At 57.9% G+C, this 57,413-nt stretch carries 53 protein-coding genes and 1 tRNA gene (2 of these 54 only partly in view); 14 read left to right on the top strand and 40 right to left on the bottom strand.

Annotated elements, in window-relative coordinates:
* The 7 genes from B7E11_RS15465 to B7E11_RS15435 all read right to left on the bottom strand — a co-directional run.
* Positions 1-32 carry the 5' portion of a serine hydrolase domain-containing protein gene (locus B7E11_RS15465; RefSeq protein ID WP_080836218.1) on the bottom strand. Its footprint begins 1,435 nt before the window's first position, so 32 of the gene's 1,467 nt are visible here — the first part of the coding sequence; its start codon is at positions 30-32; its stop codon lies beyond the left edge, outside the window.
* Between the two features lie 29 nt (positions 33-61).
* Positions 62-898, bottom strand: a complete 837-nt coding sequence (locus B7E11_RS15460) for an ABC transporter permease (RefSeq protein WP_080836216.1) — start codon at positions 896-898, stop codon at positions 62-64.
* 17 nt (positions 899-915) lie between these two features.
* Positions 916-1,680 carry an ABC transporter ATP-binding protein gene (locus B7E11_RS15455; protein ID WP_080836214.1) on the bottom strand — a complete coding sequence of 255 codons (765 nt, stop codon included), beginning with the start codon at positions 1,678-1,680 and terminating at the stop codon, positions 916-918.
* Positions 1,681-1,710: 30 nt separating this feature from the next.
* Positions 1,711-2,691: a nucleoside hydrolase gene (locus tag B7E11_RS15450; RefSeq protein WP_080836213.1), complete on the bottom strand. Its 981-nt coding sequence runs from the start codon at positions 2,689-2,691 to the stop codon at positions 1,711-1,713.
* A gap of 18 nt (positions 2,692-2,709) precedes the next feature.
* Positions 2,710-3,447: a GntR family transcriptional regulator gene (locus B7E11_RS30675; RefSeq protein WP_176220780.1), complete on the bottom strand. Its 738-nt coding sequence runs from the start codon at positions 3,445-3,447 to the stop codon at positions 2,710-2,712.
* A gap of 67 nt (positions 3,448-3,514) precedes the next feature.
* Entirely contained in the window at positions 3,515-4,879 is a 1,365-nt protein-coding gene (locus B7E11_RS15440; RefSeq protein WP_080836208.1) for an amidohydrolase family protein, read from the bottom strand.
* 12 nt (positions 4,880-4,891) lie between these two features.
* Positions 4,892-5,938: an ABC transporter substrate-binding protein gene (locus B7E11_RS15435; protein WP_139787219.1), complete on the bottom strand. Its 1,047-nt coding sequence runs from the start codon at positions 5,936-5,938 to the stop codon at positions 4,892-4,894.
* Positions 5,939-6,435: 497 nt separating this feature from the next.
* Between B7E11_RS15435 and B7E11_RS15430 the strand changes: the two genes are divergently transcribed.
* The 3 genes from B7E11_RS15430 to B7E11_RS15425 all read left to right on the top strand — a co-directional run bounded on the left by B7E11_RS15430 (position 6,436) and on the right by B7E11_RS15425 (position 8,085).
* The gene (locus B7E11_RS15430) at positions 6,436-7,176 is read left to right on the top strand and encodes a transposase (RefSeq protein ID WP_245809741.1); all 741 of its coding nucleotides are present in this window, start codon (positions 6,436-6,438) and stop codon (positions 7,174-7,176) included.
* A 20-nt stretch (positions 7,177-7,196) separates the two neighbouring features.
* Positions 7,197-7,535, top strand: coding sequence for a hypothetical protein (locus tag B7E11_RS30305; RefSeq protein ID WP_245809740.1), 339 nt, complete (start codon positions 7,197-7,199; stop codon positions 7,533-7,535).
* A gap of 112 nt (positions 7,536-7,647) precedes the next feature.
* Positions 7,648-8,085 carry a hypothetical protein gene (locus B7E11_RS15425; protein ID WP_139787218.1) on the top strand — a complete coding sequence of 146 codons (438 nt, stop codon included), beginning with the start codon at positions 7,648-7,650 and terminating at the stop codon, positions 8,083-8,085.
* Positions 8,086-8,203: 118 nt separating this feature from the next.
* Here B7E11_RS15425 and B7E11_RS15420 read toward each other — a convergent pair whose 3' ends face one another.
* Positions 8,204-9,220, bottom strand: coding sequence for an AI-2E family transporter (locus B7E11_RS15420; RefSeq protein ID WP_080836200.1), 1,017 nt, complete (start codon positions 9,218-9,220; stop codon positions 8,204-8,206).
* A 360-nt stretch (positions 9,221-9,580) separates the two neighbouring features.
* Here B7E11_RS15420 and B7E11_RS15415 point away from each other — a divergent pair, with 360 nt between their 5' ends.
* The 3 genes from B7E11_RS15415 (at position 9,581) to B7E11_RS15405 (ending at position 12,904) form a co-directional block, all read left to right on the top strand.
* Positions 9,581-10,720, top strand: coding sequence for a Gfo/Idh/MocA family protein (locus B7E11_RS15415; RefSeq protein WP_080836198.1), 1,140 nt, complete (start codon positions 9,581-9,583; stop codon positions 10,718-10,720).
* 40 nt (positions 10,721-10,760) lie between these two features.
* A complete protein-coding gene (locus B7E11_RS15410; RefSeq protein ID WP_080836196.1) occupies positions 10,761-11,864 on the top strand; it encodes a Gfo/Idh/MocA family protein in 1,104 nt (367 codons plus the stop codon).
* 143 nt (positions 11,865-12,007) lie between these two features.
* A complete protein-coding gene (locus tag B7E11_RS15405) occupies positions 12,008-12,904 on the top strand; it encodes a helix-turn-helix transcriptional regulator (protein WP_080836194.1) in 897 nt (298 codons plus the stop codon).
* Between the two features lie 99 nt (positions 12,905-13,003).
* Here the strand turns inward: B7E11_RS15405 and ltrA are convergent, their stop codons facing one another.
* The 3 genes from ltrA to B7E11_RS15390 all read right to left on the bottom strand — a co-directional run bounded on the left by ltrA (position 13,004) and on the right by B7E11_RS15390 (position 16,432).
* Complete coding sequence (gene ltrA / locus B7E11_RS15400) at positions 13,004-14,395, bottom strand: group II intron reverse transcriptase/maturase (protein ID WP_080832919.1); 1,392 nt, start codon at positions 14,393-14,395, stop codon at positions 13,004-13,006.
* A 465-nt stretch (positions 14,396-14,860) separates the two neighbouring features.
* Entirely contained in the window at positions 14,861-16,264 is a 1,404-nt protein-coding gene (locus tag B7E11_RS15395; protein WP_080836192.1) for a SulP family inorganic anion transporter, read from the bottom strand.
* A gap of 92 nt (positions 16,265-16,356) precedes the next feature.
* A tRNA-Lys gene (locus B7E11_RS15390) sits at positions 16,357-16,432 on the bottom strand.
* A 172-nt stretch (positions 16,433-16,604) separates the two neighbouring features.
* Here B7E11_RS15390 and B7E11_RS15385 point away from each other — a divergent pair.
* Positions 16,605-16,841, top strand: coding sequence for a hypothetical protein (locus B7E11_RS15385; RefSeq protein WP_080836190.1), 237 nt, complete (start codon positions 16,605-16,607; stop codon positions 16,839-16,841).
* Between the two features lie 73 nt (positions 16,842-16,914).
* Positions 16,915-18,867: an ABC-F family ATP-binding cassette domain-containing protein gene (locus B7E11_RS15380; RefSeq protein ID WP_080836188.1), complete on the top strand. Its 1,953-nt coding sequence runs from the start codon at positions 16,915-16,917 to the stop codon at positions 18,865-18,867.
* Positions 18,868-18,942: 75 nt separating this feature from the next.
* Here B7E11_RS15380 and B7E11_RS15375 read toward each other — a convergent pair whose 3' ends face one another.
* The 4 genes from B7E11_RS15375 to B7E11_RS15360 are packed head-to-tail and all read right to left on the bottom strand — an operon-like array spanning position 18,943 to position 20,657.
* A complete protein-coding gene (locus B7E11_RS15375) occupies positions 18,943-19,329 on the bottom strand; it encodes a LytTR family transcriptional regulator DNA-binding domain-containing protein (RefSeq protein WP_080836186.1) in 387 nt (128 codons plus the stop codon).
* 21 nt (positions 19,330-19,350) lie between these two features.
* Positions 19,351-19,473, bottom strand: a complete 123-nt coding sequence (locus B7E11_RS15370; protein WP_080836184.1) for a cyclic lactone autoinducer peptide — start codon at positions 19,471-19,473, stop codon at positions 19,351-19,353.
* Positions 19,463-19,999: an accessory gene regulator ArgB-like protein gene (locus tag B7E11_RS15365; protein WP_080836182.1), complete on the bottom strand. Its 537-nt coding sequence runs from the start codon at positions 19,997-19,999 to the stop codon at positions 19,463-19,465. Before B7E11_RS15365 ends, B7E11_RS15370 begins: the two co-directional genes overlap by 11 nt.
* Positions 19,992-20,657, bottom strand: coding sequence for a hypothetical protein (locus B7E11_RS15360; RefSeq protein WP_080836179.1), 666 nt, complete (start codon positions 20,655-20,657; stop codon positions 19,992-19,994). Before B7E11_RS15360 ends, B7E11_RS15365 begins: the two co-directional genes overlap by 8 nt.
* A gap of 198 nt (positions 20,658-20,855) precedes the next feature.
* On the opposite strand from B7E11_RS15360, the gene def reads away from it, so the two are divergent.
* Together def and B7E11_RS15345 are read left to right on the top strand one after the other, a co-directional pair.
* Positions 20,856-21,377 carry a peptide deformylase gene (gene def, locus B7E11_RS15350; RefSeq protein ID WP_080836176.1) on the top strand — a complete coding sequence of 174 codons (522 nt, stop codon included), beginning with the start codon at positions 20,856-20,858 and terminating at the stop codon, positions 21,375-21,377.
* A gap of 25 nt (positions 21,378-21,402) precedes the next feature.
* Positions 21,403-22,071 carry an HAD family hydrolase gene (locus B7E11_RS15345; RefSeq protein WP_080836174.1) on the top strand — a complete coding sequence of 223 codons (669 nt, stop codon included), beginning with the start codon at positions 21,403-21,405 and terminating at the stop codon, positions 22,069-22,071.
* 55 nt (positions 22,072-22,126) lie between these two features.
* On the opposite strand, the gene B7E11_RS15340 is transcribed toward B7E11_RS15345, so the two are convergent.
* The 6 genes from B7E11_RS15340 to B7E11_RS15315 all read right to left on the bottom strand — a co-directional run bounded on the left by B7E11_RS15340 (position 22,127) and on the right by B7E11_RS15315 (position 33,439).
* Entirely contained in the window at positions 22,127-22,684 is a 558-nt protein-coding gene (locus B7E11_RS15340) for an NUDIX domain-containing protein (protein WP_080836171.1), read from the bottom strand.
* 283 nt (positions 22,685-22,967) lie between these two features.
* Positions 22,968-23,795 (bottom strand): YitT family protein, encoded by an 828-nt coding sequence (locus tag B7E11_RS15335; RefSeq protein WP_080836170.1) that lies wholly within the window; start codon positions 23,793-23,795, stop codon positions 22,968-22,970.
* Between the two features lie 174 nt (positions 23,796-23,969).
* Positions 23,970-24,635: a hypothetical protein gene (locus tag B7E11_RS15330; RefSeq protein ID WP_139787217.1), complete on the bottom strand. Its 666-nt coding sequence runs from the start codon at positions 24,633-24,635 to the stop codon at positions 23,970-23,972.
* Positions 24,636-24,675: 40 nt separating this feature from the next.
* Positions 24,676-27,315 carry an immunoglobulin-like domain-containing protein gene (locus B7E11_RS15325; protein ID WP_139787216.1) on the bottom strand — a complete coding sequence of 880 codons (2,640 nt, stop codon included), beginning with the start codon at positions 27,313-27,315 and terminating at the stop codon, positions 24,676-24,678.
* Positions 27,275-30,061 carry an RCC1 domain-containing protein gene (locus tag B7E11_RS15320; RefSeq protein ID WP_080836164.1) on the bottom strand — a complete coding sequence of 929 codons (2,787 nt, stop codon included), beginning with the start codon at positions 30,059-30,061 and terminating at the stop codon, positions 27,275-27,277. The genes B7E11_RS15325 and B7E11_RS15320 overlap by 41 nt, the downstream gene beginning before the upstream one ends.
* Positions 30,062-30,442: 381 nt before the next feature.
* The gene (locus B7E11_RS15315) at positions 30,443-33,439 is read right to left on the bottom strand and encodes an NHL domain-containing protein (RefSeq protein WP_213084142.1); all 2,997 of its coding nucleotides are present in this window, start codon (positions 33,437-33,439) and stop codon (positions 30,443-30,445) included.
* 557 nt (positions 33,440-33,996) lie between these two features.
* Here B7E11_RS15315 and B7E11_RS15310 point away from each other — a divergent pair.
* The gene (locus B7E11_RS15310; RefSeq protein WP_080836161.1) at positions 33,997-34,626 is read left to right on the top strand and encodes a TetR/AcrR family transcriptional regulator; all 630 of its coding nucleotides are present in this window, start codon (positions 33,997-33,999) and stop codon (positions 34,624-34,626) included.
* 233 nt (positions 34,627-34,859) lie between these two features.
* On the opposite strand, the gene B7E11_RS15305 is transcribed toward B7E11_RS15310, so the two are convergent.
* Genes B7E11_RS15305 through B7E11_RS15295 form a run of 3 tightly spaced genes read right to left on the bottom strand, consistent with a single transcriptional unit; the run spans position 34,860 to position 38,004 of the window.
* The gene (locus B7E11_RS15305; RefSeq protein ID WP_080836160.1) at positions 34,860-35,942 is read right to left on the bottom strand and encodes a Gfo/Idh/MocA family protein; all 1,083 of its coding nucleotides are present in this window, start codon (positions 35,940-35,942) and stop codon (positions 34,860-34,862) included.
* 44 nt (positions 35,943-35,986) lie between these two features.
* Positions 35,987-36,961 (bottom strand): AraC family transcriptional regulator, encoded by a 975-nt coding sequence (locus B7E11_RS15300; RefSeq protein WP_080836158.1) that lies wholly within the window; start codon positions 36,959-36,961, stop codon positions 35,987-35,989.
* A 53-nt stretch (positions 36,962-37,014) separates the two neighbouring features.
* Positions 37,015-38,004: a Gfo/Idh/MocA family protein gene (locus B7E11_RS15295; protein ID WP_080836156.1), complete on the bottom strand. Its 990-nt coding sequence runs from the start codon at positions 38,002-38,004 to the stop codon at positions 37,015-37,017.
* A 267-nt stretch (positions 38,005-38,271) separates the two neighbouring features.
* On the opposite strand from B7E11_RS15295, the gene B7E11_RS15290 reads away from it, so the two are divergent.
* Positions 38,272-40,002 (top strand): methyl-accepting chemotaxis protein, encoded by a 1,731-nt coding sequence (locus tag B7E11_RS15290; RefSeq protein ID WP_176220778.1) that lies wholly within the window; start codon positions 38,272-38,274, stop codon positions 40,000-40,002.
* A 55-nt stretch (positions 40,003-40,057) separates the two neighbouring features.
* On the opposite strand, the gene groL is transcribed toward B7E11_RS15290, so the two are convergent.
* The 10 genes from groL to B7E11_RS15240 form a co-directional block, all read right to left on the bottom strand.
* Positions 40,058-41,683, bottom strand: a complete 1,626-nt coding sequence (gene groL, locus B7E11_RS15285; RefSeq protein WP_080836153.1) for a chaperonin GroEL — start codon at positions 41,681-41,683, stop codon at positions 40,058-40,060.
* A 78-nt stretch (positions 41,684-41,761) separates the two neighbouring features.
* Positions 41,762-42,046 carry a co-chaperone GroES gene (gene groES / locus B7E11_RS15280; RefSeq protein ID WP_080836151.1) on the bottom strand — a complete coding sequence of 95 codons (285 nt, stop codon included), beginning with the start codon at positions 42,044-42,046 and terminating at the stop codon, positions 41,762-41,764.
* 283 nt (positions 42,047-42,329) lie between these two features.
* Positions 42,330-43,616 (bottom strand): methyl-accepting chemotaxis protein, encoded by a 1,287-nt coding sequence (locus B7E11_RS15275; protein ID WP_176220777.1) that lies wholly within the window; start codon positions 43,614-43,616, stop codon positions 42,330-42,332.
* A gap of 89 nt (positions 43,617-43,705) precedes the next feature.
* A complete protein-coding gene (locus tag B7E11_RS15270; RefSeq protein ID WP_080836147.1) occupies positions 43,706-43,918 on the bottom strand; it encodes a hypothetical protein in 213 nt (70 codons plus the stop codon).
* A 103-nt stretch (positions 43,919-44,021) separates the two neighbouring features.
* Positions 44,022-44,852 carry a twin-arginine translocase subunit TatC gene (gene tatC / locus B7E11_RS15265; RefSeq protein WP_080836145.1) on the bottom strand — a complete coding sequence of 277 codons (831 nt, stop codon included), beginning with the start codon at positions 44,850-44,852 and terminating at the stop codon, positions 44,022-44,024.
* Between the two features lies 1 nt (position 44,853).
* Positions 44,854-45,105 carry a twin-arginine translocase TatA/TatE family subunit gene (locus tag B7E11_RS15260; protein WP_080836143.1) on the bottom strand — a complete coding sequence of 84 codons (252 nt, stop codon included), beginning with the start codon at positions 45,103-45,105 and terminating at the stop codon, positions 44,854-44,856.
* A 77-nt stretch (positions 45,106-45,182) separates the two neighbouring features.
* Positions 45,183-46,241, bottom strand: a complete 1,059-nt coding sequence (locus B7E11_RS15255) for a molybdopterin-binding protein (RefSeq protein ID WP_080836141.1) — start codon at positions 46,239-46,241, stop codon at positions 45,183-45,185.
* The gene (locus tag B7E11_RS15250) at positions 46,238-46,732 is read right to left on the bottom strand and encodes a MogA/MoaB family molybdenum cofactor biosynthesis protein (RefSeq protein WP_080836139.1); all 495 of its coding nucleotides are present in this window, start codon (positions 46,730-46,732) and stop codon (positions 46,238-46,240) included. Before B7E11_RS15250 ends, B7E11_RS15255 begins: the two co-directional genes overlap by 4 nt.
* A 43-nt stretch (positions 46,733-46,775) precedes the next feature.
* The gene (gene moaC / locus B7E11_RS15245; RefSeq protein ID WP_080836137.1) at positions 46,776-47,282 is read right to left on the bottom strand and encodes a cyclic pyranopterin monophosphate synthase MoaC; all 507 of its coding nucleotides are present in this window, start codon (positions 47,280-47,282) and stop codon (positions 46,776-46,778) included.
* Positions 47,279-47,902, bottom strand: a complete 624-nt coding sequence (locus tag B7E11_RS15240) for a 5-formyltetrahydrofolate cyclo-ligase (protein ID WP_176220776.1) — start codon at positions 47,900-47,902, stop codon at positions 47,279-47,281. The genes moaC and B7E11_RS15240 overlap by 4 nt, the downstream gene beginning before the upstream one ends.
* A gap of 378 nt (positions 47,903-48,280) precedes the next feature.
* On the opposite strand from B7E11_RS15240, the gene B7E11_RS15235 reads away from it, so the two are divergent.
* Together B7E11_RS15235 and B7E11_RS15230 are read left to right on the top strand one after the other, a co-directional pair.
* Positions 48,281-50,197 carry an ABC-F family ATP-binding cassette domain-containing protein gene (locus B7E11_RS15235; RefSeq protein WP_080836133.1) on the top strand — a complete coding sequence of 639 codons (1,917 nt, stop codon included), beginning with the start codon at positions 48,281-48,283 and terminating at the stop codon, positions 50,195-50,197.
* Positions 50,198-50,315: 118 nt separating this feature from the next.
* Positions 50,316-50,675: a winged helix-turn-helix transcriptional regulator gene (locus tag B7E11_RS15230; protein WP_080836130.1), complete on the top strand. Its 360-nt coding sequence runs from the start codon at positions 50,316-50,318 to the stop codon at positions 50,673-50,675.
* 49 nt (positions 50,676-50,724) lie between these two features.
* Here B7E11_RS15230 and B7E11_RS15225 read toward each other — a convergent pair whose 3' ends face one another.
* From B7E11_RS15225 to tsaD, 6 genes are all read right to left on the bottom strand, one after another.
* Positions 50,725-51,849 carry an NADH-dependent flavin oxidoreductase gene (locus tag B7E11_RS15225; RefSeq protein ID WP_080836129.1) on the bottom strand — a complete coding sequence of 375 codons (1,125 nt, stop codon included), beginning with the start codon at positions 51,847-51,849 and terminating at the stop codon, positions 50,725-50,727.
* Positions 51,850-52,357: 508 nt separating this feature from the next.
* On the bottom strand, positions 52,358-53,914 hold the full coding sequence (locus B7E11_RS15220) for a 2-isopropylmalate synthase (protein ID WP_080836127.1): 1,557 nt from the start codon (positions 53,912-53,914) through the stop codon (positions 52,358-52,360).
* A gap of 917 nt (positions 53,915-54,831) precedes the next feature.
* Positions 54,832-55,287, bottom strand: coding sequence for a hypothetical protein (locus tag B7E11_RS15215; protein WP_080836126.1), 456 nt, complete (start codon positions 55,285-55,287; stop codon positions 54,832-54,834).
* 90 nt (positions 55,288-55,377) lie between these two features.
* Positions 55,378-56,220 carry an adenosylmethionine decarboxylase gene (speD, locus tag B7E11_RS15210; protein ID WP_080836125.1) on the bottom strand — a complete coding sequence of 281 codons (843 nt, stop codon included), beginning with the start codon at positions 56,218-56,220 and terminating at the stop codon, positions 55,378-55,380.
* Between the two features lie 20 nt (positions 56,221-56,240).
* The gene (locus B7E11_RS29035) at positions 56,241-56,636 is read right to left on the bottom strand and encodes a hypothetical protein (RefSeq protein ID WP_139787215.1); all 396 of its coding nucleotides are present in this window, start codon (positions 56,634-56,636) and stop codon (positions 56,241-56,243) included.
* 210 nt (positions 56,637-56,846) lie between these two features.
* Positions 56,847-57,413, bottom strand: the 3' portion of a protein-coding gene (tsaD, locus tag B7E11_RS15200) for a tRNA (adenosine(37)-N6)-threonylcarbamoyltransferase complex transferase subunit TsaD (RefSeq protein ID WP_080836118.1). Its footprint extends 477 nt past the window's final position; only the last 567 of its 1,044 coding nucleotides appear in the window; its start codon lies beyond the right edge, outside the window — the gene reads right to left on this strand; the stop codon is at positions 56,847-56,849.

Raw genomic sequence — 57,413 nt, 5'->3', positions numbered from 1 at the left:
GCCCGCGGCAGGGACGTATCATGATGCAGCATGTCTCGGTCGCCTCCTTTGCCTTTCCGGTTTACGATTTCATTTCCGACTCGTGCCACGATCGAAGCAAACGATTGCTCGCGGCGTTGATCGCGAGGAAAAATCCGATGCCGAGTAGCGAAGAAGACAAGCCGCACGCGAACAGATACGACGTCTCCAGACGCGAGGCCGCGACCGTAATCGAATAGCCAAGCCCGCCTTTGCCGCCGCCGATTCCCGCGATATACTCCCCGACGATCGCGCCCATGATCGACATCGAACAGGAGATTTTCAGTCCGCCCAAAATATACGGAAGCGCGGCCGGAAGCCTCAGCTGAAACAGTGTTTGAAGCTTCGAGGCATTGTAAAGGAAAAATAGATTTTTCAGGTTTTTGTCCGTCGAATTCAGCCCGATCAGCGTATTGGAGAATATCGGGAAAAAGCTAAGCAGGAACGAAATCGCAACGATCGCATTCATCCCCGCCCCGAACCAGATCACGATAATCGGCGCGACGGCCACGATTGGCACCGTCTGTAGCACGATCGCGTAGGGATAGACGCTGCGTTCTACCCACTTGGAGCAGGCGAGCAGCATTGCGAGGCTGATGCCGAGCGCGAGGCTGATCGCGAAGCCGAAAAGCGACTCGACAATCGTCGTGCCGACCGATTCCAGCAGCGCTCCCCGCTTCGCCAGAGCGGCCTGCCAAATATCCGACGGCCTGGGCAGCAAGTATTTGGGCGTTCCCGTCAAGGAAACGAGCAGTTCCCACAAGCCGACGACCGTTACCAGCACGAGGAGGGGCGGAACGATCTTTTCCAGTAAAGCTGCGCCCAATCCGCGCAAACGGCGGTTCTTTTCCCTTCGTACGGCGATTGCGGCATTTTCCATGAGTCAGCTCCTCCTTTTCAATGTTGCAGCGCTTCGGACACCCTGCGCACGTATTCGCCGAATTCAGGCGTCGTGCGAAACGCCTCTTCCCGCGGAAACGGCGCGTCGATGTCGATGACCTGCGAGATTTTGCCCGGACGGGGCGTCATGACGATTACCCTCGTCGAGAGGTAGACCGCCTCGAACACGTTATGCGTAATAAACAGCACCGACATGCGATCGCTCTGCCGCCAAATGCGGAGCAACTCGTTCTGGAGCGTCTGGCGTGTAATTTCGTCGAGCGCTCCGAACGGCTCGTCCATCAATAACAGGCGCGGCCGGGCGACGAGGGCTCTGGCAATGGAAACCCTCATCTTCATGCCGCCCGACAGGTGACCCGGGAGGGCTCTGACATAATCCTTCAACCCTACCAGCTCAAGCACACGCACGGAGTACTCCGTCCGCTCCCTGCGGGAGACGCCCCGAAGCTTGAGCGGCATCGCCACATTGTCGACCAGCGTCGCCCAAGGCAGCAGGGAATGCTCCTGGAACACAAAGGCCACCTCGTTTTTTTTCCGAGCTTCCCTCGGGTCCGTGCCCAGGACGGACAATTGTCCCGAAGTTTGGCCAGTCAAGCCTGCGATCATATTGAAAATCGTTGATTTGCCGCAGCCGGAAGGACCGACAAAGCTCAGGAATTCTCCCTCCTTGGCATGCAGGGATGCGTTCTGGATCGCGACGTTTCCGCCCGGATACACTTTTCCTACATCGTCAAGCTCTACCAGCAGACCGCTGTTTGTCATCTTAAGCTCCTCCTTGTCGGACGCGATCGGTTAAACGGCTTCAAACCCGCGGTAATCGCCGGACAGCATCGCTTTCAACATCCGGAAAAACAGGTCGAAATCCGCTTCGAGACACACCTCGACGTTCGGTTCCCCGCCCTTCCAGAACGGATTCGGCTCCGGATGGGGACGCGTGTCGATCGCATAGTAGCCGCGATTTTGTCCGCTCTGGCACTCCACCTCCGCGTAATAGCGAGCCGACTTCGTCATCACTTCGTTGACTAGGCAAATGGCGGTTGTGATCGAGTCCGGGTGGGTAATGCCGTCGATTCCGCCCAGTTCCCGGTTGAACCGGAGGGCGGAGCGGTTGATCTGCTGGTAAAAACGGGCGAGCGGCGTATCGATCGCTTGCAGCTCCCGCAGATGCTCTCCGCCGGCAACGCTGTGTATGCATGTGATGTCCCAGCCGACCGTCGTCGCCGCAAAGCCCGCCTGCAGAACCATTTGCGCAGCTTCGGGGTCGGCGTAAAAGTTAAACTCCGCGGAGGGCGTAATATTCCCCTGAAAATGCCGGGCGCCTCCCATAATCCACAAGTGCTTCACTTTGCCGGCGATCGAAGGGTCGAGCATATAGGCAACCGCAAGGTTGGTTAACGGCCCATGGGCGATGATTTCCAATTCCCCCGGATAGCGGTTGACTATTTCGACGATCGCTTGAGCCGCATGCCCGGACTGCGGCTTGATGCCCGGTGGGGGGAAATGGCTTTCGCCCATTCCATCCGACCCGTGGACGAACGATGCCGCAATACGGGGACGCAGCAAAGGACGGGCGCAGCCCTCATAAACGGGCACTTGCCGTTCTCCCGCCCACATTTCGACTGTCGTCAGAGCATTGCGAGTACACATGTCCACCGGTATGTTGCCGTGCACGGTAGTAATGCTTTCGAGCTTGGCGCCCGGCCAGCGCAAGGCGAACAACAAGGAAGTGACATCGTCTCCCGCCGTGTCCGTGTCGATCAGCAATCGTTTCATCTTGGAAGTCAGCTCCTGTCAATATAAATGGCGGCGCAAAATGCCGAAATCGATGAGGCCCGGGCAGTAAAGTTCGCTCGAAGCGAACAGGGGAACGTCGGATTGGGCATAGCCGATGTTCTCGAACGAAAGCAGGGGCGTGCCTTCCGGCAATCCGAGCAGACTGGACAGCTCGCCGTCCGCGCTCTTGGCGACAAGGCTGGCGACTCCGTAGGCAACCGGGCCGAGGCCGTACTCCGTCAAAAAGCGGAACGTATCGACTGATTTCAGCTTGGAAATGTCGCCTTCCCCCGGAAGGATGGACAGCGGCACAATGTCGCGGCATAAGATGGCCGGCTTGCCGTCCGCCGTAAACAGCTTGCGAACCGTTACCGACGCTTCTCCCGGCTTCGCGTTCAACGTTCGGGCAAGGTCGGGCGGCAGCGGGCCCTTTTCCAGCTCCAGCACCTCGATGTCCGCCGCGAACCCGGAATTCTCGATCAACGATTTGAATTCCACCCAGGCATCAAGCCGGGCGTGAATACGGGCCGCGACAGGATTGACGAACGTTCCGAGCCCATGACGGCGATGGATCAGCCCTCCCGCTTCGAGATCGCCCAAGGCTGCCCTCACCGTCGCGCGGCTGACGCCGAGCATGCCGGCGATCCGGCCCTCGGAGGGCAATCTTCCACCGTCTTCGAACCGCTCCTCCCGGATGATGGCAATGATCGATCTTCGCGTCTCGGCTACTCTGGAAGGGGCCGTATGGTTTTTCATCTTTGTCTCCTTCGGCGTTTTCGCGAATGTCGGACGTCTGACATCCGACATCCTTCGAAAAACGGAATTACAAGCGCGAACTCGGAAAAACAAACTCTTTCGGCACGAAAGCTTCCCTTCTGGCAAGCAGTTCTTCGACCGCTTGTTGGGCGTCCGCCATAATCGCCTCCACATTGCCGGTGAGCAGGCGCTTTCCCTCGACGAGCAGCTTGCCGTCCACCATGACCGTGTCCACGTCCTGGCCGCTTGCGGAGTAAACCAGATTGCTGACGATATTGTCGTACTTGCCGGTCAGAAACGGGGCCAGATGCGGCTTTTTGAAGTCGACGACGATGATGTCCGCCTTTTTGCCGATTTCCAGCGACCCGATCTCCCTGTCCAGCCCCAATGCCTTCGCTCCGCCCATCGTGGCCATCCGCAGCACCTCCCCGGCCTTCATCACTCGGGCGTCCAGGCGGCTGACCTTTTGCAGCAAGGGAACAAACTTCATTTCCTCCAGCATGTCCAGGTTGTTGTTTTCCTTGACGCCGTCGGTGCCGATGCCTACGTTGATGCCGCGCTCGAGCATGGCCGCGACAGGCGAAATGCCGGAAGCGAGCTTCAGATTGCTTACGGGGCAATGCGCCACGGACGTGCCCGTTTTTTGCAAAAGATCGAGCTCGGCTTCCTCCATCCAGACGCAGTGCGCAAGCACGGTGCGCGGTCCGAGAATGCCTCTGCGATGAAACAGTTCGACCGGCCAAACGCCGAACTTGTCGTGCAGATCCCGCGCCATCCGCTTTGATTCTTCTCCGTGGGTATGGATGCCGACGCCGTACTTTTCGGCCAGCTTTGCCGCTTGCTTATATGCGTCTTCGGTGCAATAGGCCAGGTGCTCCAGTCCGATCCAGACATGCACGCGCCCGTCCGCCGTTTCGTGCCGCTCTTCGATCAGTCGGACGTTTTTGTCCATCGATTCAAAGTAGAGGTAGGGGGGATTGTCGGCCACGTAGGGAGACAGTACCGCCCGCATGCCGAGCGTCTCCGCGGCGTCCGCGCTCCGGTGCATGTACCGGTACATATCCAGCACCGTCGTCGTTCCGGCAAGGAGCGATTCCGCGTAACACAACATGGAGGCGGCGTGCGCTTCCGGCTCCGTCAGCGCCCGATGCTTCGGGTCGACGTGCTTGGCCAGCCATTCGAATACCGGCATGTCCTCCGCCGTTCCCCGGATCAGCCCGGAGTGCAGGTGCAGATTAACGAGACCCGGAAGAACAGCCTTGCCTGCGGCGTCGATAACGTCCGCTCCCGCGTATTTGACTGAAAGCTCTGCCGAAGGACCGATATCCGCAATGCGTCCGCCGCTTACCAGAACCGCGCCGTCATGCCAGATATCGTTCGCGGAGTTTACGGTAAGCACGGTTCCTCCCGTAATCAAATAGTCTTTTTTCATGCTTGCACCTCTTTAGTTTTGGGGTAAAAATTCCGTCGTATAGGCCTTGCTCACGTCCAGAGACGTATCGATCAGCCCGGCTTCCGCCATTTGGTCTTTCAGCGTGCTCCAGCGTTCGTCGCTCATGTACAAGACGCCATGCTCCGCCGCGTCGCCCCCGTAAATATAATCCCGTGAAGCTTCGGCGCTGTAGTCGAACATCTCGATCGGCGACTCCTCGTTGAAGGTCCGGATGTACTCGTTCATTTCCTTGTAATTGTCCTTGTAGTAATCCCAGCCTTTTTTCGACGCCTCCACGAAGGCTTTGACGATCTCCGGATTTTCCGCGATATATTGCTCCGACGTCACAAGCAGCATCGAGTACGGATTAAAGCCGGATAAATCGGATATCGGAACGGCTTCGAATTCGAACCCCGACGATAGCAGGCTGTAGCCCTCGCTTGTAACAAAGCCCTGGTTCGCCGAACCTTTATCGGTCATAAATGTCGCCATCGAGCCGGTATAAGCGATTTCCTTCACGTCCCGGGGGGCGAATTTTTTCTTGATATACTCCCAGTACCCGATGCCCGGCGTCAGGTAGATTGTCCGGCCGTTCAAATCCTCGGGATCGGCGATCGAATCGCCTTTATGGCTGAAGAACACCATCGGGCTTTTTTGGAAAATTGATGCCACCGCCACGATGGGCAGCCCCTCCTGTCTGGCGAGAAGAACCTGGTCCGCGCTTGCCATCGCAAATTGGTACTTGCCCGAGGCCACCAACTGGACGCCGGAAATTTGCGGGCCTCCGGGATCCAGCGTCATATCCAGTCCCGCTTCCTTGTAATAGTTCATTTTCATGGCGGCGTACTGTCCCCCGTGCTCCGCTTCCGCATACCAGTTCGTCACCTGCGCGACCTTCGTCAATTCCGACGGAATTTCGCTTGGGGCGGCCGGCGATTCCGCTTCTCCCGAAGCGCTCGACGAAGCCTGCGAGACTCCTCCGCTTCGGTTCCCTCCGCAGGCAGTCAAAGCGCCGACAAGCACAAGCGAAATCATACAAATAAAAAGCCTGTTTCCCACTCTGCTCACTCCTCTTTTCCATTATCTCGAAATCGATCCTGAACTTCGGATTATTCGGGAACGATTATGTAAGTATTCATAACATATAAACCACGCAAATGTAACGGAAAATAAAATAATTAGAATTAAGCACAAAAAAGCGAAACTAAAATCAGAAACGCTAACAATAATTCAACCTATTTTCAGCATTTAATGTTATTTTTACCTATATATTTCTAGTATTTGGTTGTTAATTTTACATAACATGTTCATTATGAAACCAATTCCCCCAATGTTATGTAAACAAAATGTGAGTTTATTTCCGCCGCAAATATCGTTAGGCCAATTCGCCCGACCTAATGAAAATTCCTCCTTTCGCCCGCATTCTTCCTTCTGATTCCCTCCTCAAATTAAGTATAAAAGTGCAAAAAAAACTACGACAGCATAATCAACTAACAGGATTTTCCTGGAGGATGTCGAATACATAAGGGACACAAAATAAGTTGGAGTGTGCCCTTATGCTTTCGAAAAATCGCCTCGGCGCCGCGCCGAAAATCAATTTCCGACCCGAGTTGACTAACTGCCCGCATTGCGGGGTCAAGCTTAAGCGATCCCATACCGCCTGGAACAAAAAAATCACTACACTAACTGGTGTTATTCATGCCTGGAGCATGGCCTACATGTGTCCTAATGCAAGCTGCGTTCACACAGGCGTAGCCTATAAATCAGCGGAAGCCGAAATGCTGAGCATGAAGTATTCTTCTTATGGCTACGATGTGCTCGGCCTCGTTGGGGAGTTGCGTTTTAAGCAGCACCGCACGTGTAAAGAGATTGCAGAGTTGCTAAACGAGCGCGGGATTGTAGCTAGTGAGCGATATGCGCAAACACTCTATGAACGCTATCAAACCCTGCTGGCGGCCAGTCTTGACGAGCATGTAAGACAAAGCTTGGCGGAAACCACGGCACAAAATGGCGGCATCATTCTCTCCATGGACGGCGTCCAGCCGGAAAAAGGAAATGAGATGCTCTATGTCATTCGAGAGGTGTTCAGTGGCACAGTTTTGGCGGCTCAGAACATGAAAAGCGGAGCCGCTGGCGAATTACGCAGCCTCATCGAGCCAATTATTGAGTTGGGCTTCCCCGTCTTCGGAATCGTCAGTGACGGACAAGTTTCCATTCGTCATGCATTCGAAACTCTTCTGCCGGTTGTGCCGTATCCCAGTACCACTACCTTAAAGATATTGCCAAACCTGTTGTAGATGCGGATCGCAAACTCAAGATGGAGCTAAAGAAGAGCATGCGCGGCTTGCGGGAAGTCGAAAGGAAGATCGAGCAAGTTGAGAAGAATGCCGTGGAAGCTGCTCAAGCAAACGAAGGCGTAGCCACAGACACTTCATGTGTTAGGACGGAAACCATTGCAAGCGAAGCGCAGGTTGCAAAAGGTTATGTCGCTGCGGTTCGCGCTCTGCTTCTGGAGGACGGGGAACCGCCGCTCAAATTGCCCGGGATGCTTATTTATGAACGAGCTCAAGCCATACAGGCGTCGCTTGTGCGGTGCTTGACTAAAAAAAGAGCCTCATCTCCTCCAAGGTCTGGTCAGAATTTTCAGCAAACTTGATGAGCAGGCCACCAGATATGCGTCTGTCGTTCGCTGGGCTACACCGCTAGCCCATATCGCGGCTACCTTGGCGCCAGACGAAGACAAGACGAGCGAAACGGTTGAGTGGGAAATGACCCAATTGCTCGGGTGGCTGAAACAGACTTACATCGATGAACAGGATGCCCCTATGGTGACCACTGTACTGAACTACTCTCGCGGCTTCTGGAAGGGACTGTTCACTAGTTACGATCACTACCACATCCCTCGTACGAACAACGATCTGGAACAGTTTTTCCGCCGAATGAAGGCTGTTCATCGCCGAATTACTGGGCTACGCAATTGGAACAGCTACATTGTGCGTAATGGAGAAATGATTGTACTTGTAGACGATGCACTTCGACAAAAACACATCATCGCCCGTTTAAGAACGGTGGGCTATGAAAAATATGCAACGCGCAAAGCACGATGGGACCGGCGGCTATCCGAAAGCGTTCAGCGTAGAAGATTTAACCGCCAGCCCATCGCTTTTCTAGAGAAACTGGAGGCACAATGGGATCAAATTATGTGAGTTAGTTAATTGTGCCGTCGTAGAAAAAAAAACGCGCCTTTGCAGGTGCGTCGATAATAGACCGCTTTTGGCTTGCACGACCGTTTTGCTTTGACCGCCGTAATTCGCCAACTCGCATTCAAGCTTTCGTTTCCGATTGGTCCACTTCGAGCAGATCGAGCAAAAACATGAAAATCGGAATGCCGATGATCAGTCCCCAAATGCCCATATAATGCTGGGAGAATATGAGGATGATGAACGTGTAGAACATCGGAAGCTTCGTTTTGTGGGCGTAGAGCCTGGGGTTAAGAAAGTACGTTTCCACCGCGTGGATGGCCAAAATCATGACGACGGTCCACAGCACCAGCGAAAAGCCGCCGACCTGGTAACCGATGATGCCGATCGGGATGAAGGAAATGACGACTCCGGCGACCGGAATGAGGCTGAGCAGAAACACCATGATCGTCAGCGCGAACAAATAAGGGAATCCCATAATCCATAAGCCGATCATCGTAAACGCGGTGTTGAAAACGGCGATGAGGAGCTGCACTTCGATCACTTTGCCGAAGGACGAGGTGAACTTCCGGCTGAAATATTCGAATTCGCTGTACACCCAGCTGATTTTGCTCGTGCGGAACTTTTCCGTAAATTTGACGATCTTGCCCCGCTGCAGCAAATAAAAAAAGCTTAAAATCAGGACGATCAGAATGATTTCCAGCCACTTGCCGAGCTTCCCGATGTAGTGGATGGCGCTTCCAAAGTATGCCTGATAGTCCACGTCTCCCTTTTCCAGGGCGTCGATCATCTTCTGAACGATCTCGTTGCTGTTCGGCGTCGTCAAAAACCGTTCGATGCTCAGAATCAAATCGCTGACCTGGCTGATGATTTTCGGGACGTAATTCGTGATTCCGTAGACAAGCCCTCCGGCGATCAGCACGTACAGCAGGACGACGACCACGGTGGACGATACCGGAAAGAAGCGGTTGAGGCCTTTCGTAACCAGGCTTTGCAAACGGCCCATGACGAACGTCACGAGGAACAGAAGCAGGAGCAGGTTAAGCATATGGCGAAGACTGAACAGCAGCAACACGACAAGCAAAAGAAATAAAATCCTTCGAACCCCGGTCTGGGCAAAAAACGTTCGCAGCGCTTCCATCGACTTCCCTCGTTTACATTCGTCTAAATCCTTTTTACGGGTAAAAGGATCCGGCGTTTCACTTTCGTTCACGCATTTCCTCCGTTCTCATTTTAGAGTACCCCTTTTCGATAAGCGAGGCAAGCTGAGAGGCCGCCTTTCTTTCGTTAATCGTGAATCCGCAGTTTCGCGGTTTCGTTGACTGTGGTTACGCCCTTCCCTTTGCGGCCTCCCGTTCGCGGCCGAATGTGCTACAATGGGGCCGTTCTTAAGCATCGACAGCCTGCTTGAATCCGGGTTGCAAGCGGTACCATACAACAGCTTATGCCGACAATCCGGCTCAATTTAACTTCATGTTGAACAGGGAAGGTAGGATGAAAAATGGAACAGGTCCGTTTCGGCATCATCGGAATGGGGAATATGGGAAGCGGCCATGCCGCAAGCCTGATGGCGGGGAAAATCAAGGGAGTCGCGCTCGCGGCGGTTTGCGAAGCCAGCGAGGCCCGCAGGCAGTCGATTCGCGAAACCTGGCCCGAGCTTGCCGTCTTCGAAACGTCCCGGCAGCTGTTCGAATCCGGCTTGGTCGACGCCGTTCTGATCGCGACGCCCCACTTCGATCACCCGACGAACGCCATCGCCGCTTTCGACCATGGGCTGCACGTATTGATCGAAAAGCCGGCGGGCGTTTCCGTGGCGCGCGTGCGTCCGATGAACGAAGCGGCCGCGGCGAGCGGCAAAACGTTCGGCATTATGTACAATCAGCGCATGAACCCCCTTTACGCCAAAGTCCGCGATCTGGTCGTCTCGGGCGAGCTCGGCGAAATCCGCCGCACGAACTGGATCATTACGAACTGGTACCGCCCGCAAGCTTATTACGATTCGGGCACCTGGCGCGCGACGTGGGCCGGCGAAGGCGGCGGCGTCCTGCTTAACCAATGTCCGCACCAGCTGGACCTGTGGCAATGGACGACCGGCCTGATGCCTGCCCGGGTCCGAGCGTTCTGCCATTTCGGCAAGTACCGGAATATCGAGGTGGAAGACGAAGTCACCGCCTATGTGGAATATGCCAACGGAGCGACCGGCGTGTTCATCACGACGACCGGCGAAACGCCGGGAACGAACCGCTACGAGGTGATCGGAGACCGCGGAAAGCTGGTCATCGAAGACGGGAAATTGCACTATTGGCGGCTGCGCGAGTCCGAGCCGGAATTCAACGCGCGAAATACCGTTTCTTTTGCGGCGCCCGAAGTCTGGCGGGTCGACGTCGGCGATTTCGGGCCGAGCCCCGAGCACGTCGGCCTGATGCAAAACTTCGCCGATGCGATCCTGCGCGGAACGCCGCTTGTCGCCCCGGGCGAGGAAGGCATGCTGGGCCTTTCCATTTCCAACGCGATGCATTTGTCTTCCTGGCAAGACCGCTGGGTGGAGCTGCCGCTGGACGAAAACGAATTCGAACGCCAGCTCCAGGCCCGAATCGACAATTCCGTTTATAAACGCGACGGCGTCGCCGCCGGCAAATAAAAGCGGCCGCCTCGTCCGAAACACGAAAGGAGTTCATTCCATGACCGGCAACAATCGCAGCAACGCCCTGTTCGGCAGCAGCAACGGCCAAACGTACGCGCCCTCCGCCGAAAAGCCCGAGAAGGTTTGCGGCCCCGGGGAATTCGCGATCGCCGCCGTCGCGCTCGAACACGGCCATATTTACGGCCAATGCCAGGGCCTCGTCGAAGCGGGAGCGACGATCAAATGGGTTTACGATCCCGACCCGGCGAAGGTCGAAGCGTTCCGAAAGGTATTCCCCGGCGCGCAGGCGGCCCCCTCCGAAGAGACGGTTTTTGCGGACGACGAGGTCCGTCTCGTGGCGGCGGCCGCGATCCCGAGCGATCGGGGGCCGCTCGGCGTTCGCGCGATGAGGGCGGGGAAGCATTATTTTACCGACAAGGCGCCGTTCACGGATCTCGCCCAGCTGGAGGAGGCCCGCCGGGCGGCTGCGGAAACCGGCAACAAATACATGGTGTACTACAGCGAACGGCTGCACGTGGAAAGCGCCGTGTACGCGGGCAAGCTCGTCCGCGACGGCGCGATCGGCCGCGTCGTCCAGGTGTTGGGCACCGGACCGCACCGGCTGGGTACCGGAAGGCCGGACTGGTTTTTCCAAAAAAGCCGGTACGGGGGCATTCTGTGCGACATCGGCAGCCATCAGATCGAGCAGTTTTTGTTTTTTGCCGGGTGCAAGGACGCGCGCGTGCTGCACAGCAAAGTCGCCAACTACCGCAACCCGGGCCATCCCGAGCTTGAGGATTTCGGCGATGCGACGCTTGTCGGGGACAACGGGGCGACGAACTATTTCCGCGTCGACTGGCTGACGCCGGACGGACTCGGCACCTGGGGTGACGGCCGGACGTTTATTCTCGGCACCGACGGGTATATCGAGCTGCGCAAGTACATCGACATCGCCCGTTCCGGCAGCGGCAACCACGTCTATCTGGTCAACCACGAAGGAGAGGCGCATTTCGACGTGTCGGGCAAAATCGGCTACCCGTTTTTCGGCGAGCTGATCCTCGACTGCCTGAACGGCACCGAGAACGCGATGACGCAGGAGCACGCGTTCAAAGCCGCCGAGCTTTGCCTGATCGCCCAGCGGGATGCGGTTCGGGTCGGTTGACCGAAAGCAAGACCAATGCAAGCAAGACCGGCTCGGATGAAATCGCCTTCAAAACATGATACAATCGATCAAAAGAGCGATGAACCCTGTCGGCGCGAACAGCCGGCGGGGTTCATCGAACGTTTGAAGGCGGGGGTACCGAGATGGCCGTCTTTCCGATTGTTCAGTGGAGTCATCCGATCGATTTCGCTTACCGAAGCTCTGCGCCTTATGTCAACCCGACGTTCCACTCCCATGCCTTTTACGAGATTTACTACTTCCATGAAGGCCAGTGCACGTATTTGATCGGAGACCGCATCATGACGCTCTCGCCGGGCGATCTCATCCTCATGCACGGCATGACGCTGCACCGGCCGCATCCGCAGGCCGACGTCCCGTACGTTCGCTCGCTGGCTCATTTCGATCCGGCTTACCTGCGCCGCGCCCTGCCCCCCGAGACGGCGGAAAGCCTGCTTTTGCCATTCGACGAGCTCCGGAATTACCGGATTTCCCTGACCGGGGAGCGGCGCGAAGAAACCGAGCGGCTGCTTGCGGATTTGCACATTCTGAAGCAAGCCGCCGTTCAGCCCGAGACGGCCCGGCCCTTCGCTTACGAACGGTTCGCCCTGCGCTTTTTCGAGCTGCTCTACGTCATCAAGGAATGCTGCCTGCAGCCGGTCGAAGAGCAAGCCCACCGCTCGGAACGGGAGCGCCACGTTCAGAACGTCATCTCCTATCTGGAGAAGACCTACCACGAGCCCGTTACGCTGGCCTCCATCGCCGACGAACTCCATTTGACCAAAACGTATCTCTCGAACCTGTTCAAGGACGTCACCGGGACGACGGTGTTTCAGTACTTGTACAATCGGCGGATCAATCAGGCCAAAATTCTATTCCGGCTCGATCCCGGGCATTCCGTGGCCGAAGTGGGCAAGTCCGTCGGCTTCCCGCACGCGGCGCATTTCAGCCGCGTCTTCAAAGCGGCCGTCGGCTGCACGCCGGACGCCTATCGCCGCAAAATGGCGGAGCAGCAACGCACGTTAGCCGAAGCCGACATCTAAGCTGCCCGGCAAGCGAACGAATCGAGTAGGAGGAGGCGCCTAGCCTCCGTCCTCTCACACCACCGTACATGCGGGTCCGCATACGGCGGTTCCAAAAGGTTAACAAAGTGCTAAATAACGAGTAAGCAAACTTTTCAGCCCTTTCGCTTCCCAGTAGGAAGTCGGGAGGGCATTATTTGTGTTTCGAGACATTTCCCAAGCACCGCGTCTGGAGTTAGCCATGACAAAACACGCCCATTCTGGGACGCCGAGTGCTCGAAGCTCACGGATTCGAGTACGTACACGTTTCCATTGCTTCCATAAGCACATACGCAGTCTGCGGCGAGTCCACTGGTCGAGTTTCTCGCAGTGTCCCTTTGCCGATGCTAGTCGGAAATAGCCAATCCAGCCGATGAGATAGCGGTTTAATTGCATAATCCGGTTTTCCATAGACATCGACCGCGAACGGTTCGTCAGCTCTCGTACCTTCTCTTTAAACCGCGAAATGGTCTGTGGGGCTAACCGAATCGTCGCCTTTTTATCCCACAGGAAACTGAATCCGAGGAACTTACGGTTCCAAGGACGATCTACTGCGCTTTTCTCTCGATTCACTTTCAGTTTCAGCTTTCCTTCTACGAAGCGCGTTACCGACTCCATGACGCGTTCGCCTGCACGTTTACTGGCAACGAAAATATTGCAGTCGTCCGCATAGCGGACAAATCGCAATCCTCGTTTTGTCAGCTCTTTGTCCAAGTCGTCCAGTAGAATGTTCGCTAAAAGCGGGCTCAGAGGTCCCCCTTGCGGCGTTCCCTCTCCCGTCTTTTCGAACACCCCATTCGCCATAACCCCAGCATTAAGATAGGCGCGAATGAGCTTTAGGACACGCTTGTCCGTCACTTTCCTTGCTACTCTTGCCATGAGCATGTCGTGGTTGATTCGGTCAAAGAACTTCGCTAAGTCCATGTCTACCACCCATCGAAAACCTTCCTGGATGTAGTGCTGAGCTTGCTTTACCGCGTCATGCGCTCGCTTTCCGGGGCGAAAGCCGTAGCTACGCCTCGAGAAGTCCGCATCGAAGATCGGATTCATCACTTGTAGAAGGGCTTGTTGAAGAAAGCGGTCCATCACGGTCGGGATGCCAAGCAGCCTCACGCCGCCTCCGGGCTTGGGGATTTCCACTCGTTTGACGGGCATGGGTCTGTAGGTTCCCGCGAGGAGTTCGGTTTTCACCGTTTCCCAGTGTGTTTTCAGGTAAGCTTGTAGATTCGCTACCGTTACACTGTCCACACCGGGCGCCCCTCCGTTCTGCACCACTCGCTTGTAGGCGAGCCTAAGGTTATCTCCTTTGAGCATTCGTTCTAACAAGTCGTTATTCGCTTCGCGAGAGGAAGGGGCGACTTGTGCCGTCGTAGAACTCGGCGCTTCGGCATACCCTGACGGCTTCACCGCTTCTCTTTGCCGCAAGCTCTCTTGCGAGATATTCTGCTGTCTTTGCTCCTCGTGCGAACGCATCGGTTTCCTCTCTCCTTTCGGTTCAGCCCTTCCGGTTTCCGGCGTCCCGTACTCCCGTACTATGGCCTCTGCTGACTCCTGCGGATTCAGCACAGCCTTCCGACTGTGGTTACGAAGTAACTTCGCATTTTCCGCAGGTCTCCCCAGATAAGAACGTCATCTTTCTGCCCGCAACCACCCAAGTTTACAGGGAAAGCCCTTGGCGACTTTGGATTTCGTCATGTGTAGGTGACTCATCCGACTAACCCTGCCTCAAATTGAGTTCGTGTACCTTGGCTCGTGCATTTGCCTCCAGCTTCCTTCAGATTCCGCCTCGCGGCTGACACCCTTGCTCTTGGCTAACGGTAGGCGTTCGCCAGCCCCCGTTCGGGACTTTCACCCTAGAGATGACGCCCATGCTGGGCGTACTACGAAAAAACCGGCGGGGCGAACATCGCCCCGCCGGTTAAGCTTGTCCATCCTTTTTTACGAAACGGCCGGATGGCCGACAAACCGGACTTTCTTGCCCTTGTCGGACAAGCGCCCCTCGATTTTATCCAAGGCAAGCCTTGCGGTATGGTCCCATACCTGCGCGCCCGTCAGATCGATGCACACTTTGTCCGTTTCGTCGGCAAAATCGATCCGTTCGAGCAGCGTTTCGCTGGAGATGAAAAACAGCTGCCCGCGCACGCGGTACACTTTCTCATCCCCCCGCATTTCCTCCGTGACCTCGAGTCTGGCGGACTTCAGCGCATGCACGATAATGCTGAGCGCGACCCCGACGAGAACGCCGATGGCCAAATTATGCGTGACGACGACGATCGCGACGGTAGCCGCCATGACCAGCGCCTCGGAAACGGGAACGCGGCGTATCGTCCGGAAATAGTTCCAATCGAAAATTTCCATGCACACGTATATCATAAACCCGACCAGGGCCGCGATCGGAATCGCCGAAACGACGCCGCTCAGCGCGAATACGAGCACGAACAGCACGACGCCCGCTACGAGCGTGGACAGCCTGGAACGGCCCCCGTTTTTGACGTTGATGACCGATTCCGCAACCAGGGCGCACCCCGCCATGCCGCCCATAAAGCCGGTGACGGTATTGGCGATGCCTTGGCCGCGCATTTCCTTGTCCTTGCTCGTCTTCTCTTCGGTCAAATCGTCGATCATCGTCTGGGTCAGCAGCGTTTCCGCATAGCCGACGATCGCGAGCGACAACGAGACGGGAAGGATTTTCCACAGCGTATCCAGCGAGAACGGAACGTCCGGGAACGAAGGAATCGGAATCGAAGCCGTAATCGTCGCCAAATCCCCGACGGTCTGCATATTGCCGGGCAGCAGCAGGGAAACGACCGCCATCAGCGCAATGGCGATCAGCGGGGACGGCAAAGCTTTCGTGAATTTCGGAATCAGGTAAATCAGGATCAGCGTCCCCGCCGCCATCGCGTACATCGGCCACGATTCTCCGTCGAAGTAGCGCAGCTGCGAAATAAAAATAAGAATGGCAAGAGAATTGACGAAGCCGGTGATGACCGAGTGCGGGACGAGCCTCATCAGCTTGCCCATGCGAAACACGCCCATCAAATACTGCAAAATTCCCGTTAAAATCGTCGCGGCGAACAAATACTCGATCCCTTCGCTCGCCACCAGCGCGGTCATCAATACCGCCATCGAGCCCGCGGAGGACGATACCATCCCCGGCCGTCCGCCGAAAAAGGAAATGAGGATCAGAATGCAAATGGTCGAGTAAATGCTTACCATCGGATTGACGCCCGCGATAAACGCAAACGCGAGCGAGTCGGGGATGAGCGCCAGAACCGTCGTGATCCCCGCAATAATGTCCGGCCTGACGTTCGAAAACCAGGTTTGCCTCCATTTCTGAATCATATTTTGCTCCTTTTATGAACGATTTATTTCCGTTCAGCAAAAAGAGCAGGTCGAGGGCCCCTGCGCCCTGCCTGCTCTTGCATAGTCGATAGTGGTAGGCCCTGTGGGGATCGAACCCACGACCCGTTGATTAAGAGTCAACTGCTCTGCCAGCTGAGCTAAGGACCTGCAACGTTGAATATAATATCACAGAAAAGCTGGTCGTGCAAATGAAATATTTGGGATTTCCGATTCCTTTCGCATCGGGCGCTTTTTCTGCGCAAGAACGGCCCGCGGTTTATGCTATAATGAAGCGAATCAAGCAAAAATATCAAAATCGCTGCAGAGCCCGAGGTGCGCCGTGAACAAAAAACAATATCAAAAACGCAATCCGAAGCCGCAGGCCAATCCGAACGCCAAACCGGATGCCAAACCGCAAAACCCCCTCCTGCTGTCCGTTTTGGGCGTAATGCTTATCGTATTCGGCGTCGTGGACATGCTGATCCTGGATCTGTGGGTAGGCATCGCCCTGACGGCGCTCGGCCTCGCGCTGGGCGCGATCGGCCTGAACAACTACAACAAAATCAAAAAGCGCTAGCCCGGCAGGTTCGCGCTTTTCTGCAGCGCTAAACGGTATTAGCCGCATTTCAACATAAAGCGAGTTGGATTTTATGCATTTATTGTCGGTTGAACATCTATCCAAAAGTTTCGGAGACCGCATGCTGTTCGAGGACGTTTCGTTCGGCGTGGCGGAAGGAGACCGGATCGGCATCATCGGCGTCAACGGAACCGGCAAATCGACGCTGCTTCGCGTGATTGCCGGACTCGAGCCGGCCGACTCCGGAACGGTCGTGACGGGCAGCCGGATTCGGGTGCGGATGCTGGCCCAGGAGCCCGTTTTCAAGCCCGGGGAGACGACGCTTGAACATGTGCTCGGCGGGGATGCGCCCCAACTGGCCGCCGTTCGCGAGTACGAAGAAGCGATCGCCGGGCTCGAACGCAATCCCGGGGACGGCGCGCTGCAAAAGCGGCTCATCGCCGCTAACCAGCGGATGGACGAGCTCGATGCGTGGCAGCTCGAAAGCGACGCGAAAACGACGCTCTCGAAGCTCGGCATTCGCGATTACGAAGCGAAGGTCGAGACGCTGTCCGGCGGCCAGCGCAAGCGCGTGGCGATGGCGGCGGCGCTGCTGCAGCCTTCGGACGTGCTCATTCTCGACGAGCCGACGAACCATATCGACAACGAATCGGTCGCATGGCTCGAAGCCGCCCTGCAGAAGCGCAAAGGCGCGCTGATCATGATCACGCACGACCGGTATTTTCTCGATCGCGTCAGCAATCGCGTCATCGAGCTGGACAAGGGACGGGCCTACTTTTACGAAGCGAACTACAGCCGGTTTCTGGAGCTGAAGCTGGAAAGAGAAGAGCGCGAAGCCGCCTCCGAGGCGAAGCGGCAAAACCTGCTGCGAAACGAGCTGGCCTGGATCCGGCGCGGCGCTCAAGCCCGGTCGACAAAGCAAAAGGCCCGGATCGACCGCTACGAAGCGTTGAAGAAGCAGGCGCCAAAGGCCGGAGCGGCCAAGCTGGACATGTCCGCCGTCTCCTCCCGCCTCGGCCGCAAAATCGTCGAGCTGGACTCGGTAAGCAAACGTTTCGGCGAACGGACGGTCATTCGCGATTTCAGCTATATCGCCGTTCCGGAGGATCGCGTCGGCATCGTCGGGCGCAACGGAAGCGGCAAGTCGACGCTGCTGAAGCTCATTGCCGGCAGGCTGAAGCCGGATTCCGGCACCGTCACGCTCGGCGAAACGGTCAAAATCGGCTGGTTTTCGCAAGAGCACGAAGAGATGGACGGAAACGTCCGCGTGATCGAATATATTCGCGAAGGATCGGAGCAAGTCCGGACGGCGGATGGCACGACGATCTCGGCTTCGCAGATGCTGGAGCGGTTCCTCTTTCCTCCGGCCGCCCAGTGGACGCCGATCGCCCGGCTGTCCGGCGGCGAGAAGCGAAGGCTGCAATTGCTGCGCGTGCTGATGGACGCGCCGAACGTGCTCCTGCTCGACGAGCCGACGAACGATTTGGATGTATCGACGCTTTCCGTGCTGGAGGATTATCTCGACGATTTCCCCGGCGTCGTCTTCGTCGTTTCGCACGACCGCTACTTTCTCGATCGGACCGTCGACCGCATTTTCGCCTTTGAAGGAGACGGCGAAATCGTTCGCCATGTCGGCAATTATTCGGATTACGAAGCGCATGCGAGAGCTCGCGGCGCAGCGGCTGCCGGTGCGGACAGCGACGATTCGCGCGGCCGCGGCCGTCCTTTGCCCTCCGCCGGGCGGGAGGAGAGCAGGCCCCAAGCCCAGGAGCACCGGGAGAAGCCGCTGAAAATGTCGTACAAGGATCAAAAGGACTTCGAGCAGATCGACGGCTGGATCGCGGAAACGGAAGCCGAACTGGCGCAAATCGCGACCCGGATGGAAGAGTTCGCGAGCGATTCGATGATGCTGCAGGAGCTTGCGGCGGAGCAGCAGCGGACCGAGGAGAAGCTGGAAGCGCTGCTGGACCGGTGGACCGAGCTGAACGAGCTGGCCGAGAAAATTGAAACGCAGCGCAAGAAATAATCGGCTTTAAACACACAAACGGGATAATGGCGTTACGCCATTATCCCGAGAGTGTCTCAGTTCCAACCATTGCATTCACCCATTATCATGAAGAAGTTCGCGAAAGGCACTAGGTTTAGCTGCATTCTCCTCCGCCAGATGCTCGACCTTTTTCAAGTTCGCTTCCGATACCGTGAAAAAAAGGCTTTCCCTGTTCCACGGATAGTCGAAGTACACTTTGCGGTCCTTCGGATCGAATGCTTTCACCTGATTCAGATTGACCAGATTCGTACGGTCCAGCCGTTCGAAGCCGAAGTCGCTCAACAAAAGGTGAAGCTCGTCCATCCGGGTCGGGTAGTAATAGACGTCATCCTTCGTATAAAACTCCGGACCTTTGGCCGTAGGGCGAACTGCAACAAGATTCTCTACGCTGACGGCACATGGTTTCCCCTTGCGATCAAGCAAAAAAATCTGTTGCGACATTCGGCCACTCCTTTTCGGCTATTACCGTTTCAACTCGTCGGGAACCTCCGGCCGATGGAACAAAAATTGGCACGCAGTCGACGCGAAAGCTACGGCGACAAGCGCCAATACGCGGGAAACGACAGTTACGGCATTACGCTTCATTTTTCAATCTCCTCCTATTTATTCGGATGGTTGAAGCCGCCTGAATAAAATGAGCCACTGCAACAGTGGAACTGAGCCAAAAGAAATTAAGCGATACGATGAAGACCGATGCCAGCTTGAGCAGTGGAAAATATCGGTCCGGGATGCGCGTGTGGCCTTTCAGATTGGAAGGCGCGAAAAGGAGAAGCAGGACGGCACTGACGGCAATGACCGCTTGCGTCCACGTATCCGTCAACGGAATATGCGGGACGGCGACGACGCAGACGACGGACAGAACCGAGCACTGCAGCGCGGTGCGCAGATGCGCCCCGCCGGAAACGAATTTGAGGACCATGAACGCGGCCAATCCAAGCATGGTTTGGCCGAATTTTCCGGTTATCGCTCCCGCAAGGCCAATAACCAATATCGTAAAAAAGAGATTAAGCAAAATGACGAGAGAGTATTTCATCACTTCGACGCTGGCCGTTCCCTCCGGCTCCGCGTTCTTGAGACGCTGGGCGAGCCGCAAAGCCATCGATTCAATCATCGTCTTCACGATCCTTTTTTACCGAGATGACAATCAAAGCGATTAACGCCAGGAAGAACAAGATCGAAATCAGCAAATAGGGCGGATTGGACGCTGCGATATAAAGCATGTTCGCCGCCACGACCAAAATGATCGAAAGCAGCAGGAATATCAAAAAGGGAACGTTTTTGCGAACGAAAATCCGGCTTCGCGAAAACCGGCTCGCTTCCCCGATAAAGCTGAAGCCGCCGTTTTGAAGCTTGGTCGCCATTCCGCACAATGCCATTATCGCGGCGGTGGCGGCCTGGATCGCAAAGGCTTCGAACGTGTACGATTCGATTTTCAGCTGGGCTCCGTTAACATGCGATATAACGCCGACGATCATCCACTGAACGATGGAGTTGACGACATAGCCGGTAATGACCATAACCGCCGAATTAAACACGTGCAATCCCAAAAAGATCGTAATGAACGCGATATGAACGACCACGTGAACGAGCGGCGAATACACCTGCAAAGATTCCGCTTGCAACGAGTTGGAGGCAAAGCTTAGCACGATCGCATACAGAACGAATTTGTATATGTTCTCCCGAACGTTAAACCGGAAGAGGACTAGAATCAAGTAGATAAATGCGATGTACTCCAGGGAAGAGAAAAAGATGAAGCCGACAAATTTCATTCCCTTTGGTGCCTCCGGTAAGTATAGGTTAATAGCCCTACTTCTATTCTATCAAATTTCCAAAATTAATCATCCCTTTTTTATAGGCAAACCGCATAAATCGCCGATTTTATTTTTTTCTTCACGCGAAGGCGACATGCGTATTAAAATGTTGAGGGACGACGCAAAGAAAAAAGACGAAAAAAGGAGCCGCGCAGCATGACCGTTCGAGCCATATTGCCGTTCGGAGAATCCGTTTTGAGGAAAAAGGCAAAACCCGTCGAGGAAGTGACGCCAAGAATCGTCAAGCTGCTCGACGATCTGAAGGATACGTTGTACGCCGCGGAAGGGCGCGCCGGACTCGCGGCGCCGCAAATCGGCATTTTGCGCAGGGCGGTCGCGATGGACTGCGGGGACGGCTTGATCGAATTGGTGAATCCGGAAATCGTGGAGCGGCGCGGAGAACAGCTCGGAGCCGAAGCCTGTCTTTCCTTTCCCGGATATGCGGGCGAAGTAAAGCGCGCCCAATATGTGAAGGTGAGAAGCCTGAATCGCGCCGGCCAACCGTTCGAGCTGGAAGCGGAGGGGTATCTTGCGCGCTGCATTCAACACGAGGTGGACCATCTGGACGGCATTTTGTTTATCGATCACGTCAAGGGGGCTTATTTGTACCACGAGCAAACGGGCGAACGGATTTCGCTTCCGGACGTGCGCAAGCTGGCGGATTCGGGCGAACTTTAACGTTTTGAACAGGAGGAAATTCAACATGGGATCCATCAAGCACTTGATTTTCGACTTTGACGGAACGCTCGCCGACACGCTGCCGGTCATGATTCGCGCGCTCGGCAACGCCTTCCGCAAGCATGACGGCCGGGAGCTGGATTTCGGCGATTTCAACCGGATGAGCGGGCCTTCGGAGCTCGGCATCATTCGCCTCCATCTGCAGCGTCAAGAGTTCGCGGACGCGGCCATCGAGGAATTTGTCGCCGAATACGAGCTTTACCACGAAGAAATGGTCGAAAAAAACGAGGAGATCGCGTCGCTGCTTCGGGATTTGCATGACGCGGGAGCAGGCCTTGCGCTGTTCACGGGCAAATCGCGCCGGACGCTCGACATTTCCCTCGCCAAGCTCGGACTTGCGCTGCCGTTCGATCGAATCGTCACCGGGGACGACGTCGCGAAGTCCAAGCCGTCTCCGGAAGGGATCCTCCAAATCCTCGACGCGCTTGGCTGGAACCGCGAGGATACCGTCTTTGTCGGCGACAGCAACGACGATATGCGGGCGGGCCGCGACGCCGGCGTCCGCACGTTCGCGGCCCAATGGATGCCGACCGTGCAGGCGAAGGAATATCCGATCCCTCCCGAGCGGGTGTTCGCGAGTTTAGGAGAGTTCAGAAGCTATCTGGCCGAACACGTGCCGGGCTTTCTCCGATAACGGACAAGCCCTTTCCATCGGTCGGCCATCGGTCGGCCGGCCTCGCCCGGCCGGGCTATACCCGGAACAAGCCGTACCCCTCGAGCGGAACGACCGGATTCCGGTCGACGGCAAGCCCGTCCGTGGCGCCGCGCAAAGCGACGTCGACCAGCCATTTCGTGAACGGCGCAACGTTCATCGTCTCCATCTCCCGCAAGCTGTAGAATCCGGCGGCGTCCACTTCGTCTTCGTCGGGGGTCGGTTCTCCGCCCGCGTATTCCATCTCGAAGGCGATGTATACGTTATGGATGCTTCTCGGCTGATCGCGCAGCGCGACGATCCCCTTCACCCTGGCTTCGACGCCGCACTCCTCCGCCACTTCCCTGACGATCGTCTCTTCGATCGGCTCCAACTGCTCGATGTAGCCGCCGGGGTTCGTCCAATACCCCTTGCCGGGCTCTTGCGCCCGGCGCACGAGCAGCACCTTGTCGTCCTTTACGACTAACGCCCCTACTCCGATGCTGTAATTCCCCCAATAAACGAAGCTGCATTTCGTGCATGCCCTTCGCGGCGCGCCCCCGATCTCCCGGGTTTCCATGGCGCTGCCGCAGGACGAGCAATAATTGACTTCCACGTTGTCACCGCTCTTTTTTCTTTGATTTCGCGAGTTTATTCAAGCCCGCATCCCATTCAATTGATCCAAGCTAACTTTGCATCGTCAAGCTTATTCCTCAAGGGCAGAAGCATTCGCAAATACGCAAATCGAACTTCCCGTTTTTCTTTTTCATTATATCTCATCTTCGCCAACAGCGCAGCGGCCACCGGGTTTTCCGAATCGAATGGAAAGTAGGGTGATTGTAAAGGTCATTCCTATTGGATAGGTGGATTAATTTTAGGGGATGATAGCGCGATAGCGTCTAATGAATATTGTGCTTACGGAAGTTTCCGCCCTTCACTTCCGCTATGTCGTACACAATAATAAAGGCTTTATCGTCGACCTCGTTAATGATTTCCCTCATCTTGCTTTCTTCCAGGCGGTTGATTACGCATGTAATTTCTGTAAACTGCTCATTGGAATAACCGCCGTGTACAAACGTGTAGGTCGAGCTGCGCCCCAACCGGTCGCGAATCGTCTGAATCATTTCTTCCGCCTTATTGGTAATGATTTTATACGTTTTGGAGCCGCTGAATCCTTCCTCTACGATATGAATAACCTTGGAAGCGATAAAGTAGGCAATCGCCGACAAAATGGCGCCTTGAAGCCCAAAGACCGTCGAGACGATTACGAAGACGAACAGGTTCAGGAATAAAATCAGGTCGCTCGTTCCGAACGGCATCCTGCGGGATAGCAGCACGGCCAACATGTCAATCCCGTCCAGAGCGCCGCCGTTGCGCAGCGCCAGCCCCATGCCAAAACCGATAATAATGCCGCCGACAACGGTGATCAATAACGTATCGCCCTTAATAATCGTCGGGATATGGTGCATCACCGTCGTACCGATCGCCAGCGACGCAATGCCGAGCACCGAATAAATCGCAAAGCTTCTGCCAATCTGCTTATAACCCAAGAAAATAAAAGGGATGTTGATCAATGCAAGCAGAACGGCCAAGGGCAGGCCGGTCCAATGCGAGCCGACGATGCTCAGGCCGGTCACGCCGCCATCCGATACGTTGTTGGGGATGAGTACCGCTTCCAAGCCATAGGCCGTAATAAAACCGCCGGCAATTACCGTAACTGCCTTCATGATCTTTTTTCTGATTACAGCTTGTCTAGATACTGCTCCCACTTAGGTTCCTCTTTTCTTTATCTCGTCAAACCGAACGCAGCGAACGTTAGAGACACCTGTTGGAAGCGTTGTTCCCAACGGCATTCCTCATCTAGCCGCCATAGCATGGTTCGTTGCCTTACAATTTTACCGTTATAAAACGGATAACTGCAAGATTTTCAAGAAAATTGTATCGGGTGTTGGGGAGCTTATGCAAAAAAAGCTGCCTTCCGGAGGCCGCTTGTAACAAACGCCCCCGACGCCCTTAAGGGACGCCGGAGGCGCTGGATCGTGAAGCTGGACCGTGAAGGACAACCCGAACGTTGCAATGTTGCAGGTCAATTCCGGCTCGCCCAGATGACGACGCGCGTCTTTACGTATCTCTGTCTCCTTGTGCAGCACATGCTTCGCCAGATTGCGAATGCCGTGCAGCGGCGTCTTCAATTCGTGCGACGTCCGCTGCAAAAATTCGCTTTGATCGTGAATATAAAAGATGACCGTTAACATACGGTCGGTGCGACATGCGAATATTCGTAACTTTGATGCCGATGACAGGCGGCGCGGCTGCAGCGACCGTTTTTGCCAGCCGGGAAAAGTCCTCTTAATTTCCATGTTCAAATAACGTTGCTTCAAGTCGCCCATGGTATAAACGGACACGGTATTACCGAAAGCCCCGCTAAAAACGGGGCTTTGACAGCAATCTTTTAATGTTTGAGTTACAATAGCCGATCTCCACCCAATGCCATAAGAACGAATCCTCGCACGATCCATGAAATCACCGCTGCCCTGCTGGCGCTGAAAGCACACGAGCATTTGCAAATACGTACGGGACCCGCATTTCCACTCGAATCCTTAAAGCTTACGGATTGATAAATTGCATCGCCTGCAGCATCCGCTTCAACAGAACGGCGCCTTGCGCGCGGGACGCATATTCCCGGGGACCGAACTTCGTTTCGGTCAAACCGTGAATGATGGAGGCTCCGGTCAGCCGCCCCACCGCGGCGTCCGCCCATGGCGCGATGTCCGCTTCGTCGGCGAACGTTCTCGCCATCGCCCCGTTCGCATCCGGCGCATGTCCGGCGTACTCCATCGCCCTGACGATCATGACCGCCATTTGTTCGCGGGTAACGGGAGCCTCCGGCCGGAACGTCCCGTCCTCAAAACCGTCAATGAGCTGATGTTGTTGAGCGGCCCGAACGGCCCCCGCATACCACGCTCCCGGCGCCACGTCCCGGAAAGGCGTCGAACCGTCTGGTTCATCGTCCAGGCCGAGAGCTCGCACGAGCATGGCGGCAAATTCGGCGCGGCTGATGTGATCGTCCGGCACAAATCGGTCTTGCGTTCTTCCTTCGACAAGCAGCTTGTTCGCCATCAGGACGATATCCTTTTGCGCCCAGTGCCCGTTCAAATCCGCAAACGAATGATCCGATCGGATGACCGAATAAACACCGTTATAAGGCGAACGAATCGTCACCAGGGGTGAGCCCTCGTTCGAGAAGACAGCCGGCGTGAACCGCATCCGCCCGTTTTCGTCGATGCGTACGGCTGTCGCTTGATCCGGATTGGCCGGTTCGGGCAGAGCGGTCGTTAGAGTCGCGTACGTTCGGCCCCAATCAATGCTGCTGCCGTCGTTGGCCTGAAGCGAATACACGACCGGATGAGGGAGCAGCGGCTCTCCCCCCGCTCTCGCGATCGCTCCGTTCACGGCGTCGCTGACGGAACCCGCAGCCACAGCGATCTTGAAGGTAACGGCCGCTTCCCCCGGAACGCCTTGGAGGACGCGGAGCGGAATGCGCAGGCCGTTTCCATTAACGCGCCATTCCAACAGGGCGTCGGGACGAACTTCCAGCGCGTGAAGCAGCAAAGTGGCCGGAAGGTCCATCTGGACTGAATCTCCGATGTCTTGCGCTTCGATCTTAATGCCACCCGGCTCGGTTGCCAATGCTTCGGACAATTGCTCCGCCGTCGGGAAAATCCGGGTTATGCGTTGCCCGTCGGACGCTTCGTACGATGCGTCCACCCACTTGACCACCCCGTTGAATTTGACGATTACCTGGTGGATGGCAGCAGGCTCGTCGCTGCCTGAGGATTCGTTCGTTCCCGAGTTCCCCGTATTTTCGGAGCCATCGGAGCCATCGGAGCCATCGGAGCCATCGGAGCCGTCAGAGCCGTTGGAGCCATCGGAGCCGTCAGAGCCGTCAGGAGCCGTGACCGTCACCGTGCGCGTCGCTTCCGCGGCGGCATTGCCGGATGGATCCTTCACATTGTACCGAAGCATATACTCGCCCGCTTGGCTTGTATCTACCGTTCCGGTCACGACAATGCGATCGGAGATGTCGCCGTAATAGGCATCGGTCGCTTGCGCTCCGGGATCGGCAAACGCTGCGCCAAGCGGCACGCTCATCACGGGATCGCCGAGCAGCGTGAGAACGGGAGGCTGCGTATCTTGCACATAGACCGTGCGCGTCACAGTCGCAGCCGCATTGCCTACGGCATCGGAAACGTTATAGGTCAGCGTATACGTGCCGAGTGTCGACGTATCCACCATTCCGGTCACCGCGATCGAGGCGGAAAGGTCGCCGTCCTGCAAATCCTGAGCCGTTGCGCCGGGATCGGCAAACGGACTGTTCGCTTCCACCGTCATGGGATTCGGTCCGTTCAAATAAATCGCCGGCGCGTCCCCGTCATACACGTAAACATCGCGGATGACCGCGGCGGCATTGCCGGATGGATCCTCCACTCTGTACCGCAGCGTATACTCGCCCGCTTGGCTTGTATCTACCGTTCCGGTCACGACAATGCGATCGGAGATGTCGCCGTAATAGGCATCGGTCGCTTGCGCTCCGGGATCGGCAAACGCTGCGCCAAGCGGCACACTCATCACGGGATCGCCGAGCAGCGTGAGAACGGGAGGCTGCGTATCTTGCACATGGACCGCGCGCGTCACGGTCGCAGCCGCATTGCCTGCGGCATCGGAAACGTTATAGGTCAGCGTATACGTGCCGAGTGTCGACGTATCCACCGTTCCGGTCACCGCGATCGAGGCGGAAAGGTCTCCGTCCTGCAAATCCTGAGCCGTTGCGCCGGGATCGGCAAACGGACTGTTCGCTTCCACCGTCATGGGATTCGGTCCGTTCAAATAAATCGCCGGCGCGTCCCCGTCGTACACGTAAACATCGCGGATGACCGAGGCGGCATTGCCGGATGGATCTTCCACACTGTACCGCAGCGTATACTCGCCCGCTTGGCTTGTATCTACCGTTCCGGTCACGACAATGCGATCGGAGATGTCGCCGTAATAGGCATCGGTCGCTTGCGCTCCGGGATCGGCAAACGCTGCGCCAACCGGCACGCTCATCGCGGGATCGCCGAGCAGCGTGAGAACGGGAGGCTGCGTATCTTGCACATGGACCGTGCGCGTCACGGTCGCAGCCGCATTGCCTGCGGCATCGGAAACGTTATAGGTCAGCGTATACGTGCCGAGTGTCGACGTATCCACCGTTCCGGTCACTATAATCGAAGCGGAAAGGTCGCCGTCCTGCGCATCCTGCGCCGGGATCGGTAAAGACGCTGTCTGCTTCCACTGTCATGGGATTCGATCCGTTCAAATAAATCGCCGGCGCGTCCCCGTCATACACGTTCACATCGCGGATGACCGAAGCGGCATTGCCGGCGCGGTCCGTGACCGCATATTGAATCGGGTAATTTCCGAGGCGCGACGTGTCCACGGCGCCCGAAATCGTGATGGACGAAGCCGGAATCGCGCCGTCGATCGCATCGGTCGCAACCGCCCCCGGTTCCGTATACGTCCCGCCTTGCGGGATATTCATCGGATTGCTGCCGTTCAGCGCAAGCTCCGGCGCCGTGTTGTCCAGAACGAACGCGTTCGATACCGCGTCGGCGACATTCCCGGCCCCATCCCGCGCGCGGATATGCAAATACCAGTTGCCGTCTCCGCTTGTCTGCCGCAATGGGTCGCCGCTGGCGTAAGCCGTCCAGCCGTCGGCGGGCGTTTCCACGCTTTGCGTCCAGGCGTATTGCAGCGAGGCTGCGTCGACGCCGCTTTCCGCATCCGTCACAGTCACGGTGCTTTCCGCCGTTCGCGAAGGCGTCGCTTGGCCGTTCGCGGCGAACTGAACGTCGGGAGGCGTACCGTCTCGCAGCACGGTAATCGTGTACGTTCGAGGCGGCTTCAAATACGGTTCAACCCGAACAGGGATGACCGTCGATGCTCCCGAGACGCTTACGGTCGCCGTGCTGCCGCTGGCTTGCGGCTGGTTGTCGACATACAGCTGGGCGTTAGCCGTGTCCGCCAGCGTTGCCTTGATATGCACGCTCGATTCCGACAGGCCGACGAAGGTATAAGCGGTGACCGAAGGGGAAAACGCGGGATCCATATCGCCCTCCTGCACCGTCAGGCCGCTCAGACGGTCATTGCCCGGCACGTCCGTTTGACCGTAATAATCACTATCTCCCGGGCCGGCTCCCCAAGCGACGACGGTGCCGTCCGCCTTCAGTGCCAGCGAAAGAGTCCCTCCCGCCGCGATCGCCACCACCCCGGAGAGTCCGGCAGGCACGTCCGATTGACCATAAAAATCATCACCCCAGGCGACAACGGTGCCGTCCGCTTTCAGCGCCACCGAATGAAGCCCTCCCGCCGCGATCGCCACCACCCCGGTAAGCTCGGCCGGAACGTACGATTGACCATGAAAATCACCACCCCAGGCGACGACGGTACCGTTCGCTTTCAGCGCCAGCGAATGAAGCCCTCCCGCCGCGATCGCCACCACCCCGGAGAGTCCGGCAGGCACGGTCGTTTGGCCACCAGTATTACTTCCCCAGGCGACGACGGTGCCGTCCGATTTCAGCGCCAGCGAATGAAAACCTCCCGCCGCGATCGCCACCACCCCGGAGAGTCCGGCCGGCACGGTCGTTTGACCATAATAGTTATCTCCCCAAGCGACGACGGTGCCGTTCGATCTCAGCGCCAGCGAATGTTGCGTTCCCCCCGAGACGGCCTTCACGCCGGAGAGCCCGGGCACGTCCGTTTGACCGTAACGGTTATCTCCCCAGGCGACAACGGTGCCGTTCGCTTTCAGTGCCAGCGAATGATACGATCCCGCTGCAATTGCCGTCACCTCGGTAAGCCCGTCCGGCACGGTCAATTGACCAAGTTCCGGGTCGTCGTCTCCCCAGACATCTCCCGGGCTGCCTCCCCAGGCTTCGACGATGCCGTCCGACTTCAGCGCCAGCGAATGAATCGATCCCGCCGCGACAGCGCCACCCTTGACCGGCTTGGCAAGCCCGTCCGGCACGTTCGTTTGACCCTCATCATTATTTCCCCAGGCGACGACGGTGCCGTCCGACTTCAGCGCCATCGAATGAATCTCTCCCGCCGCGACCGCCACGATCCCGGTAAGTCCGGCCGGCACGGTCGATTGACCAAACGTATTACTTCCCCAGGCGACGACGGTGCCGTCGGCTTTAAGCGCCAGCGAATGATTCAATTTCGCCGCGACCGCCACGCCACCGGAAAGCCCGGCCGGCACGGTCGATTGACCACTACTATTATTTCCCCAGGCGACGACGGTGCCGTCCGATTTCAGCGCCAGCGAATGATTCTCTCCTGCCACGATCCCCGCCACCCCGGTAAGTCCGGCCGGCAAGTTCAATTGACCATAAAGATTATTTCCCCAGGCGACAACGGTGCCGTCCGATTTCAGCGCCAGCGAATGCAACGCTCCCGCCGCGATCGCCACGACCCCGGTAAGTCCGGCCGGCACGTCCGTTTGATGTTGACTATTTTTTCCCCAGGCGACGACGGTGCCGTCCGATTTCAGCGCTAGCACATGAGCGCCTCCCGCTGCGATCGCCACAACCCCGGTAAGTCCGGCCGGCACGTCCGTTACCCCATTATGATTATCACCCCAGGCAACGACGGTGCCGTCCGATTTCAGCGCCAGCGAATAATTCGCTGCCGCTGCGATATCGATCACTTTCCCCGGCCCGGCAAGCTCGGCCGGCACGTCCGTTTGACCAGCGCTATTGCTTCCCCAAACGACGACGGTGCCGTCCGACTTCAGCGCCAGCGAATGATAGGCTCCCGCGGCAATATTCACAATTCCGCTCCCCACTTCCGTCTGCGCCGCATTGGCCTCCCCGGAACCGTAAGGAACCGCCGCAGTCAGCAGCAATACGAAAGACAGAATAAGAGGAATGAGCTTTCGGCTTTTTGGAAAGAACATGATAGACACTCCCACATTCTATGAACTAGTTTACCTATATTATCCAATTTCTCGTCATTCATCGAATTGCGGCCTATAAAGGCGGTTTTAATATGGTGAGTTCCGTTCTCTCCGTAAGTTCCCCGCCTTGCCGCTGTGCGGTCCATGCTGCGACCACGGGCCGCCGCGTCATCCCGTTCGACACGTACAATATGTTTACCGCGACGGCCGTTCCGAGGTGGCCCTTTCGGCTGTTTGGTTTCCGACGTATGGTTAGAAAATTCGAAGTCGTCTTTCCCGCTGGCATGCAAATCGCTGTAAAGCGATCCTCTCAGCCTAATCACAGAGCAAGCCCGTTCAGCCGGAGACGGGGCGTCAGCCCCGCCGTCCGATGGAACCGGCTTACGGTACCGGAATGAACTTCTCCGTGCCGTCCTGCTGCTTCTCGTAGGAATGGTCCATGGATGCTTCCTGGATATAGCCGTACGCCCAGTGGGCTTGCGTGACGTCCGGCCATTGCTGCGGCGATCCGATCAGCGGTCCGCGGCCCAGCAGTCTATCGATCATCGTGACCGCCTCGGCGCGGGTCAGCGTCGAACTCGGGCGGAACGTGCCGTCCTCATACCCGTATACGATACCTGCCGCATTCGTTTGCTCGATGACGGCTTTCGCCCAGCTTCCGTCTATATCGGCAAATCCCGCGCTTGCGCCCGTTGCATCGGGCAGCAACGGGGAGATCGCGCTCGCCATCTCCGCCCGCGTGATCATCGCGTCCGGCTTGAAGCTGCCGTCGGGATAACCGATCATGAGGCTCATGCCGGAGGCGCGGTCAATGTACCCCTTCGCCCAATGCTCATCCTCGACGTCCGGGAAATCTCCAGGCGCCGCGTCCTCATCCCGGTCGAACACCCTGACCAGCATCGCGGCGACTTCCGCGCGGGTTACGTTTCGGTCCGGAGCGAACGTCCCGTCGGCATAACCGAACAGAAACGCTTGATGCTCCGGATTCATCCAAAAGACGACGGTAAACGTGCCCGTCTTGCCGGCGGAGACGGGAAAACGGATCCCCAGCCGATCTTCGCCGTCATAGGGGACGATGCTTCCTCTTGCCAGCTCCTTCGTGCCGTCGTCATACAACGCGAAGACCGCGACTCTCTTCAGCTGTTCGTCGTTGAGCGGCGCACCGGTCAGCGGCAGAATCGCCTCGTATCCGCCGACGGTCGCGTTCGATCCGATCGTCATCGGACGGCCGACGGTTTCGACCGTGCCGCCTCTCGCGGCTTCGAGTACGAGCGGATCCGTCGTTGCCAGCGATTCGATCGATTCGAGGTCTTTTTCCCTGGCCGGTTCGATGCGAAAACGAAGCCCGTCCGTTCCCCCTTCGAGCGTTGCGTCCGGGATGACGACACGCGCCCGCGTCGCGGAAATCTCCATCCGGATCTTGCTTTCGGACAGCAAATCGACCGAAGCCTTCGGGAACGTCACGACCAGCTCGACGTCCCCGTTATCTTCGTCCGGGATGAGCATCTTCGCGAAATCGGAACCGAGCGCCCTGAGCTTGTCGATCGCTCGGGCCGCCTGCTCTTCCGTCAGTTCGACCGCCGCTTGCCGGCGTCCGGCGTTGGCAGACGAACGGACGATATAGGCATTCGATACGAGGGACCCGCCGTTGCCGTCAACGACTTGAATCGTAGACCGTCCGGAGTCAGAATCGGAGTCCGGCGTTGACGGCGTCGACGAATTCGGGGCGCGCGGCGTCGCGCTCGCCTCGTTCGAGTATTCGCTGACGTCCGCGGCGTTGTGCGCCTTCACGGCGAAATAATAGGTCGTATCGTTGACAAGACCTGTTGCCGTGTAGGCAACCTCTGTCACCGTGGCGAGCGGCATTGGATCGTATGCACCTGATGCGGTGCCGATATACAAGCTGTAATAGACGGCTGACGTGACCGTGTCCCAGGCCAGTGACACTTGACCGTTGCCGGGGGACGCCCTGAGATGGGCAGGAGGACTCAGACTCCACTGGGCATAGACGGTCACATCGCCGCTCACGACGGTCGTCGCGTCGAAGACGGTTCCGCTGCCGTCCGGCAGCGTATTCCATCCCGCGAACGCATAGCCGGGACGGGTCGGCGGGGCGGGGAGGGCAGCCGCCGTCTCGCCGTCCGTCACGATCAAGGTCGAGGGGGTCGCCTCCGTATCCCCGCCGTTCTTATCGAACGTGACCGTGTGGGAAACCGTTTCAAGCTTTTTGATCTTGTAGTTGCCGTTGTCCGATACATACAGATTCCCGTTAGGGTCCAGATCGATCCCGATAGGGCCTCTCAGTTCCGCCGATGTCGCCGGGCCGCCGTCGCCGGAATCTCCGAAGTCGCCGGTCCCGGCAATGGTCGTGATGATGCCGGTCGAACTGATTTTCCGAACGATGTGATTGCTGTTCTCCGCGACGTACAGCGTTCCGTTGTCGTCTACGGTGAGTCCGATCGGTTGCCACATAACGGCCGAAGTCGCAGGCTCGCCGTCGCAGGAATAGCCGGAAACTCCCGTGCCGGCCACCGTACTGATATTCCCGGATGTATCTATTTTCCGCACCCGATTGTTATTTCGGTCCGCGATGTACAGATTCCCGCTGCCGTCAAAGTCAATGGAATACGGAGTATTTAACTGCGCCGAAGTCGCCGGGCCGCCGTCGCCCGAGAAACCGGCAGCTCCCGTCCCGGCTACCGTGCTGATGATGCCGGTCGTTGCATCCACTTTCCGAACGACATGATTAAAAATTTCCGCGATATATAAATTGCCGGCGCTGTCCACGGCAACATCCACCGGACGGTTCAGCAGGGCCGAAGTCGCCGGGCCGCCGTCGCCGGAATAGCCCAGTTGGCCCGTGCTCGAGCCGGCCACCGTGGTGATGATGCCGGACGTATCCACCTTGCGTACGCGCTCGTAGCCGAGTTCCGTTATGTACATATTCCCTTCGCTGTCGAAGGCCACGGACGAAGGTAGTCGCAATGTGGCCGAAGTCGCCGGGCCGCCATCCCCCGAAGGGATGGAAATGTTCGCGGCGACTCCGGGCCTTCCGGCTACCGTCGTAATGATGCCGGACGTATCCACTTTCCGAATCACATGATTATACTGATCCGGAATGTACAGATTTCCGTCGGCGTCTACGGCAATATGGTAAACGATGTTGATTTGGGCCGAAGCTGCCGGCCCTCCGTCTCCGGAGAAGCCCGCTGTGCCGGTTCCGACGATCGTGTCGATCGTATAGTTCTCCGCCGCATAGGCGCGGCTCCCCCAGTCGGCCGGCAGCAGGGGGACCACGTTCAGCAACATGATCGCCAACGCGATAAGGAGCAGCTTGGCTGCTCGTCCCTTCCGTAATTGCACATGGGCTCTTCTCACCATTCTCCTCCGTTCTTGTAACGCGTCACAATAACTGTATGTTCAACAACCATTCCATTACACGGGATCCGACCGAAGGTGAACATGCTACTTTCGGACGTAGAACAACCTAAAATCGCAAAAATAGAGCGCGCCGTGCCATCTGGTCTACACGCACAGAACTTACTGCTTGCCGCGATCCGTCGGATTAGGTCCCGTTCCTTTTCCGCCACAAGGAGCGGACAACATGTGCGGGCGTGCCGATGGAGCGAATATACCAAAACGGTTTTCGTTGTTCCGCGGCAGTAGTATTGTCCATCATTCCGTCCATAGCCTCGGGTTTGTCCATATTGCTCCATTATATGGGGCTTCGCATTCGGTTGACTTCCACGAAGTCCTGGTCCGGGTGTTTGACCATCTTGGCTCCCCCCCAATATAATTTAATGAGTATCTAGTAGATTATTATTATGCGGGACAAGCAAGGCTTCAACGAGCAATAATGGCGAATGTGTCGGTTAACGAACACGTTTGGTCAAGGTGTCGGGTAAAATTTTCCGGGAAAATCGAGGGGGATTCGGATGATCGGGAACACGGCCGATCTGCGGGTGGTCCGCAGCAAACAGGCGATTCGGGATGCGCTGGTGGAATTGATCGAAGAGAAGGGTTTTGAAGCGGTTACAGTCAAAGACATTACGACGCGGGCCAGAATCAACCGCGGCACGTTCTACGCCCATTACCAGGACAAATACGACCTGATGGCCAAATGCGAAGAAGAGATCATGGTCGGGATGTCCAATATAGCGAAGAAGATTTTTCCATCGTTGAAAACGGAACTGCAGCAGTCACCGTCCCGATTGGCGATTTATCCGTTCGTTGCAGCCATCTTCGCTTTCATGAACGGGCACAGCCGATTCATGAAAGCGGCGTTGGGACCAAAGGGAGACATGTCTTTCCAGATCAGGATCAAAGCGTTCATGCAAGAGACGATGCTGGGGAAAAGCCCGGACGTGCTGATCAATGAAGAAAAAAGCCTCGTTCCGGCAAAGTATTTTGCTACGTACGTGGGATCGGCGCACCTCGGCGTGATTCAACAATGGCTGGAGAGCGGCAGGCAAGAGTCGCCCGAGGAAATGGCGCGCATCCTGACAACCATTCTGGTGCACGGTCCGTTGTATGCGGCCGGATTGAAGAAGCTGCCCGAGTCCTGAACGCTCGCTGCCGAATCTTACAATTTGGAGCACATCGATGGCGACGGAAAGTGGGCTCTCTCGAAGATTTCTGAAATATGGCTCATTCATTTACCCCCTGTTGATTAGAAACTCGCCGAACGCGAAAAAGCACACCCTCGCGTCCCCAAGACGCTTCCGGGTGTGCCTCACGACCGGCATTATCGAAAGATACTGCCATTATTGCGGATGGCAGACGGTTCTGTCAATCCTTTTCATTCGGGCAGTTCCACCGACACCTCGCGCCGATGCTCGGCCGAGCGCAGCACGCCGTCGATGACCGCCTGCTGAATCAAAATCTGCTCGCCGGGAATCGGCGCCGGGCGCCCGTCGCGCACCGCTTCCGCGAAATCGCGGACCTTTTCGTCGAACAGGTTGAGCGAATGGCCGATCAGCGGGACGGGCGTGTGCGTTTGGCCGCCGAAATCGTCATGGTAAAGCGTCATGCTGCCGATCGAGCCGTCCCACACGCCGGACCAAGGCCCGGTTCCCGCCGGCGTGACCTTGAGGCCGGCATCCGTGCCGAGGAACATCGTCGCGCCCAGCGTATCCATGTGCATTGCCCAGGAAATTTTGAACTGCAGGACGATGTCGTTTTCGAAGCGGACCATCGCCACGCCGACATCTTCGACCTCGAAGCGGCTCGCCTCCGGATGATACAGCGGATTGGTGCCGAAATGATTCGACGTGAACGCCGAAACCGTCAGCGGACGCGGATAGCCGAGCGCGTTCAGCGCCAGATCGAGGGAGTAGCAGCCGATGTCCGCCATCGCGCCCGCCCCGGCCAGCTCCTTGCGGATGAAGGTGCCTCCGGGCATGCCGCGGCGGCGGCCGCCGCCCGTTTCGGCGTAATACACTTTGCCCAGCCGGCCGGACTGGACGATTTCCTGCAGCCGCTTCATGTTCGGGTCGTAGCGCGGCTGGAAGCCGATGCTCAGCATGGCGCCCGTTTCGCGTGACGTCTGCGCCATTTCGATCGCTTCCGCAAGGGTGACCGACATCGGCTTTTCGAGCAGCACCTGCTTGCCGGCGCGCAGCGAGTCGACGCTCGTCCGATGATGGGAGACGTTCGGCGTGCAGATGCTGACCGCGTCCAGATCGTAGGCGAGCAGGTCCGTGTGGCTGTCGAACGGAGCCGCGCCCGCCAAATCGTTCGCTTCCGCGAATTCGCGCGCCTTGCCGGGAATGACGTCGGCTACGGCGACGATGTCGACGAAAGGCAGCTTCCGGTAAGCGGAAACGTGAGCGCGGGCGATGCCGCCGGTTCCGATAATGCCGACTTTAATTCTTTTATCCATAATGCGTCTTCCTCCCCGATTGGAGCCCTTTCGGCGGGCCTTGCTTAAGGAACCGCGCGCTTATGCTTGCGGCGGTAGGCCGAGGGCGTCATGCCGAATTTATGCTTAAACACGGGATACAAATAGTTCGGATTGCCGAAGCCGTAGCTCAGTGCGATTTCCTCCACCGGCCGGTCGCTCTGCAGCAGCTCCGCGCTGATGCGCGAAAGGCGGGCATGCTCGACCCAATGGCGAAACGTCGTCCGCCCTTCGCTCCTGAAAATGCGCTGCAGCTGTCTCGGGCTTACGTGAAGCCGATCTGCCACCTCTTCCAGCGTAATCGTCCGGGCGCAGTTGTCGTCGATATATTGCGTGGCGAGCCGGAACCGGTGATCGTTCATATCCCGCTCCGGGATGCCCCCGTTCGCGTCGGACGAGGCGAACACGCGCGACGAACGGAGCAGGATTTGAATGACGATCTGCTTCATCGTCGTGTAAAACCCGGTAGACTGCTCTTCGAACATCCGGTACGCCTCCAAAAAACGGGGCATCGCATCGTACCGGTCCGGCACCGGAACGCTCGGCATCGAACGCAGCAAACGCACGCATTCTTCCGCCTCCCGCGCCTCGAGCTCATCGCCCCAGCCTTCCCGCGTTTCCCCGGTCAGCTCGACGATTTCGCAATGAAGGCACAGCTCGTGCATCGGTTCCTCCTCGTCCGACCGCTGCTCGTGCATGACGTCCGGACCGGTCAGATAGAACATGCCTTCGCGCAGCGGATAGACGGCGTCCCCGATTTTGACCGTGCCTTTCCCTTTCGGAATAAAGTGAAACTCGAATTCGGAATGCTTGTGCATCGGAATCAAATTTCCCGGGGGAAAGGAAGCCAGGTGGCAGCGCAGCACCCGGACGCCGAACCGCCCCCACCGGAATTGCAAGTCCAACCGGTCCATTCCGTAGCGTTTTTCTTCCATCCGCGCGTAGGGGAACGGAACCGTCGCTTTCCGTTCGTGCGCGTTCGGGCGCTCTTCCGCCTGCATGCCGCTTGCCCTCCCCCCGTTTTCGAATTCCGTTCCATTCCGACGATCGCCCGTCAGGCTTCCAGCTCCTCGATCCGGACCTGCCGCCTTTCCTCCCAGGAACGATTCGAAGCCTCCATCAGCTTCGTCAAATCGAGGGCAAGGGCGACGTTTTCTTCGGCTTCCGTGCCGTTTGCGATATGGCCGACCCACTGACTGTAAGCGGAAGGCAGCGTTTCGTTCCGCTCGACCTCGTACCAGCCGTCGCCCTTCCGGCTGCTGCGGACAAGCAGCTTTTCCTCCGGGAAGCCGAACAGAAGAGAACCTTCCGTGCCGTGCAATTCGATGGAAAACGGCGAATGCGGATTGACGAAGCCAGCCTCGACGACGCCGATCGCTCCGTTTTCATACTGGAGCACGCTGACCGCGTTGTCTTCCACCTCGCGGCCCGTTACGAACCCGAAGCTGACGGTTACCGCCTCCGGAAGCCCCAGGAACAGCCTCGTCAAATACATCGGATGGCAGCCGAGATCGATAAGCGCGCCGCCGGCGCATTGCTCCTTCGAATAAAAATGATCCGGGAGCCACCCCGCGATCGCCCCTCCGTGCGAAAGCCGCACCCGGGCGAGCGTCAGCTTGCCCAGCGTTCCTTCGGCCATCACGCCGCGAATCGCTTGCGTGTAGCTGTCATACAATCGCGGCAGCGAGACGGTCAGCTTGACGCCCGCTTCCCGGACCGCGCGCAATATTTCATTCGCTTCCTTAAGCGTGGGAGCGACGACTTTTTCCGTAAAGATGTGTTTGCCGGCTTTGGCGGCCTTCACCATCACGTCCCGGTGAAGATTCGTCGGAGCGTCGACGACGACCGCGTCGAGATCTCCCCGGGCCAGCAGGTCGTCCAAAGATTCGTAAAACGGAACGCCGTACTTGGCCGCCTTCTCCCGTCCCCGTTCCGGCTGTTCGTCCCAAATCGCGGCGATTTCCGTACCGGGATGCTCGAGCACCTGTTTCGTGTAATCCTCCGCGTGCACATGCCAGTAGCTTAACATGCCAACCCGAATCATCTGCTTCGCTCCTCACTTTGAATATACGACACAAATTGAAGATACCATACTATTTTAACATGCATGAATGCATTTACGCGCCAACCTTACTATAAAAATACGACACCTTCGGGAGATGCGCCAGCGGAATCGTCCAAAAAACGAATTCCGTTCGAAATTGGAAAAATAGGCGGAACCTCCCTGTTGGAAAGAGCTCCGGCTTCCGATATATAGCGTAGCTTCATGCCTGCGTTCGCTTACATCATTCGAGGAGAGTGGGTCCCCCGCATGTTCAGTCTCTCGCTTCGCGCGAAATTGCTCTTGATTATCGTGTTGCCGATTCTGTTTTTTGCTTTGTCCGTTATTTTTCTGATCAACATGAACTCGTCCAACATCGAAAAATTAAAGACGACTCTATATGAAACTTCATATCAAGTGACTTCCCACGTTTTGAACGCGGACCGGGATATGTACCAGGCGCTCGACGCCTACAACCGTTTGCAAGCGGAGGCGCTTTCGGAAGAGGAACGGAGCGCGATTTATGCCGAGTTCCAGGAAAACGTTCAGCAGGCCGTCGAACGAATCCAGAGCGCCGGCGGCATTTTGAACGCGGAACATACGGACAATTTGACGCACGCGGAATCCGGGACGCCCGTTTCGCAATACATCCAGGGATACCAGAACGATTTCGACAAATGGGTGCAGCTGGCGGAGAGCCGGATTCAAGCCGGACAATCGACGTCCGAGCAAACGAAAGTGCTGTTGGACCAGTTCAACGCGAGCCGAGATGAAATCGATTTGATCGGTCAAATCGTCAGCCAGTACGCGGAACGCGAAATCGAAGCCATTCTGGCAGAAAGAACGCAAACGAACTGGGCGCTGGGAATCGTTTTCGTTATCGAATGGATCGCGCTGATCGCGTTCGGTTCTTTCATGATCCGGAGAATCAGCTCGACCGCCCGCAAAGTGCTGGAGAAGACGACGCGGATTTCGGAGGGCGATTTGAAACATACGCCGGAATCGAAATATTCGAAGGACGAGCTGGGACAAATCGTTCACGCCGTCGATCTGATGACGATGAAAATCCGGGGATTGGTCGAGGAGATCGCGTCGTCTTCCAAAGCGGTGGCGGGCTCGGCGCAGGAACTGTCGATCGGGGCAAAAGAATCCGCCGCGGCGACGAACCATGTAGCGGAAAATATTCAGGACGTCACGTTCCAGATCGAGCAGCAGACGGCGATCGTGGAGCAATCGAGCACCGCGATGGACGAGATGGCAATCGGAGTCGGCAAAATCGCGGACAACACGACGGCGATATCGGAACAATCGTCCATTGCCTCCGGGCAGATCGACCATGGAAGCGACCGGGTTCAGTCGCTCAAAGAGCAGCTCGGCAATATAGGGGAAGCGGTCGGCATGCTGTCCGAGATCGTAAAATCGCTGACGGACAAATCGGAAAAAATCGGCGCCATTACCGAAAACATTACGGCGTTCGCCAACCAGACGAACATTTTGTCCTTCAATGCCTCGATCGAGGCCGTGCGGGCCGGGGAACACGGGAAGGGCTTCGCCGTCGTCGCCCAAGAGATCCGAAAGCTTGCCGAAAGCTCGCTCGAATCGGCCGACGTCATCAATCGGCTCGTCGCGGAAACGCGCAGCGAAATCGGAAACGTTTCGGAAAATATGCAATCGACGCTCGCCCAATCGCAGCAAGGCATGCGGCTCATGGAGGAGGTCGACCTCGCGTTCGCCGCGATTTTGCGGTCGGTGAAACAGGTCGTTTCCCAAATTCACGAAACTTCGGCCGTCACCGAGCAAATGTCCGCCAGCTCCGAGGAAATATCGGCCAGCATGGAGCAGGCCGCCGGCACGGCCCGCGAAGTATCGGGCAAAGCGCAAACGGTCGCGGCTTCGACGGAAGAGCAGCTTGCCCTGGCCGAGAATATCGCGACCGCTTCGGATCGCCTGCAGGAAATCGTCGCCCGGCTCAATCGTTCGGTCGGCTCGTTCAAATGGTAATTCCGAAACGCGAGAAAGGCTCCCTTGCGGGAGCCTTTCGGTTTGAAGCCGAGTCTTACATCATGTCCATGCCGCCCATGCCGCCCGGCATTGCCGGAGCTGCTTTTTCCTTCTCCGGTTTGTCGGCGATAACGGCTTCGGTCGTCAGGAACATCGAAGCGACGGAAGCGGCGTTTTGCAGCGCGGTGCGGGTCACTTTAACCGGATCGATGATGCCGGCGTCGAACATGTCTACCCATTCGCCGGAAGCCGCGTTGTAGCCTACGCCTACTTTTTCTTTCTTCAGGCGCTCGACGATGACGGAGCCTTCTTGGCCGGCGTTTGCCGCGATCGTGCGGATCGGCTCTTCGAGCGAGCGAAGAACGATGTTGACGCCGGTCTTTTCGTCGCCTTCCGTTTGGATGGAGGCAACGGCGTTGTATACGTTCACGAGCGCGGTGCCGCCGCCGGAAACGATGCCTTCTTCAACCGCGGCGCGGGTTGCGTTCAGGGCGTCTTCGATGCGCAGCTTGCGTTCTTTCAGTTCGGTTTCGGTTGCGGCGCCGACTTTGATCACCGCTACGCCGCCGGCCAGCTTGGCCAGGCGCTCTTGCAGCTTTTCGCGGTCGAAATCGGAAGTCGTTTCTTCGATTTGCGCCTTGATTTGGTTAACGCGCGCTTTGATGTCCTCGGAATCGCCGGCGCCGTCCACGATGATCGTGTTTTCCTTGTTGACGCGCACTTGGCGAGCCGTACCGAGTTGTTGCAGCGTCGTCGATTTCAGCTCGAGACCCAGCTCTTCGGTAATGACTTGGCCGCCCGTCAGCGCCGCGATGTCTTGCAGCATGGCCTTGCGGCGGTCGCCGAAGCCCGGAGCTTTAACGGCTACGCAAGTGAACGTGCCGCGCAGACGGTTGACGACCAGCGTCGCTTGCGCTTCGCCTTCGACGTCCTCGGCGATGATGAGCAGCTGCTTGCCGGATTGAACGACTTTTTCCAGCACCGGCAAAATTTCTTGGATGTTGGAAATTTTCTTGTCGGTGATGAGGATGTACGGATTGTCAAGCACGGCTTCCATTTTGTCCGTATCGGTAATCATGTACGGAGAAACGTAACCGCGGTCGAATTGCATCCCTTCGACGACTTCCAGTTCCGTTTGGAAGCCTTTGGATTCTTCGACGGTGATGACGCCGTCTTTGCCGACTTTGTCCATCGCGTCCGCGATCAGTTGGCCGACTTCGTCGTCAGCGGCGGAAATCGCAGCGACTTGTGCGATGTCGGTGCTGCTGCCGACTTGCTTGGAGATCTTTTTCAGCTCTTCGACGGCGGCGCGAACCGCTTTGTCGATGCCTTTGCGAACGACCATCGGGTTTGCGCCGGCGGTAACGTTTTTCAGGCCTTCGCGGATCATCGCTTGGGCAAGAACGGTAGCCGTCGTCGTGCCGTCGCCGGCAACGTCGTTCGTTTTCGTGGCGACTTCTTTAACCAGTTGGGCGCCCATGTTTTCGAACGCGTCTTCCAGCTCGATTTCCTTCGCGATCGTCACGCCGTCGTTCGTGATCAGCGGAGAGCCGAATTTTTTCTCCAGTACGACGTTGCGTCCTTTCGGGCCGAGCGTTACTTTTACGGCGTTAGCCAGCGCGTCTACGCCGCGCAGCATGGAGCGGCGAGCGTCTTCGCTAAATTTGATCTCTTTAGCCATTCTTTAATACCCTCCTCGAGTTTTACGTATCCTTCGTTCCCTTGCTTATGTCGATATATCTCGCGTTCGCCGTCCGAATCAGCCGACGATGGCGTGGATGTCGCTTTCTTTCATAATCAAATACTCTTTGCCTTCATACTTAATCTCGGTGCCCGCGTATTTGGAGAACAGCACCCGGTCGCCGACCTTGACTTCAAGCGCGATACGCTCGCCGTCTTTCGTCAGAGAGCCGCTTCCGATTGCGATGATCGTTCCCTCTTGCGGCTTCTCCTTGGCCGTGTCCGGCAGCACGATGCCGCTTGCGGTTTTTTCTTCCTTGGCACTCGCCTCGACAAGTACGCGATCGCCCAAAGGTTTGATCATGAAAATAGCCTCCTTCTTAAAACGTAGCATAGTTTTGTTTGTTGTTAGCACTCAATTGTCTATAGTGCTAACAGCCAATTATTATGATACTGATTTTACCCCTGCTTTTCAAGTCCTTTTGCGTTAAAAATAGCGAATCCCTTTGTGTCGAAGGCGAGAAAAAAAACGAAGCCGTTCCGGTTGCCGGAACGGCGCGAAAGCATGCCATACAGGATTTCCGACTGCGGCCAAGATCATTCCCGCGCGCTCCATTCGGGCTCGCGCGAATAGAAAAAGCGTCCTTTCAAGCGCGGTAATTGGCGGTCATCCCTTTGAGCCGGGAAGCCATGGAGCTCAGCTTGTGGGCCGTCCGGGCCATCTCCTCCGTCGAGGAAAGCTGCTGCTCCGTCATCGCCGACATCTGCTGCGAGAACGAGGCCGTTTCCTCCGTAATTTGCGCGATGTCCCGAATCGATTGCAGCACGGTCTGGCCTCCCGCCGTCATCTGTTCGACCGCCGCCGCCGCTTCCGTAATGTTTCCGCTGAATTCGCCCACTTCCGCGACGATTTCGCGGAACGCTTCCTCGGCGGTGCGCATGCCCGAAACGGCGCCGTACACTTGCTCCGCGCTTTGTTCGAACATGGCGGCGACGGCGCCGATGTCGCCCGACATCGTCTCCAGCGTATTGCCGATTTGCACGGCGGATTGCTGCGTCTGGTCCGCCAGCTTGCGGATTTCCTGGGCGACGACCGCGAAGCCGCGCCCGTGCTCGCCCGCCCTCGCCGCTTCGATGGCCGCGTTCAGGGCGAGCAGATGGGTTTGATTCGACACTTCCGAAATATAACCGATGACTTCCAGCACTTGCGAGGATTTGTGATTCAAGCCTCTCACCGTTTCCTGCAAGGAGCGAAAAGCCGATTCGACCTGCACGACGTCGGTCGCCGCTTTGCGCAGCAGCTCGGAGCCGCCTTCGGCGCGCGTTCGGGTCGACAAGGCCGACTCCGATACGCCGGTCGTCGTCCCGGCCACCTGGCTCAAGCCGTTCATCGTTTCCTGCATGACCGAGGAAATATGCTGCGATTGGTTCACCTGCGTTTCGGAACCGACGGCGACGCGTTCGACGGCCCGGGTAACCTCCGTGCTCACCTTCGCGTTTTCGTCCGCCCCCTGCTGCAGCAGGATCGCCGCGGCCGCAAGCTCCGCCGTGCTGTCCCGCAGCTCGCGCATCATGTTTTGCAAGCCGTCCAGCATATCGTTAGCCGCCCGAGCCAAATCCCCCACTTCATCCTGCGAACGAAAATCGATTCGCCGGGTCAAATCGCCGCCGGATCCGGCGATATCCTTCAAGGTCGAGGTCACGCGCCCGATCGGCTCGATGACGGTTCGGTTCAAATAGGCGATCCCGTAGCCCAAGGCGATGAAAAAGACGATTTCGATCGCAATCACCCCGACGATCAGAAGCTTATGCTCGGCCCAATCCATGCCGATCAGCATCAGGACAAGCGCGAACGCTTGCAACAATGCCGCTCCCCCGCCGCCGAACAGTCCGAGCTTTTTCCCCAATGTGTTCCCCGCATTCCCCATAGACATGGCTCCTTCCTCATAGGCAACTTGTCGAAATAAGGATGGGTTCGGGTCTTTTCGCTTATGTAATCGCTTCCATTCCTTATAGTTCAAGTTTACCATATGCGCCCGGATAAAAACATCGGGGCAGCGCAAATTTTTGTCGCTTTTCGCCCTTGCTTTTTTCGATTCGGCTGTTCCGCCGCTCCGACCAGCTCGCCTTCGTTCGGTTCGCCCAGCTCGCTCGCCTTCAGCGTCTGCGGCTCCGGAGCCGCGCAATTGTCGCCGGAAAGCGCCGTAACCGTGAACGGTTGTTCGAGGAATGTCATTGCAGCATCGTTTAGAACCTACAAAAAAGGAGCCGCTCTCTCAGCGACGCCGAGAGCGGCTCCCAACCGAAATAAAATTTCCCCGTGCGGCCGTCCTTCGCAATCACGATCCGCTTCCGGCCGCGCCGCTCGGCGCCTCGTTCTCCCACTCCCGCTCCCATTCCCGCTGCTTGGCCAGCCGCTTCCGGTAAGCCGCGGCGGACAGCATAATGCTCAGTTCGTAAAGCACGATGAGCGGCACGGCGACGAGAAGGTCGGAAATGACGTCCGGAGGCGTAATCACCGTTCCGATCAGCACCATGAGAAACCACGCGAAGCGGCGAAACTTCTTGAGAAAGCCCGGATTCAGAATGCCCAACTGGGTCAGAAACAGGATCACGAGCGGAAGCTCGAACAAAACGGCGAGAGGCAGCACAATATTGAACAAAAAAGAGAAATACTGCGCGGCTCCGTACGTTTGCTTAAGTCCGAGCGTCTCGGTCATATTTTCCGTGAACGAATAAGCCATCGGAAACACGACGTAATAACCGAACGCAATGCCGGCTACTAGCATAACAAGAGCTGCCGGCACGTACCGGAGCGTCGCTTTTTGCTCCTTTTCATGGAGGCCGGGACGGACGAACAGCCAAAGCTGAAGCATGGTAAAGGGGATCACGACGACAAAGGAGACGACGAAGGCGAATTTCATATACAGACCGATCGCATCCCAAGGCGAAAAGGTGTTCAGCTCGATGTTGTCCGCCGGCGCCGCGGCGACGAGATACTCGAACAGCGGCTTTGCGCAAAACAGGCCGCCGGCCAAACCGAGCACGAGAACGATCAGAATGTAGATGATGCGTTTCCGGAGCTCTCCGATGTGCTCCAGCAGGGGCATCCAGCCTTCGGGAGGAGCCGCCTCCCCCGGTCCTCCGGCGCGGTCGTTCCGATTGGCCATGTTACTCCGGCAAACGCCTTTCGGCCTTCGGCTGTTCCGCCTTCGCCTGTTCCGCTTCGGACGGGCTTACCTCGATCCTGCGCCCCTGGCTTTGGCGGTCTTGACCGTCGTCCATCAAATCGTTGGCGCCTCTTTTGAATTCTTTCAGCGTGCGGCCGAAAGCCCGGCCCAGCTCCGGAAGCTTGTTGGGGCCGAACAGCAGAAGCGCGACCACCACGAGCAAAATAATTCCTGTAGCGCCGATGCCTGACATCGATACGCCTCCTTCGCGAAGTAAAAATTTCCGTTATCGTTTGGGCTAACGCGGGAAGCCGCCAAGCGTCCATGCCGTTAGCCGCGATGCAGCCCGCCGTATCCCATTCCGACGATATCTTCCTTGCCGATCGTATCTCCCGCGAGCACGCGGGGCAGCAAGACGTCAAACGAAGTATAAGGGTCGTGCATGACGCACCCCGGCAAGCCGAAGATCGGCACGCCCTGCAAGTAGCCGAACAGAAGCATCGAGCCCGGAAGCATCGGCGTTCCGTAGCTGACGATAGTCGCGCCCGCATCGGCGATCGCCCCCGGCGTACGGTCGTCGGGATCGACGGACATCCCGCCGGTCACGAGTATCATATCATAGCCTTGGCGATGGAAGTAGAGAATTTCGTTGACAATTGTTTGTCGGTCGTCCGGCGCGAACCGCTGTTCGGCAACCTCGGAGCCGAGCGCCTCCAGCTTGGAGGCGACGGCGGGACCGAATTTGTCGGCGATCCGGCCGGAATACACTTCGCTTCCCGTCGTCAGCAGCCCGGCTTTAAGCTTGCGCAGCGGGCGCACGCGAACCGGCGATTCGCCGTCGTGAAGCTCGCGGTACCGCTCGGCAATCCGCTCGACTTCGGTGACCTTCGCTTCGGGAACGATGAGCGGTATCGCCCGGGTAGCGGCCACCGCCTCGCCTTCGCGCACGACCGAATGGGTCGTCACCGTCGCAAGGGCGATGTCGCCCAGCGCGTTGATCCCGTCGACGACCTCTTTGGATATCGAGGCGAGACCCGTAATCGCCGATTTGAGCGTCACCTTGCCTTCGTGCGGCTCCCCGAACCGGGTCTCGCTTCCGCTTAACGCCTGCGCCATGCGGAGCGCCGCGTCGTCCTCATGCAAATCGCCCGGTCCGACTTCCATTACGTACAGGTGCTCCTTGCCGATATCCTTCAGCTTCGGGATATCTTCCGTCGTCACTTTGTGCCCTTTGCGGAACAGGCGGCCCTTGAACCGGCCCGGGACGATTTGAGTCAAATCGTGAGCGAGCAGCATCCCGACCGCGTCCTCGACCTTCACTTCGCGAAGCAGCGACGCGTTGCCCGCCCGGCGAATCGAATCGTCAGGCTTATTCGGCGGGTTCGTCATTCCTCCAGCTCCCTTCTCAGCCCTTTGACCTGAAGCAGAGCGAACGGGAGCTGATCGATAATGCCCATGAACAGCTTATGAAGGGCTTTCGGCTCGCCGGGCAGATTGACGATCAGCGTTTGCCCGCGGATGGCGCACACCCCGCGAAACAGCATCGCCCGGCGGGACCAGCTCATGGCCGAAGCCCGCATCGCTTCGGCCATGCCGGGAACGACGCGCTCCGTCACCATCATCGTCGCCTCGGGCGTGACATCGCGAAGGCCGAGTCCCACTCCTCCCATTGTAAAGATCAGGTCGGCCTGATAATAATCCGCCATTTCGATAAGGGCGGCGCGGATCTCGTCGTGCTCATCGGGCACGATCCGGTAATCGACGATTTCCCCGCCGAGTTCTTCTTCGACCAGCTCGCGGATCACCTGCGCGCTCGTGTCTTCTCTTTCTCCGCGCGAGCCCTTGTCGCTGGCCGTCAGCAAAGCCACTTTCCAACGCATGTCCATTCCCCTCCGCTCCCCACTCCGCCTTCTTGCCCAACTGTCAGGAACCTTGGTCTTCCTTGTCCGCCGCGGCGTAGTCGCCGTTTTTCCCGCCGGTTTTGGAAACGAGCCGCGTCGGGCCGATGACCATGTCTTTTTGCAGCGCTTTGCACATATCGTAAACGGTAAGCGCGACTGCGGAAACGGCGGTGAGCGCCTCCATTTCCACGCCGGTCTTGCCCGTTGTTTTGACCTCGGCCGCTATGTAGAGCGTGTCGGTCCCGTTATCCGCGAACGTTACGTTAACGCCGGTCAGCGGCAGCGGGTGGCACATCGGAATCCAGTCGGATGTCCGCTTGGCCGCCTGAATGCCGGCCACCTGGGCGACCGCGAGCACGTCTCCTTTGGCGACGGATCCTTCGCGAATCCGCTTCAGCGTTTCCGGGGCCATCGTCACCCGGGTCTCCGCCCGCGCCGTCCGCGCGGTGACGGGCTTGTCGGACACGTCGACCATCACGGCCCTGCCCTGTTCGTTGAAATGGGTGAGCCGATCCTCCGCGTCGTTCATCCGGTCTCCCTCCTTCCAAACCAGATCAGTCCGTTCTCGGTCGCCAGACCGTCCATCTCCAGATCGTGGCGTTCCTTCGGCAATGGATCGTCCGCCACCTGCAGTTCGAATGCGAAGCCGATCCAGAGCGAAGCCTGTCCGGCGGACGTTCTTGCGGCATACAAGCGATCGTAGTACCCGCCGCCATAGCCGAGCCGGCCGCCTTGCCGGTCGAACGCGAGGCCCGGAACGAGCACCGAATCGACCGGCTCGCCGGGGTCGAGCGCCGGACACCGTTCCGGATCCGGCTCGGGCACGCCCCACCGCCCGGTCTTCCAGTCCGCCCGCGAGGCGACGGCCCGCAGCTCGAGCCCGCCTCCGTCATCCCGGACGCGCGTCGCCGCGATCCGGTGGCCGCGTTCGGCGCACCAGGCGGCGATTCCTCCCGGGTCCGCTTCGGAACGAAACGCTCCGTACGCGCAGACGGTAAGCGGTCTCGCCAGCTTCGCTGCCAGCGGCTCAAGCGCTTCCCGTAAGACCGCCTCGCACAATTGCCGCGACCTGCGCGCGCGTTCCTCCGGCGGGAGAGCGTCCCTTGCCGCCCGGAAACGCTCCCGCCATTGCCGTTTGTCGATCGTCATCTGCGCAAGTCTCATCTCCTGCCGGCCAACCGATTTGCTTTTTCGTTTAAAGTTAGCTCCAGTTTATCATTTTTCTTGATTTTCGCCAAACAACGCGCGCGGCATCGGACTTTTCTTTCAATAAAATAGATTTCGCGGCGATCGCAAAGCGATGAAAGGAGAACCGGCGCGTTCAGCGAGCTACTGCGTGCAGACATGGCGGGCATCTTGACAAGATTTTTCGCCGCTCGGGAAAGCTTTGTTGAATTTTGTCCAATCAAGTTTCGTTACCGGTTTTCCTATGGAGCCGCCTTCCGCCCTTGGACGTTGCCGCCGATTTGCGATACACTTGAGAAAACCTGAGTTACCGCAACAACAGACGAGTCGGAGGGATTCCTCTTGCTTTTGCAAGCATCGGGCATTACGAAATTTTATGGCACGACTCCCGTGCTGAACGGAGTCGGCATTCAAATCAACGAGCGCGACCGCATCGGTCTCGTCGGCGTCAACGGCGCCGGCAAATCGACCTTCCTGCGCATTCTGGCGGGAGAGGATTCGGCGGATTCCGGCTCCGTGTCCAAACCGCGCGAGCTGCGCATCGGCTATTTGGCGCAAAACAGCCGCTTCGACGAGCAGATGACGCTCCAGCAGGTCATGCACGCCGCGTTCGGGCCGCTGATCGAGCAGGAACGGGAGCTGCGCGAATTGGAGCGGCGAATTTCGGATCCGGCCGAGCAGCGGGACGCCGCCCGGTACGAAGCGCTGCTCGGCCAGTACGCGGAACGGAGCGACCGTTTCCGCGAGGCGGGCGGCTTCGAGATGAACAACCGCATCCGCAGCGTCCTGCACGGCATGGGCTTCGGCGATTTCCCGCCGGAAACGCCGGTTTCCGCGCTGAGCGGCGGCCAGCGCACGCGGCTCGCGCTTGCGAGGCTGCTCGTCGTGCAGCCGGATCTGCTGCTGCTGGACGAACCGACGAACCATCTCGACATCAAAACGCTGAGCTGGCTGGAGCAGTATCTTCGCACCTATGCCGGAGCGATGGTCATCGTCTCCCACGACCGTTACTTCCTGGACGCGACGGTCACGTCCATTATCGAAATCGAACGCCATTCGGCGACCCGTTATACCGGCAATTATTCCCGTTTCATGGAGCTTAAGGAAGCCGACTTCGCGCAGCGTGTCAAGCTGTACGAACAGCAGCGCAAGGAATTGTCCCGGATGGAAGAATTCATTCAGAAAAATTTGGCCCGAGCGTCGACCACCCGCCGCGCGCAAAGCCGGCGCAACGCGATGGAGCGGATCGAACGGCTCGAAAAGCCCGGCCACCTGAAGCAGGCCAGCTTTTCCTTTACGACCGAGAGGCGGACCGGCAAGGACGTGCTGCAAGTATCCGACGTCTCGGCCGCTCCCGCCGCGGAGCTCGGTCCTTTGTTCCGCCAAGTCTCCTTTGAAGTCAAGCGCGGAGAGCGGATCGCCGTGCTGGGCCCGAACGGCGTCGGCAAATCGACGCTGCTGCGCGCGCTCGTCGGGGAGCTGGAGCTGCGAGGCGGAACCGTCCGTTGGGGGACGGGCGTCATGCTCGGCTACTACGACCAGGAGCAGCGCCAGCTGAACCCGGCCAACACGGTGCTGGAGGAGGTGTGGAGCGCCTACTCCCAGCTTCCGGAAGCGGAAATCCGGACCGTGCTCGGCAACTTCCTGTTCAGCGGCGACGACGTAAAGAAATCGGTAGGATCGCTCAGCGGCGGGGAAAAAGCCCGGGTCGCGCTTTCCAAGCTGATGCTGCGCAAGGCGAACGTGCTCGTATTGGACGAACCGACGAACCACTTGGACCTGTGGAGCCGCGAGGTGCTGGAAGCGGCCCTGGAAGAATACGAGGGAACGCTTCTGTTCGTCTCCCACGACCGCTACTTCATCAACCGCCTCGCCGACCGGATTGTCGACCTGCATCCCGACGGCGTCCGACATTTCCTGGGCAATTACGACGACATGCTCGGCAAGCAGCAGGAAATGGAAGAATGGGACAAACAAGCGGAAAAGGCTCCGTCCGGCGCCGCCGCCTCGACTCCCGCGAGCGACTACGAAGCGGACAAACGGGCAAAACGCGAGGAACGTTCGCGGCAGCGCAAGCGCGAGCAGGCGGAAGCCGACATCGAGCGGCTGGAGACGGAAATTGCCGCTTTCGAGGAAGAGATGGCCACGGAAGCCGTGTTTACCGATTACGTGAAGCTAAGAGAGATTCAGACGGCCGTCCAGAAGCTCCGCGAGGAACTCGAGGCCGCCTATGCCGTCTGGGAGCAATTGATGGAGTAATCGTCAGCGGACGCATGGCTTCCGTCTGGCCGGCATCGCCCGGCCGGCGATTGTTTCGGTCATGCATCTTTTGATGCGATATCGGCAAACGAATAAGCCGCACGAGCGAGGTGTCCGCATGAAAAACGAAAAAACCGCGGAAGGGCCTGACGAACGCGAGGAATCGAGCATTTGCGAAGTCCTGCGCATCCTTGGAGCCAAATGGGCGTTTTTGGTGCTGGACGAACTGCTCGAAGGGCCGCAGCGCTTCAATCAGTTGAAACGGAACATATCCATTGTCAAAACCCAGTCGTTGACGGACACCCTGCGCCATTTGGAACATAACGGGCTGGTGCGCCGTCAAGTATTTCCGACCGTCCCGGTAACCGTCGAATATTCGCTGACCGAGAAAGGAAGCGATTTTCAACTGGCGCTGAAGGAGATGGAAAAATGGGGAGCGAAGGGTCATGCGGCCGAGACGCGGGACGCCGCTCCTTAAGAAGCTCGGGCGCCCGCGCAGCTGCGATCGTTTCGTCCTCTCCGCCCCTTCAAGCCTGAACCCGATCCGGATCCAGCGGGATCCAGCCCGGAACGCTCGTCAGCAATTCCAGCAGCGGATCGGGAATGCATAACTCCTCCCTGTTCTTCAGCGACAGCGCCGTTCGAATCTTTTCTTCCCGCCCTTGCCTGATCAGCTCGCTCCAATCCGGCTCCATGATCAGTTCCCGGCCGAGGGCGATCAGGGGAATGCCGGACCGCAACGCTTCGAGGGCGTCTTCCGGCGTATGAATGCTTCCCACGCCGATAACGGCCAAACGCGAGCCGACGCGCTCCTGAATGATCGCGAGCCGGGAGCGGCGATCCTCGACGCCGCGTCTAGGGACGGACCGGAAGTCTTTCACGGAGACGTGAAGGTAATCGAGCCCCGCAGCCGAAAGCGCGTCGATGAAAGCAAGCGTATCCGCCATCGTGACGCCCGGCGTCTCCGGCTCCTCCGGAGAAAGCCGGAAACCGACGATAAACGGCTTTTTCGCCTTCCCGCGAACCGTCCGGAGCACTTCATCCACAACGGTCAATGCGAGCTTCATCCGGTTTTCAAGGCTGCCGCCGAAAGAGTCCGTTCGCCTGTTCGTATACGGCGAAAAAAACTGCTGCAGCAAATTTCCGTTCCCGCCGTGAATTTCAACGCCGTCAAACCCCGCTTCGACGGCCCGTCCCGCCGCTTCGGCATACGCGCGCACGATTCTGTCCATTTCCGTCTCGGCCAGCGCGCGCGGGATGGCCGCGCCTTCCTTGTCCTCCGGGATCGTCCCGCTGCTTACGAATTCGCCCGTCCTTGAATTTTGTCTGCCCCCGTGAAAAATTTGCAGCACCGCCGCCGCTCCTTTAGCACGGATCGCCGCCGCGAGTTTGCCCAACCCTGGAATCAGCTCGTCCCGGTCCGCGCCGGGACCGCCGAACAGTCCGCCTTCCGCCGATACGTAAGTCGCGGCAGTAATGACCATGCCCGCGCTCCGGGCCCTGCGGGAGTAATAGCGAATTTCCTCCTCGGAAATCGATCCGTCCGCGTTCGAGCTCATATGCGTCATGGGGGCCATCACAACCCGGCTTTTCAGCCTGACGCCGGATTTGAAGGCAAAAGAATCGAAAATCGGCCGATACGCTTGGTTCATTGTTCTCAGCTCCTATGTTTGCCGGTTTGTAAAACCGATTATAGGGGAAGAAGAACCGTTGCGTAAGAACGCAAAATGGCCGGATCTAATCTCGTCGTTTTGACTTACTTACTTTTTATCACCCCAAAGGGTTATCCACAGCTTTTAAATAATCGCACATCCGATCGGAAACGGGCCTCATGCGCTTTTTTTGGCGATCTGGACGCCTTTTTGTAAACCCAACATCATTGGAATATTAATATCCCCGATTTTATCCACATTGTCCACAAAATCCACAGATCGCCTGTGAAAAAGTAATCCCCGTTTCATCGAAACGCAACCCGAAGTCCCCCAACGGTTTCGCCGTTTTACCCACAATATGCACAACGGGTGTGGACAACTTTGTCCACACCCGTGACGACCTCTCGATTTACCTTTGTTGTCCGACGGGATTCGCCGCGGCGCTCTTTGTCGCCGGGTTCCCGTCATGCTCTCGCTGCCGCATCCTTGCGGTGCGAACGAAAGCCCGTTATTGACCGGCGGCGGCCTGCTTGCCCGGGCCCTGCGCCGCGCGCGCAGCCATGATGGCGCTGTTGCATGCCGACACGTAGGCTCTGGCCGCCGCGAAAATGATATCGCGGTGAATCGCCGTGCCCCGGTACCGCTTGCCCTGGAACACGACCGTCACGACGGCCTCTCCGAAGGCGTCTTCGCCCGTAGACAACGAGTGCAGCTCCAAATCCTCGAATTGGGCGTCGACCGGCATCGCCTCGCGGATGCAGCCGATGACCGCTTCGAGCGGCCCTTCCCCCGCTCCCGTATACGTCCGTTCGGCTTCGTCCGCCGCGGTCCGGATCGTGACGGAGGCGATCCGAGAACGATTGGAGCCCGCCAGCACCTGCAGCTCCGTCAATGCGTAAGGCTCGACGGACTGTTCGGTCGATTCGCCGATCAATTGCAGAAGCACGTCGTCCGTGACGACCTTCGTCTCGTCCGCCTTCGCCTTGAACCGTTCGTACACTTCGTCCAGCTCGCGGTCCTGCAGCTTGATGCCGTATTCGGAAGCGCGATGCTTGAGCGCGTGCCGGCCGGAATGCTTGCCCAGAATGATCATGCTGCGCGGAATGCCCATCGCTTCCGGATCCATGATCTCGTACGTGTTCCGGTTTTTCAGCAGGCCGTCCTGATGGATGCCGGACTCATGCTGGAAGGCGTTGCGGCCGACGATCGGCTTGTTGAACGCGATCGGAAAATGCATCGCCCGGCTGACCATCCGCGACGTCTCGAATATTTCCGAGGAGCGGATGTTCGTCGCAAGCCCGAGCGCCTCGCCGCGCGTTTCGATGACCATGACCAGCTCCTCCAGCGAACAGTTGCCGGCCCGCTCGCCGACGCCGTTGACGCTCACCTCGATTTGCGTCACGCCGTGGCGGATGGCCGCCAGGCTGTTGGCGACCGCCAGCCCCAAATCGTTATGGCAGTGCGTGCTGTAGACGACGCTGTCGCCTCCGCGAACGTTTTGCCGAATCCGCGAGAACAACGGGCCGAATTCCTCCGGCAGCGCGTACCCCATCGTGTCCGGAATGTTGATGATCGTCGCTCCTTCTTCGATGGCGGCCTCGACCATCCGGTACAGAAACTCCTCGCTGGCGCGCGAGGCGTCCATCGGGGAAAACTCGATCTGCTCCACGGATTGCTTGCCGTATGCGATCATCTCCCGCATCAAGGCGATGACCTCGTCTTCGGATTTGCGCAGCTGATGCTCCAAATGAATTTGCGAAGCCGATATGAACAGGTGCAGCCGGCGGCGGGCCGCATCCTGCGTGGCGGCGACGGCGGCGTCGATATCGGCCTTCACGCAGCGGGCGAAACCGCAAATTTCAACCTCCTGCAGCTCGCGGGAAATTTGCTGAATCGCCTGGAACTCGCCGGGACTGGAAATGGCGAAGCCCGGTTCGATCGTATCGACGCCCGCGCGCGCCAATTGTCTGGCGATAACGATTTTTTGCTCCGGTCTCAGCGATGCGCCCGGGGCTTGCTCTCCGTCGCGCAGCGTCGTATCGAAAATTTTAATTTGCTTTTTCATATGGATAACCTCCCTGATCTGTTGGCGAAATAAAGGGAAACGGCGTTGTCGTTTGACTTTGGCATCGATGCTTGCTCGCATTCGCAAAACGGTGCAGCCCGGTTCCACTTCCGGTGCCGCCCGACCCGATTTTCGAGACGGCAAAAAGCCCGCCGCCTCTTGTTCTGCAAGAGACGACGGGCCGTTTTCAGCCGCCGCGGTACCACTCCGCTTGGAGCCGCTTGCCGTTCGGACGGCAAGCCGCGCTCCCCCTTATGCGCCGGCGCCCGCCATCCGAATGGCGAACCCGGCGAGCGCCCTGTATCGGGGGCCGGCCGTAACGACGTACGCGCACCCGCCTTGCCGTGCGTTCCGCCGCTCCGCTCCCGGGCGAGTTTCGGATTCCCTTCGACTGCGTCGCACCGTCCCGCAGCTCTCTGTTTCCGGGGTGTCGTCCTACTGCTCCCGTTCATCGCGTTAGCTATTATTTATTCGTGATCTGCGAATGGTTCCGGACGGGCCGCTCAAAAATATAAAAGCCCGCCGTCTCCGTTAAGAGACGGCGGGCCGATCGGCCTTCCGCGGTACCACTCTTGTTGACGATCCCTCACCCTGCAACCCGGGAGGGAAGGTCCGCTTTACGCGACAGCGCGAAAAAAGTTCATCGCCTCTGCCGCACCCGGTTACGGGGGTTAACCGTAACGACGTACGCGGATGCCGCATTCGCTGCCGCATCGTTCCGCCGATCCGCTCCCAGGCGAGTTCGGGCTGCCCGTCTGCTGCGTCGCACCGTCCCGCAGCTCTCTGATTCGGGGTGTAAGCCTTACTGATCCTGTTCCTCGCGTTTGTTCGTTGTGGAATTGGCTTTTATTATATTCTCCTCGGAATGTTCTGTCAATTCGCTTTTCGAAAAATGTTCCGGTCGGCGGGCGCGACGCTCAAATCCACTTGAAAAAACGGCCTTTGCGGATGACGATATCGTGCCGCGCCGCCCAAACGACGAGCGAGTTGCGATCCCTCGCGTCCGGGATATCGAGGCACAGCCGCACCGGCGCGATCCGGCGGCCCGCCGGCACGATGCCCACAATGCGGCCGTGAATGCGGATTTGCCCGATGGCCCCGGGGTCCAGCGCCATTCCGTTCACCTCGACCGTCCCGGGGAATAGGGCCAGTTCGGCCCTCCCTTTGACTCTTCTCAAAAACAGGTAAAAAAGCGCGAACAGACAGCAGCAGGCGAAGGCCGCGTTCGCGTACAGGCGGGTCCCCGCCGGCTCTTCGCGAAGCAAATTGCCCAGCGACATCAGGAGCAGGAACGCGAACCCGGCAAGGGTGCCGAGCTCGAGCGGAAATTTGGCGGAGATGAGGCGGCGCGTTTCGGCTTTCGAATCGGACACGACGTGTCCCCCTTTCCCGGACAGGCTGTCTTCTATCCTATTCCGCCGGTCCGCGAAACATGCCTGCCGAACGGAAACTCGATCGATCCGTCAATTTTCGTTTCCGCCGTCTTTTTCCGGGGAGCCCCGCTTCATGTTTTTGCCGTAAAAAATTTCGTCCATCTCCTGCTGAAGCTGCTCCGCGATTTGTTGCTGCTCGTCCTCGTCGAGCTTCTCCTTCGTATAGCCGAACAAATAGTTGTTCAGGTCGAATTGGCGCAGCTTGCACTTCGTATGAAAAATGTGCTCCTGGTACACGTTGACGTCGATCATGTGAAAATCGGCTTTGACGTTTTCCGGGATGTAATCCTGAATGGAGCCGATATCGTGGTCGATAAACAGCTTTCGGCCTTTGATATCCCTCGTAAAGCCCCGCACCCGGTAATCGATCGTCATGATGTCGGTATCGAACGAGTGGATTAAGTAATTGAGCGCCTTAAGCGGCGAAATCTCCCCGCACGTGGATACGTCGATGTCGGCGCGGAACGTGCTGATTCCTTTTTCCGGGTGATATTCCGGGTACGTATGAACGGTGATATGGCTTTTGTCCAGCGACATGACGACCGCGGCCGGCAGCGGACCGGGCGAGGCGTCGAACGATTCGTCCGGCGCCTCGTCGACGGGCCCCTCCGAGATCAGAACGGTCACGCTCGCCCCTTGCGGAACGTAATCCTGCCTGGCGATGTTGAGCACGTGGGCGCCGATAATGTCGGTTACGGATTTTAAAATGCCCGTCAGCCGCTCCGAATTGTATTGCTCGTCGATGTATTCGATGTAGGCTTCTCGCTCTTCCTTCGTTTTCGTGTAGCAGATGTCGTACATGTTAAAGCTCAGCGACTTGGTCAAATTGTTGAAGCCGTGCAGCGTCACTCTTTGTTCCGGTGTCAGCGTCATGGGCAGCCCCTCTCGTCCGGTTAACGTTTGGTTTTATATTGCCCAATCGCAGGGAGGGGAACACTTGAATGCGGGGAGCGCGGCGGAAATTGGAAATTGGCGCGCCGGGAGTGCCGATGAGGGCGAAAAATTTCCGGATTCGAGAAAAAGCGGCGGTAAGCGGAAAGTACGGCGGAGACATAAGAAAAACGCTTGGCGGTTTCCTTGGAAAGGCGGACCTCCTTGTTCCGAAAACGGAAGGTTCTTTTGGCGGGATTGAGCGGCTGAGCGGGATTGAGCGGGATTGAGCGGGATACCGAACGGTTCGATGCAGCCTGGTTGGATTTCATCCAACGAAAATCGGCTTTTTCGCGAAAATTTTCGGCTTCGTTGGATTTTGTCCAATCTGGCAAGGCTTTTTCGGCGTTTTCGCCCAAATTCCATGTTCCTCATTGGATAAAATCCACTCTAGACTGCGGTTTCTTCGTTTTCCGCTTCCTTGATTGGACAAAATCCAACCTGGGCCTCCCTAAAAATTGCGGTCTTTTCGATTCGGACCGTTATTCCCCGAATAAATCGGAGAGCGGCAAAATTGCGGTCCCAAACGGCCTCGTTATATGGCCGGTCCCCGTTTCTGCAAGCCGGGCTTACCGGGCTTCCCCGCCTCCGCCGACCGACCAGGCCTCCAGCGACAGCTGCGGCTCGGCCTGCATGTCGAGCGAGGTGAACTCGCCCCGCCGCCATTTCAAATCGGCGGCCGCGCCGATCATCGCGGCGTTGTCGCTGCACAGCGACAGCGGCGGAACGAGCAGCGGCAGGCCCGCCTCCGCGCACAGCTCGCCGAGCCGGCTGCGCAGCCCGCGGTTGGCCGCCACGCCGCCGCACAGCAGCATTTGGCGGACGCCGAATTCGGCGGCGGCCCGCATCGCTTTCGTCGTCACGACGTCGATGACCGACGCCTGGAATCCCCTGGCCAGCGCAGCGCCGTCCGGTTCCTCGCCCTTCATCCTGCTGCGGTTGATTTCGGCGAGCACCGCGGATTTCAGCCCGCTGAAGCTGAAATCGTACGAGTCCGCCTCCAGCCAGGCCCGCGGCAGCTCGATTTCCCGCTCGGCGCTTGCCGCCAGGCGGTCGACGTAAGGCCCGCCCGGGTACGGGAACGACAGCGCGCGGGCCACCTTGTCGTAGGCCTCGCCGACGGCGTCGTCCCGCGT

It is taken from the genome of Cohnella massiliensis, from assembly GCF_900169535.1.
GTDB classification, from domain to species: domain Bacteria; phylum Bacillota; class Bacilli; order Paenibacillales; family Paenibacillaceae; genus Cohnella; species Cohnella algarum.
The sequence above is the reverse complement of the archived record's forward strand: the minus strand, read 5'-3'. Positions and strand labels throughout refer to the sequence as shown.

Coding starts and splice junctions, on each gene's coding strand:
- B7E11_RS15240 (WP_176220776.1), bottom strand. CDS start 47,902: ATGACGATCGACAAACGGCAATGGCGGGAGCGTTTCCGGGCGGCAAGG.
- ltrA (WP_080832919.1), bottom strand. CDS start 14,395: ATGCGTTCGCACGAGGAGCAAAGACAGCAGAATATCTCGCAAGAGAGC.
- B7E11_RS15460 (WP_080836216.1), bottom strand. CDS start 898: ATGGAAAATGCCGCAATCGCCGTACGAAGGGAAAAGAACCGCCGTTTG.
- B7E11_RS15410 (WP_080836196.1), top strand. CDS start 10,761: ATGACCGGCAACAATCGCAGCAACGCCCTGTTCGGCAGCAGCAACGGC.
- B7E11_RS15440 (WP_080836208.1), bottom strand. CDS start 4,879: ATGAAAAAAGACTATTTGATTACGGGAGGAACCGTGCTTACCGTAAAC.
- B7E11_RS15365 (WP_080836182.1), bottom strand. CDS start 19,999: ATGATTGAATCGATGGCTTTGCGGCTCGCCCAGCGTCTCAAGAACGCG.
- B7E11_RS15255 (WP_080836141.1), bottom strand. CDS start 46,241: ATGACGAACCCGCCGAATAAGCCTGACGATTCGATTCGCCGGGCGGGC.
- B7E11_RS30305 (WP_245809740.1), top strand. CDS start 7,197: ATGGAGCTAAAGAAGAGCATGCGCGGCTTGCGGGAAGTCGAAAGGAAG.
- groES (WP_080836151.1), bottom strand. CDS start 42,046: ATGATCAAACCTTTGGGCGATCGCGTACTTGTCGAGGCGAGTGCCAAG.
- B7E11_RS15420 (WP_080836200.1), bottom strand. CDS start 9,220: ATGGAAGCGCTGCGAACGTTTTTTGCCCAGACCGGGGTTCGAAGGATT.
- B7E11_RS15225 (WP_080836129.1), bottom strand. CDS start 51,849: ATGAACCAAGCGTATCGGCCGATTTTCGATTCTTTTGCCTTCAAATCC.
- B7E11_RS15295 (WP_080836156.1), bottom strand. CDS start 38,004: ATGATTCGGGTTGGCATGTTAAGCTACTGGCATGTGCACGCGGAGGAT.
- B7E11_RS15220 (WP_080836127.1), bottom strand. CDS start 53,914: ATGAAAAAGCAAATTAAAATTTTCGATACGACGCTGCGCGACGGAGAG.
- groL (WP_080836153.1), bottom strand. CDS start 41,683: ATGGCTAAAGAGATCAAATTTAGCGAAGACGCTCGCCGCTCCATGCTG.
- def (WP_080836176.1), top strand. CDS start 20,856: ATGACCGTTCGAGCCATATTGCCGTTCGGAGAATCCGTTTTGAGGAAA.
- moaC (WP_080836137.1), bottom strand. CDS start 47,282: ATGAACGACGCGGAGGATCGGCTCACCCATTTCAACGAACAGGGCAGG.
- B7E11_RS15425 (WP_139787218.1), top strand. CDS start 7,648: ATGACCCAATTGCTCGGGTGGCTGAAACAGACTTACATCGATGAACAG.
- B7E11_RS15320 (WP_080836164.1), bottom strand. CDS start 30,061: ATGTTCTTTCCAAAAAGCCGAAAGCTCATTCCTCTTATTCTGTCTTTC.
- B7E11_RS15345 (WP_080836174.1), top strand. CDS start 21,403: ATGGGATCCATCAAGCACTTGATTTTCGACTTTGACGGAACGCTCGCC.
- B7E11_RS15455 (WP_080836214.1), bottom strand. CDS start 1,680: ATGACAAACAGCGGTCTGCTGGTAGAGCTTGACGATGTAGGAAAAGTG.
- B7E11_RS15405 (WP_080836194.1), top strand. CDS start 12,008: ATGGCCGTCTTTCCGATTGTTCAGTGGAGTCATCCGATCGATTTCGCT.
- B7E11_RS15450 (WP_080836213.1), bottom strand. CDS start 2,691: ATGAAACGATTGCTGATCGACACGGACACGGCGGGAGACGATGTCACT.
- speD (WP_080836125.1), bottom strand. CDS start 56,220: ATGACGCTGACACCGGAACAAAGAGTGACGCTGCACGGCTTCAACAAT.
- B7E11_RS15260 (WP_080836143.1), bottom strand. CDS start 45,105: ATGTCAGGCATCGGCGCTACAGGAATTATTTTGCTCGTGGTGGTCGCG.
- B7E11_RS15360 (WP_080836179.1), bottom strand. CDS start 20,657: ATGAAATTTGTCGGCTTCATCTTTTTCTCTTCCCTGGAGTACATCGCA.
- B7E11_RS15395 (WP_080836192.1), bottom strand. CDS start 16,264: ATGATTCAGAAATGGAGGCAAACCTGGTTTTCGAACGTCAGGCCGGAC.
- B7E11_RS15375 (WP_080836186.1), bottom strand. CDS start 19,329: ATGTCGCAACAGATTTTTTTGCTTGATCGCAAGGGGAAACCATGTGCC.
- B7E11_RS15430 (WP_245809741.1), top strand. CDS start 6,436: ATGCTTTCGAAAAATCGCCTCGGCGCCGCGCCGAAAATCAATTTCCGA.
- B7E11_RS15270 (WP_080836147.1), bottom strand. CDS start 43,918: ATGACATTCCTCGAACAACCGTTCACGGTTACGGCGCTTTCCGGCGAC.
- B7E11_RS15290 (WP_176220778.1), top strand. CDS start 38,272: ATGTTCAGTCTCTCGCTTCGCGCGAAATTGCTCTTGATTATCGTGTTG.
- B7E11_RS30675 (WP_176220780.1), bottom strand. CDS start 3,447: ATGAAAAACCATACGGCCCCTTCCAGAGTAGCCGAGACGCGAAGATCG.
- B7E11_RS15300 (WP_080836158.1), bottom strand. CDS start 36,961: ATGCAGGCGGAAGAGCGCCCGAACGCGCACGAACGGAAAGCGACGGTT.
- B7E11_RS15275 (WP_176220777.1), bottom strand. CDS start 43,616: ATGTCTATGGGGAATGCGGGGAACACATTGGGGAAAAAGCTCGGACTG.
- B7E11_RS15415 (WP_080836198.1), top strand. CDS start 9,581: ATGGAACAGGTCCGTTTCGGCATCATCGGAATGGGGAATATGGGAAGC.
- B7E11_RS15335 (WP_080836170.1), bottom strand. CDS start 23,795: ATGAAGGCAGTTACGGTAATTGCCGGCGGTTTTATTACGGCCTATGGC.
- B7E11_RS15250 (WP_080836139.1), bottom strand. CDS start 46,732: ATGCGTTGGAAAGTGGCTTTGCTGACGGCCAGCGACAAGGGCTCGCGC.
- B7E11_RS15305 (WP_080836160.1), bottom strand. CDS start 35,942: ATGGATAAAAGAATTAAAGTCGGCATTATCGGAACCGGCGGCATCGCC.
- B7E11_RS15380 (WP_080836188.1), top strand. CDS start 16,915: ATGCATTTATTGTCGGTTGAACATCTATCCAAAAGTTTCGGAGACCGC.
- B7E11_RS15310 (WP_080836161.1), top strand. CDS start 33,997: ATGATCGGGAACACGGCCGATCTGCGGGTGGTCCGCAGCAAACAGGCG.
- B7E11_RS15370 (WP_080836184.1), bottom strand. CDS start 19,473: ATGAAGCGTAATGCCGTAACTGTCGTTTCCCGCGTATTGGCGCTTGTC.
- B7E11_RS15230 (WP_080836130.1), top strand. CDS start 50,316: ATGAAAAACGAAAAAACCGCGGAAGGGCCTGACGAACGCGAGGAATCG.
- tatC (WP_080836145.1), bottom strand. CDS start 44,852: ATGGCCAATCGGAACGACCGCGCCGGAGGACCGGGGGAGGCGGCTCCT.